The organism is Streptomyces sp. NPDC056231, from assembly GCF_048270745.1.
GTDB lineage: Bacteria > Actinomycetota > Actinomycetes > Streptomycetales > Streptomycetaceae > Streptomyces.
In genome coordinates this window covers 1-54,910 of the sequence record NZ_JBLVKW010000055.1, presented here as the reverse complement: position 1 = coordinate 54,910, position 54,910 = coordinate 1, and the positions used below count along the sequence as shown (strand labels likewise).

Genomic DNA, 54,910 nt, shown 5'->3' with positions numbered 1-54,910 from the left:
ATCTGGGTGTGGCGTCGGGGAACGGCAAGGGGCAGATCTTCGTCAAGGGCGAGGTCATCAAGACGGTTCCGGAGTCGAAGATCGTCGAGACTCTTATCGAGGAAGCCCTGAAGATCGCCGAGCAGATGGAGAAGGACGGCATCCCCTCCGGCGAACCCGAGGTCTCGGTCAGCTGAGGCCGAAAACCTGAACTCGCAGCCGTGCCCCGTCCGACGAACACCTCGTCAGGCGGGGCACAGCCGTGAGAGCCCTCACAGCCGGCCTCGGGGGGTTGTTGACCGCGCCATGGGGCGGCGCCTCACAGCCTCTTTGGGTACAGTGCGGAAATCAGCAGACTGCATGGTGAGGCCCCCTTGTGTTGACGCAGACCACCACCCGGGTCCTCGAACCCAGCGACCTCGGCGCCGCGCTCGCCATCCTGGAGAGCGACCCCGTCGCCAACGCCTTCGTGACGTCCCGGGTCCAGATCGCAGGGCTCGATCCCTGGCGCCTCGGCGGCGAGATGTGGGGTTGGTACGCGGACGGCAGACTGCGTTCGCTCTGCTACTCCGGTGCCAATCTCGTCCCCATCTGTGCCACCCCCGAGGCCATCAGGGCGTTCTCCGACCGGGCCCGTCGGTCCGGCCGCCGCTGTTCCTCGATCGTGGGTCCCGCCGAGCCCACCGCCCAGCTCTGGCGGCTGCTCGAACCGGGCTGGGGTCCCGCCCGCGAGGTCAGGGCCAACCAGCCGCTCATGGTCACCGAGAGCCCCGCCACCGGTGTGACACCCGACCCGCTGGTACGCCGCATCCGCAAGGACGAGATAGATGTCCTGATGCCGGCCTGCGTGGCGATGTTCACCGAGGAGGTGGGCATTTCACCGCTGGCCGGTGACGGCGGACTCCTCTACCAGGCACGCGTCGCCGAACTCATCGGCACCGGCCGCTCGTTCGCCCGAATCGAGGACGGCAAGGTCGTCTTCAAGGCGGAGATCGGCGCGGCCACCCCGCAGGCCTGCCAGATCCAGGGCGTCTGGGTCGCCCCCGAACACCGCGGCCGCGGCCTCTCCGAAACCGGGATGGCAGCGGTCCTGCGCTACGCACTGGCAGATGTCGCACCGGTCGTCAGCCTGTACGTGAACGACTACAACACCGCGGCCCGCAGGGCATACACCCGGGTCGGTTTCCGTGAGGTCGGCGCGTTCATGAGCGTGCTCTTCTGACCGGGACGAAGTGGCCGGGAGCGGCACGGCCTCGCCGGAGTGCCCGCTCGACGCCGCCGTCGCCAGCGCTCCTCCCCGTAACGGTGAGCACTCCTGACACGTGTGCCACAGCGCGGTGCGGACAGTAGGGTTCGGCGCATGGCAGCTGATTCAGGGGGCGGGGCCCGAACTCCCGGTGTTCTGGTCGGGCCGGTCGATCTCGCCGCGCGGGTGGACGAGGCGCTTGCCGTGCAGGCCGTCGCCTTCGGCCTCGGTCCCGACGAGGTCCGGGTACGTCGCCATATCGTCCTCAGGCACCTCGAGCACCCCTGCGCCCGAGCCCTCGGTGCCACCACCGCGACCGGCCGGCTCGTCGGGTTCGTCTACGGCATGCCCAATGAACGCGGCCAGTGGTGGTCCACCGTCGTCGAGCCCTATCTGCGGGCCACCGGCTCCGAGGACTGGCTCGACGACTCCTTCGTGATCACCGAACTGCATGTCCATCCGGAGTTCCAGAACCGGGGCATCGGCCGCACCCTGATCACCACCATCACGGACGCCGTCGATCAGCCGCGCTCCATCCTCTCCGCCATCGACACGGAGAGCCCGGCACGTGGTCTGTATCGCACCCTCGGCTACCGGGACCTGGCCCGGCAGGTGCTGTTTCCCAGCGCTCCCAAGCCGTATGCGGTGATGGGAGCGCCTCTTCCGCTGCGCCGCCGGGACCGGGGCTGAACCAATCGATTTCCGCCCGCCCCCGCCACCCGGCTAACCTCCTGCACATCACCCTTCCGAGCAGGAGTTCATCATGGCCCAGGTCCAGCGCATGTCCCGATTGATGATCAAGACACTGCGCGACGACCCGGCGGACGCCGAGACGCTCAACCACAAGCTGCTCGTCCGGGCCGGTTACGTACGTCGCACCGCGGCCGGCATCTGGACCTGGCTGCCCCTGGGCAAGAAGGTCCTGGAGAACATCACCCGCGTCGTGCGCGAGGAGATGGACGCCATCGGCGGCCAGGAAGTACTGCTGCCCGCACTGCTGCCCAAGGAGTCGTACGACGCGAGCGGGCGCTACGACGAGTACGGCGACCTGCTCTTCCGGCTCAAGGACCGCAAGGGCGCCGAGTACCTCCTCGGCCCCACCCACGAAGAGATCTTCACCCAGGTCGTCAAGGATCAGATCACGTCCTACAAGGACCTGCCCGTGATCCTCTACCAGATCCAGACCAAGTACCGCGACGAGGCGCGCCCCCGCGCCGGTGTGCTGCGCGGCCGCGAGTTCCAGATGAAGGACTCGTACTCCTTCGACACCACCGACGAGGGTCTCATCGAGGCCTACCAGCTCCACCGCGCCGCCTACATCCGCATCTTCGAGCGGCTCGGTCTCGACCACCGCATCGTCTCGGCGGTCTCCGGTGCGATGGGCGGCTCGGCGTCCGAGGAGTTCCTGGCTCCCGCGCCGGCCGGTGAGGACACCTTCGTCGACTGCCCCGCCTGCGACTACGCGGCCAACACGGAGGCCGTGACCTTCAAGGCCACCCCCGTGGACGGCTCGGTGCACGGTCCCGTCGAGGAGCTGGACACCCCCGACACCCCGACCATCGAGACGCTCGCGGCGCACCTCGATGTCCTGGCCTCCGCGACGCTGAAGAACCTCCTGGTCAAGGTCGACGGCGAAATCGTGGCCGTGGGCGTGCCCGGCGACCGCGAGGTCGACCTCGGCAAGCTCGGCGAGCACCTCGCCCCCGCTGTGGTCGAGCTGGTCACCGCAGAGGACTTCGAGGGCCGTCCCGACCTGGTACGTGGCTATGTCGGCCCGCAGGGTCTGGAGAAGGTCCGCTACATCGCCGACCCGCGCATCGCTCCCGGCACTGCCTGGATCACCGGCGCCAACAAGCCCGGCACCCACGCGAAGAACGTCGTCTGCGGCCGCGACTTCGAGGTCGACGACTACCTCGATGTCGTCGTGGTCGAGGAGGGCGACCCGTGCCCCAAGTGCGGCACCGGCCTCAAGCTGGACCGTGCCATCGAGATCGGCCACATCTTCCAGCTGGGCCGCAAGTTCGCGGACGCGTTCCAGCTCGATGTGCTCGGCCAGAACGGCAAGCCGGTCCGGGTCACCATGGGCTCGTACGGCATCGGCGTCTCCCGCGCCGTTGCCGCTCTCGCCGAGCAGACCGCCGACGAGCAGGGTCTCTGCTGGCCCCGCGAGATCGCCCCGGCCGACGTCCACCTGGTCGCCGCGGGCAAGGCGCTCCAGACCGAGCTGGCCCTCGAGGTCGCCGAGAAGCTCGGCGCCGCGGGCGTGCGGGTCCTGGTCGACGACCGTGCAGGCGTCTCGCCCGGTGTGAAGTTCACCGACGCTGAGCTGATCGGTGTCCCGAAGATCCTGGTCGCGGGCCGCCGCTCGGCCGAGGGTGTCCTGGAGCTCAAGGACCGCCGTACGGGCGAGCGCGAGGAGCTCACGGTCGACGAGGCGATCGCCCGTCTCGTGGCCCAGGGCTGACACCTGGAAACACCGAAGGCCGCCATGCTGTCCGACAGCACGGCGGCCTTCCGCCGTGCTGCGGGGCCGGGGCCCTACAGCCAGCCCGCGAATTCCAGGGACAGTTCGCCTTCCTGACGGCGGCCGGCGGTCAGCGCGCGGGTGCCCGACTCCACCGCACGGAACAACGTCCAGCCGTGGAGCCGTTCCCGGTGCACGTCCAGTGAGTCCGCGAGCCTGTTGATCCGGCGACGGGCCGTCACGGGGCCGCCCGGGGAAGCGATGAGGTCCTCCACCCGGTCGCGTACCAGCCGCGCCAGGTCGTAGGCACGCTCGCCGACCAGCGGTTCAGGGCCGACCGTCAGCCAGGGCGCCCGTTCCCCCGCCAGCACCTTGCTCTGGCGGAAGTTGCCGTGCAGCAGCAGGACTTCGGGGGAGTGGGCGACGAGCTCCTCCCGCGCGGCCAGGGCCGCGGAGACCAGCGGTTCGAGCGCCGGGTCGGCCGCGGCGGCGGCCCGCATCGGGTCCGTGCACCGGCCGGTCCGCTCGGCGACCGTCTCGAAGGAGTGCCCGCCGGGCGGCTCGACCCACAGCCGTCGTACCGTACCCGCCGCCTCCAGGAGTGCCTTCGCCTCCGGCAGCGATCGCAGCGACACCTCGGGATGCAGCCGTTCCAGCAGCAGCGCGCCGCCGCCGGAACCGAGAAGCCTGGCCGCTCCCCAGCCGTTCCAGTGCGCCAGCGCCGCCCGCTCCAGATCGGGCGCCGCACCGGCGGGAGCGATCTTGAGCACGGCCGGGGTGCCGTCGGCGCGGCGCACCAGGAGAACCAGGCTGCTGCGCCCACCCGGGGCAGCCACACGCTCGACAGCCAGATCCGGCCCATTGGCGGACAGTGACTCGTCGATCAGCTCGGGGAGCCGCGCGAGCCAGTCGGCGGCGGCCGTCTCCCCGTGCACCTCGCCGAGCGCTCGCACCAGACGCTGCGGCGGTTCGAAACCCATACGTGCTGTGTTCCCTTTCAGAGCCTTCTTGAGTGCGTCGGACCGGTCCCGGTCTTCGCGGCGGTCACGTCCGTCGGACCCGGTCCCCGGGCTCGCTCCGGTCATGCCCGTCGCATCAGCCCTGCAGGCCCGCCCCCTCAGGCGGCGCCGTCGGCGGACCGCTCGGTGAGTCCGGGAAAGGTTACGCCGCTGCCCCGCCAGCGGACCGCACGCACCGCGGCCTCCCGCAGTGCGTCCGCGGCCTCTCGCCTGAGCGGCCCCCCGGCAGCCCGTACGAGATCGGAGTAGACGCCCGCGATCCGGTCCTCCAGCAGGGCGGCGAGCTTCACCGCTGCTGCCGAATCCGGCACCGCGAACGGCAGAGCGTACGCGGACTCCGCCGCCACCGGCTCACCGCCCAGGTCGCGTACGGTCCGCACCAGTGCGTCGCGCCGGGCCAGGTGCCGGCGGTAGGCGGCCGTCGCCTCCGCCCGGCGGCCGCCGGCGACCCGGCCGCCGACCACCCCGTACCCGTACACCGCCGCATGCTCGGCGGCGAGCGACGCCTGCGCCGCCTGCAGCGTCTGCGCACTCATGACGAGGTCTCCTTGGCCAGTTCGGTCAGCAGGTAGGCGTGGGCTGCGCCGGCGGCCGCGATCGACGCGAGCAGCCGGGCCAGCTCGGGCGGCGCTGTCAGGAGCGTCGCCGTGTGGGCGTCAGCGGTGCGGCGTTCCGCCGCCGCCAGTTCCTTGACAGCGGTCTTGGCGTCGGCGGCGGGCGATCCCGAGGGGGTGGGGCGACCTGAGACGGCCGGCGTCCGGTCCGCGCCGCGCATCGCAGTCGGGCCCGCGGTTTCGCCGGCCCCCGGCCGCACCTTCGTGTCCGCCTCGGGCGACAGCGCCTCCGTATGGGCCCTTACAGCGTCCCGCAGCGGTGCGAGCCCGGCCGCGGTCGCCGGATGGGCCGCGACGACCTGCTCGTACTGGGCGAGCAGGGTGCCGCTCGTCCGCGCGGCCGTCATCCGCAGCGTGTGCTCCGCCTTAGCCGCCGCGTCCTGCGCACCGGCCGGCGCGGAACCCTTTCGGCCTGCGCCGCTGTCGCAGCCGGCCAGCGCCGCCCCCAGGGCGATCGCCCCCGTTACGGTGAGCGCACCCCTGCGCGTCGTCCCCGTGCGCCGCACCTGTTCTCCTTCGGGCGTTGATCTGTCCTGACTGGATCTGTCCTGAAGTGATCACCGCAGGCGAGCGTACCTGCGGCTGAGCGGTAGGCGGACGGCAACACCCCTCGGGACCGGATACGCTTTGACCTGACACGCGACGAACCACACAACAGCACACGCGGCCGAGGAGTCACCCGGATGAGCACCACCCAGAGCGAGAGGCTGCGAGGGCTGCTCGAACCGCTCGTCAGCGCCAAGCAGCTGGATCTTGAAGAGATCGAGGTGTCCCGGGCCGGCCGCAGACGTGTGCTGCGCATCGTCGTGGATTCCGACGAGGGCGTGGAGCTCGACGCCTGCGCGGAGCTGAGCCGCGCGATCTCCGAGAAGCTCGACGAGACCGACGCGATGGGTGAGGACGAGTACGTCCTCGAAGTGAGCTCTCCCGGTGCCGACCGTCCGCTGACGGAGCACCGCCACTACGTGCGCGCCACCGGTCGCCTGGCCAAGCTGCAGTTGCATGAGGGCGGCGAGCTGGTAGCCCGCATCATCGCTGTCGACGACGAGGGACTCGACCTCGAAGTGCCGGGCGTCAAGGGCCGCAAGCCCACGTCCCGCCGGGTCCCCTTCGACGGGATCGCCAAGGCGCGCGTGGAGATCGAATTCAACCGCAAGGACAAGAAGGAAGAGGAGGCGTAGCCGTGGACATCGATGTGAAGCTCTTGAAGGGCTTGGCACAGGACAAGGAGATCCCCTTCGACGTGCTCGTCGAGGCGATCGAGTCGGCCCTCCTCATCGCCTACCACCGCACCGACGGGAGCTACCGCCGTGCGCGCGTGGAGCTCAACGAGCGCGGCCATGTGACGGTGTGGGCGAAGGAGGACCCGGCCGACCTCGAAGAGGGCCAGGAGCCGAAGGAGTTCGACGACACCCCGTCCGGCTTCGGCCGGATCGCCGCGACCACCGCCAAGCAGGTCATCCTGCAGCGGCTGCGCGACGCCGAGGACGACAAGACGTTCGGCGAATACGCGGGCCACGAGGGCGATGTCGTCACCGGTGTCGTCCAGCAGGGCAAGGACCCGAAGAACGTCCTGGTCGACATCGGAAAGCTCGAAGCGATCCTGCCGGTGCAGGAACAGGTGCCGGGCGAGGAGTACACCCACGGGCTGCGGCTGCGTACGTATGTCGTGCGGGTTGCCAAGGGCGTCCGCGGTCCGTCCGTGACCCTCTCCCGGACGCACCCCAACCTGGTCAAGAAGCTCTTCGCGCTGGAGGTCCCGGAGATCGCCGACGGTTCCGTCGAGATCTGCGCGATCGCCCGCGAGGCCGGCCACCGCACCAAGATCGCGGTCCGCTCGACCCGCTCGGGCCTGAACGCCAAGGGCGCCTGCATCGGCCCGATGGGCGGCCGGGTGCGTAATGTCATGGCCGAGCTGCACGGCGAGAAGATCGACATCGTGGACTGGTCGGACGACCCGGCCGAGATGGTTGCCAACGCGCTGTCGCCCGCCCGGGTGAGCAAGGTCGAGGTCGTGGACCTCGGAGCGCGGTCCGCCCGGGTCACGGTCCCCGACTACCAGCTCTCGCTCGCCATCGGCAAGGAGGGCCAGAACGCCCGCCTCGCCGCCCGCCTCACCGGCTGGCGCATCGACATCCGCCCGGACACCGAGACCGACGCCGAGCGGGACACCGCCGACCGTGAGCGGGCCGAGCGGGCCCGGGACCGGTCCGAGCGCGGCTGAACCGGTTCGGGACCGGCGCCGGTCCGAGGAGTGGACCGGCGCCCGTCCGGACGAGGGACCACAACGGTCCGGAGACCGGCCGGGCCCGGGTCCGGAGTACGGGACCGATGCCGGTCCCGGGAATAAATCCACGCGGAATGCCGCTGAGATCACGACAACGTCCGTTCGATTTTTGCCCCAAAGGGGTGAGGTCGGTGCGGGGAGGTAGACTTAACCGTGTCTGGCCGGACGCACGCCCGCGCTTGCCCTGAGCGAACCTGTGTGGGATGCCGGGAGCGAGCGGCCAAGAGCGAGCTGCTGCGCATCGTGGTGGATGAGGACGCATGTGTCCCCGATCCTCGCGGTACGCTGCCCGGCCGGGGTGCGTATGTGCACCCCGTCACTGTCTGTCTCGACCTGGCGGTTCGCCGTCGGGCATTCCCCCGGGCCTTCAAGGCCAAGGGGCCGTTCGATTCCGCGGCACTGCAGCGGTATGTCGAACGGGTGACACCGTAAGAAACGAGAACGGCACGGGACCCCGTGCGGTCAGGTACCTCGCGAGTTGGAAGTAGGTCGAGATTGCGATGAGCACTCGATGAGTACGCGATGAGTACGCCCATGAAGTAGCGACGGTCCGGCGGTAACCCGGACCTATAAGGAGCGAAGTGGCTAAGGTCCGGGTATACGAACTCGCCAAGGAGTTCGGCGTCGAGAGCAAGGTCGTCATGGCCAAGCTCCAAGAACTCGGTGAATTCGTCCGTTCGGCGTCCTCGACGATCGAGGCGCCGGTTGTACGCAAGTTGACTGACGCACTGCAGGGGCCCGGCGGCAACGCCGGCAAGTCCGCTGCGAAGCCTGGCGCGCCCCGCAAGGCCGCGCCCGCAAAGCCCGCAGCGCCCTCCCCGGCCGCTGCGGCACGTCCCGCTGCCCCGAAGCCCGGTGCCCCGGCCCCCAAGCCGGTCGCAGCCCAGGCCCCCAGCAGCACCCCTTCCGCTGTCGCGCCTTCCGCGCCGTCGGCGGGCCCGCGTCCGGGCCCGAAGCCCGCGCCGAAGCCCGCTCCGGTCACCCCGGTGCCCGCGGCAGAGTTCTCCGCTCCGGCCCCGGTCCAGCCGGCCGCGCCGCAGCAGGCCCCGCGTCCCGCGGGTGCCACCCCCGGTCCTCGCCCCGCCCGTCCGGCCCCGGCCGGCGGTCAGCGTGACGGCGGCCGTGGTGGCGAGCGTGGCGGCGACCGTCCGGCCCGTCCCGCAGGCCAGGGCGCCCCGCGCCCCGGCGGCGCCCGTCCGGCCGGTCCCCGCCCGGGCAACAACCCCTTCACCTCCGGTGGCTCGACGGGCATGGCCCGTCCGCAGGCGCCCCGTCCCGGTGGCGCTCCGCGTCCCGGTGGCGGCCAGGAGCGTCCCGGCGCCCCGCGTCCGCAGGGCGGCCCCGGTGGCGCCCCGCGTCCGCAGGGCCAGGGCGGTGCCCGTCCGACTCCGGGCGGCATGCCCCGTCCGCAGGCTCCGCGTCCGGGCGGTGCGCCCGGTGGTAACCGTCCGAACCCGGGCATGATGCCGCAGCGTCCCGCTGCCGGCCCGCGTCCCGGTGGTGGCCCCGGCGGCGGCCGTGGTCCCGGTGGCGGCGCAGGCCGTCCCGGCGGCGGTGCAGGTCGTCCCGGCGGCGGCTTCGCCGGTCGTCCGGCCGGTCCCGGCGGCGGTGGCGGCGGCTTCGCCGGTCGTCCCGGTGGCGGCGGTGGCGGTGGCGGCGCAGGCCGTCCCGGTGGTGGCGGCGGCTTCGGCGGTCGTCCCGGCTTCGGTGGACGTCCCGGCGGCCCCGGTGGCCGTGGTGGCACACAGGGTGCGTTCGGCCGTCCCGGCGGTCCCGCGCGTCGTGGTCGCAAGTCGAAGCGGCAGAGGCGCCAGGAGTACGAGGCCATGCAGGCCCCGTCGGTGGGCGGTGTCATGCTGCCCCGCGGCAACGGGCAGGCTGTCCGTCTGTCGCGCGGTGCCTCCCTCACCGACTTCGCGGAGAAGATCAACGCCAACCCGGCGTCGCTCGTCGCCGTGATGATGAACCTCGGCGAGATGGTCACCGCCACGCAGTCGGTCTCGGACGAGACGCTGAAGCTGCTGGCCGAGGAGATGAACTACGTCCTTGAGATCGTCAGCCCCGAGGAGGAGGACCGCGAGCTGCTCGAGTCCTTCGACATCGAGTTCGGCGAGGACGAGGGCGGCGAAGAGGCTCTGGTCTCGCGTCCGCCGGTCGTGACCGTCATGGGTCACGTCGACCACGGTAAGACCCGACTGCTGGACGCGATCCGCAAGACGAACGTCGTTGCGGGCGAGGCCGGCGGCATCACGCAGCACATCGGTGCGTACCAGGTCTCCTCCGAGGTCAACGGTGAGGACCGCAGGATCACCTTCATCGACACCCCGGGTCACGAGGCGTTCACCGCCATGCGTGCCCGTGGTGCGAAGTCCACCGACATCGCGATCCTCGTGGTGGCGGCGAACGACGGTGTGATGCCCCAGACGATCGAGGCGCTGAACCACGCCAAGGCGGCCGACGTGCCGATCGTGGTCGCGGTCAACAAGATCGATGTCGAGGGTGCCGACCCGACCAAGGTGCGCGGTCAGCTCACCGAGTTCGGGCTGGTGGCCGAGGAGTACGGCGGCGACACGATGTTCGTCGACATCTCCGCCAAGCAGGGTCTCCACATCGACCAGCTGCTGGAGGCCGTCGTCCTCACCGCCGACGCCTCGCTCGACCTGCGGGCCAACCCTGAGCAGGACGCGCAGGGCATTGCGATCGAGTCCCACCTCGACCGTGGCCGCGGTGCCGTTTCGACTGTCCTGGTCCAGCGCGGCACGCTGCGCATCGGTGACACGATGGTCGTCGGCGACGCGTACGGCCGTGTCCGCGCGATGCTCGACGACAACGGCAACAACGTCGAGGAAGCGGGTCCGTCGACCCCCGTCCTGGTGCTGGGTCTGACCAACGTCCCGGGTGCCGGCGACAACTTCCTGGTCGTCGACGAGGACCGTACGGCCCGGCAGATCGCTGAGAAGCGTGCCGCCCGTGAGCGCAACGCCAACTTCGCCCGCAAGGGTGTCCGGTTCTCCCTGGAGAACCTCGACGAGGCGCTCAAGGCCGGTCTGGTCCAGGAACTCAACCTCATCATCAAGGGCGACGCGTCCGGTTCGGTGGAGGCTCTCGAGTCCTCGCTGCTCCAGCTCGACGTCGGTGACGAGGTCGACATCCGGGTCCTGCACCGCGGTGTGGGTGCCGTCACCGAGTCGGACATCGACCTGGCGACCGGCTCCGACGCCATCGTGATCGGCTTCAACGTGCGCGCCGCAGGGCGTGCGCAGCAGATGGCCGAGCGCGAAGGTGTGGACGTCCGGTACTACTCGGTCATCTACCAGGCGATCGAAGAGATCGAAGCGGCCCTCAAGGGCATGCTGAAGCCGGAGTACGAAGAGGTCGAGCTCGGTACGGCGGAGATCCGCGAGATCTTCCGCTCGTCCAAGCTGGGCAACATCGCCGGTGTGCTGGTCCGGTCCGGCGAGGTCAAGCGCAACACCAAGGCGCGCCTGCTGCGCGATGGCAAGGTCATCGCGGAGAACCTCAACATCTCCGGTCTGCGCCGCTTCAAGGACGACGTCACCGAGATCCGCGAAGGCTTCGAGGGCGGTATCAACCTCGGAAACTTCAACGACATCAAGATCGACGACGTCATCGCGACGTACGAGATGCGCGAGAAGCCGCGAGGCTGACCCGTACCTCAACAGTCGGGGCCGGTCGACGGGTCGTATTTCCGTCGATCGGCCCCGGCCGTTCCGTGTACGGTTCTTGTGTCCCTGCCAAGCGCTGGCAGGGCGCGAACCCGAACCGGCGGGACATCCGGACATCCATGTATGTGGGGACACTGTCCTTCGATCTGCTCCTCGGCGACGTACGGTCGTTGAAGGAGAAACGCTCCATCGTCCGTCCGATCGTTGCCGAGCTCCAGCGCAAGTACGCGGTGAGTGCGGCGGAGACGGGTGGACAGGATCTCCATCGCAGGGCCGAGATCGGTCTTGCCGTGGTCTCCGGGGACACCGGACACCTCACGGACGTACTGGACCGGTGCGAGCGGCTGGTGGCCGCCCGGCCCGAGGTGGAGCTGCTGTCGGTTCGGCGGCGGCTGCACAGCGACGAAGACTGAACAACGTCAGAAACGGTCAGACGTGAAGTCGTCCGACGCGGAAGCGCAGGACGCCGGAAGCGTCGGACCGTAAGCAACCCCAGAAGGAAGAGTGACGGACCGGTGAGCGACAACGCGCGGGCCCGAAAGCTGGCCGATCGCATTCAGGTCGTGGTCGCGGAGACCCTGGACCGGCGTATCAAGGATCCGCGGCTCGGATTCGTGACGATCACGGATGCCCGGGTCACCGGCGACCTGCGGGAGGCCACGGTCTTCTACACGGTCTACGGCGACGACGAGGAGCGGGCGGCCTCCGCCGCGGCGCTGGAGAGCGCCAAGGGCGTCCTCCGGTCCGAGGTCGGCCGGCAGACCGGGGTCCGGTTCACGCCGACCCTGGCCTTCGTCCCCGACGCCCTGCCGGACAACGCACGCACCATCGAGGACCTCCTCGACCGGGCGCGGGCCAAGGACGCGCAGGTGCGCGAGGTGTCGACCGGTGCGAAGTACGCGGGCGACGCGGACCCGTACCGCAAGCCGGAGGATGCCGCCGACGAGTCCGACGAGAACGAGGGCTCAGCCTCCGAATGACACAGCACAACAAGACGCCGGACGGCCTTGTCATCGTCGACAAGCCGTCCGGCTTCACCTCGCACGACGTCGTCGCCAAGATGCGCGGCATCGCCCGCACCCGCCGCGTCGGCCACGCCGGCACGCTGGACCCGATGGCGACGGGCGTTCTCGTGCTCGGCGTCGAGAAGGCCACCAAGCTGCTCGGTCACCTGGCGTTGACCGAGAAGGAGTATCTCGGCACGATCCGCCTCGGCCAGGACACCGTCACGGACGACGCGGAGGGCGAGATCACGTCGTCCACCGACGCGTCGGGGGTCACGCGTGAGGGCATCGACGCGGGTGTCGCGGCACTGACCGGCGCGATCATGCAGGTGCCGTCCAAGGTCAGCGCCATCAAGATCGACGGGAAGCGGTCGTACGCCCGGGTGCGCGGCGGCGAGGAGTTCGAGATCCCGGCCCGGCCGGTGACCATCTCGTCCTTCAACGTCTACGACGTCCGTGAGTCGGTCGCGGAGGACGGGACCCCGGTCGTCGACCTGGTCGTCTCCGTCGTCTGCTCCTCCGGTACGTACATCCGTGCCCTTGCCCGCGATCTCGGCGCCGGGCTCGGCGTCGGCGGGCATCTGACCGCGCTGCGGCGCACCCGCGTCGGTCCGTACGGTCTCGATGCGGCGCGGACGCTCGATCAGCATCAGGAGAAGCTGACCGTGATGCCGGTCGCGGAGGCCGCCGCCGCGGCGTTCCCGCGCTGGGACGTGGACGAGAAGCGCGCCAAGCTGCTGCTGAACGGCGTGCGGCTGGACATGCCCTCCTACCCGTCGGGGCCGGTCGCGGTCTTCGGGCCCGACGGGACCTTTCTGGTGCTCGTGGAGGAGCAGAAGGGCAAGGCCAAGAGCCTCGCCGTCTTCGCCTGACGGGACGGGTTCCGTCCGTCCTTGATCCGGTTCCCCATCGTGGAGCGGGCAGCCCCCGTGTCCGCTCCACGATCCCCCTCTGGTGTCTGTCCACCGGAACCCGCTGAATCACCTGAACGGGCGGGCGCTCGGAGTGACTCAGGGGTGCACTTGGGGGCGCTTTCGCTTCGAGTTCTTCTCCCGAGGAGATGGCCACTCCTCGCCCACCGGCTGCTTGACCGGTGGACCGCCGGAACGGCCGGAGGGCTGCGCGGAGGGCTTCTTCGGCACCCGTCTGGACCTGATGTGCCCGCGCATCGCTGCGGAGTCCCGTCCGGCCCTCACGGGCACGGCGGTGCGGCGGCCGGCCGCGCGGGTTGCCGGGCGGGTCCACGAGGCCGCACGGCGCTGTCTGGTGCGCTTCTGCGCCGCTCCGCGCTGTCCCTGTCGGCCCGCCCCGTCGACATCGATACCGGGAAGCTGCTACTTACGCCCTCCTGAGGGCGCCGCCCGTTTCGATCGCCGGATGATCGAAGTGGCCCGAAATGTGCCCGGATTCGCGGAACTGGTCACCGGGTGGCCGGCCGATGCTCCGCACGAGTGGGCGGCGGTCATCGGCCCAGTGCGCGGCGGACTGCGGAGGCGGTGTCCACCGCGATGCCGATGCCGATGCGGGCCGCGGGTCGTGGGCATGGCAGTCTTAGACCTGCGTAAGAGATACACCCACGTACACAGGTTCGGGCGAGGAGCGGTCACAGTGCAGCGCTGGCGTGGCTTGGAGGACATCCCCCAGGACTGGGGACGCAGCGTCGTCACCATCGGCTCCTACGACGGAGTGCACCGCGGTCACCAGCTGATCATCGGCAGAGCCGTCGACCGGGCGCGCGAACTCGGCGTGCCGTCGGTCGTCGTGACCTTCGACCCGCACCCCAGCGAGGTCGTACGGCCCGGCAGCCACCCGCCTCTGCTCGCCCCGCACCACCGGCGCGCGGAGCTGATGGCCGGACTGGGGGTGGATGCGCTGCTGATCCTGCCGTTCACCACCGAGTTCTCGAAGCTGTCGCCCGCCGACTTCATTGTGAAGGTGCTGGTCGACAAGTTGCATGCGCAGCTCGTCATCGAGGGCCCCAACTTCCGTTTCGGCCACAGGGCCGCGGGGAACGTGCAGCTGCTCACCGAGTTCGGCGCGACGTACGACTACGGCGTCGAGGTCATCGATCTGGTTCTGAGCGGCGAGGCGGGCGGCGGCGAGCCGTACTCCTCCACCCTCACCCGCAGGCTCGTCGCCGAGGGCGATGTGGCGGGCGCCGCCGAGGTCCTGGGCCGCCCGCACCGGGTCGAGGGCATCGTCGTCCGCGGCGCGCAGCGCGGCCGCGCACTGGGCTTCCCGACGGCGAACGTGGAGACCCTGCCGCACACCGCGATCCCCGCCGACGGCGTGTACGCGGGCTGGCTGAACGTGGACGACGAGGCGATGCCCGCCGCGATCTCGGTCGGCACGAACCCGCAGTTCGACGGCACGGAGCGGACGGTCGAGGCGTACGCGATCGACCGCGTCGGCCTTGATCTGTACGGGCTCCATGTCTCCGTCGACTTCCTCGCGTACGTCCGCGGGATGCAGAAGTTCGACTCGATAGAGGACCTGCTGGTGGCGATGGCCGCCGATGTGAAGCGGGCCGGCGAGCTGACCGCGGCGCACGACCGCGGCTGACCTGCGTCGGGTACGCCTCGGGCCGGAACCGCGGGCAGCGGTCCCGGCCCCAGCCGTACAGGGCGCGGTCGGCCCTACACCTCCACGCCCGCCATCGCGTGCGCCCAGTGGCACGCCACCTGCGTCTCCCCGCTGCCCGCGAGCACCGGAAGATCCTTCGTACGGCAGGCATCCGCCACCCCCGCCCGCTCGGCCTCGCCCGACGCGAGGACCTGGCAGCGGGCATGGAACCGGCAGCCGGACGGCACCTTGGCCGGGTCCGGCGGCTCGCCCGTGAGGATCACCGGATCGCCCTCGGCCTCAGGCAGCACCGACAGCAGTGCCTGGGTGTACGGATGCTGCGGAGCCGTGAGGATCTGCTCGACCTCGCCCGTCTCCACGATCCGGCCGAGATACATCACCGCGACCCGGTCGGCGATGTTCCACGCCAGCCCCAGGTCGTGCGTGACCACCAGCGCGGACAGCCCCAGCTCATCCCTCAGTTGCAGAAGCAGGGCCAGGATCTCACCGCGCACCGAGGCGTCGAGCGAGGCCACGGGTTCGTCGGCAACGATGAGTTCCGGTTCCAGGACGAGGGCGCCCGCGATCACGACGCGCTGGCGCTGCCCGCCCGACAGCTCGTGCGGATAGCGCAGGAAGAACCGCTCGGGAGGCCGCAGCCCCGCCCGCGACAGCGCCTCCGCGACCGCCGTCCGCTCATCACCCGCGTACCCGTGGATCCGCAGCCCCTCCGCGACCGCGTCGTACACCGTGTGCCGCGGGTTCAGCGAGCCGCTGGGGTCCTGCAGTACGAGCTGGACGCGCTTGCGGTACGCCTTCAGGGCACGGCCCGAGTAGTCGAGCGGGTCGCCGCCGAACGTGACCCGGCCGGACGTCGGGGGGACGAGCCCCAGCAGGGAACGTGCAAGCGTCGTCTTGCCGCACCCGGACTCGCCGACCAGCGCGACGATCTCGCCGGGCCGGATGTCCAGGTCGACACCGTCCACCGCGCGCGCTGTCGCGGCTCCGCGCCGGCCGGGGAAGGCGACCTTCAGTCCCTCCGCGCTGAGCAGGGGAGTGGGGGTGGTCATGTCGTGCTCCTTGCTTCCTCGGCACCCTTCCGGGGCGCGGCGCCGGCCGCGCCCGGCTCCACCAGCACACAGGCGGCCCGCCGCAGGCCGTCCAACTCCCGCAGCTCCTGGTCCTGCGTGGTGCAGGAGTCGAGCGCCACCGGGCAGCGCGGATGGAACGTGCAGCCGGCGGGCAGCGCCGACGGGTCGGGCGGATCGCCGGGCAGCCCGCGGGGCGCGAACCGGGACGCCGGGTCCCCGATGCGCGGGAACGCGCCCGACAGCGCCTTGCTGTAGGGATGGCGCGCGTCCTCGTAGACCCGGGACGCCGGGCCCTCCTCCACCACCCGGCCCGCGTACATCACCGCGAGCCGGTCACAGGTGTCGGAGAGCACGGCCAGGTCATGGCTGATCATGATCAGACCCAGGTCCTGTTCGGACACCAGCTGCTCGATCAGGCGCAGGATCTGGGCCTGGATCATCACATCGAGGGCGGTCGTCGGCTCGTCGGCGATGATCAGGCCCGGATCGCAGGCGAGCGCCATCGCGATCATCACGCGCTGTCGCTGGCCGCCGGAAAGCTCGTGCGGGTAGGAGCCGGCGCGGGAGGCCGGCAGTCCCACCTGCTCCAGGAGTTCGCCGACCTTCTTCTTCGCCCCGGACGGGGTGGCCTTCCTGTGCAGCAGAATCGGCTCGGCGATCTGGTCGCCGATGCGGTGCACGGCGTTCAGCGAATGCATCGCGCCCTGGAACACGATCGAGGCGCCGGCCCAGCGCACCGCCCTGACCTGGCCCCACTTCATGGTGAGGACGTCCTCGCCGTTCAGCAGGATCCGGCCGGAGACCTTCGTCCCGGCAGGCAGCAGCCGCAGCAGTGCCAGCGCCAGTGTGGACTTGCCGCAGCCCGACTCCCCGGCGATGCCGAGCTTCTGGCCCGCGTCGACGGTGAGGTTCACGCCGCGGACCGCGCGGGCACCCCCGGCGTACGTGACCGAGAGGTCGCGGACATCCAGCAGGGGCGCTTTCTGTGTGCTCGGTGTATTCACCGGGCCACCCCCAGTCTGGGGTTGAGGACGGACTCGATCGCGCGGCCGCACAGAGTGAACGACAGGGCCACCAGGGCGATGGCGACACCGGGCGGTGCCAGGTACCACCAGTCGCCCGCGCTCACCGCGCCCGCCTCGCGTGCGTCCTGGAGCATGCCGCCCCAGGAGGTGATGGTCGGGTCGCCGAGGCCGAGGAAGGCGAGCGTGGCCTCGGTGAGGATTGCGCTGGAGATCACGAGTGTGGTCTGCGCGAGCACCAGGGGCATCACGTTCGGCAGCACATGGCGGGTCATGATGTGCCCGTGCCCGCCGCCCAGCGCGCGGGCACGCTCGATGTACGGGCGTGACTCCACGGCGAGCGTCTGGGCACGGACGAGCCGGGCCGTGGTCGGCCAGGTCGTGACGCCGATCGCGATGATGATCGTCCAGATGGAGCGGTCCATCACGGTGGCGAGCGCGATCGCGAGAACCAGGGTCGGCATCACCAGGAACCAGTCGGTGACGCGCATCAGAACCGTCGAGTACCAGCCGTGGAAGTGGCCCGCGACGATCCCGACAACCGTGCCGATCGCCACGCACAGGAACGCGGCGAGCAGCCCCACGGTGAGCGAGACGCGCGCACCCCACACCAGGAGTGCCAGGACGCTGCGTCCGAACTGGTCGGTACCGAGCGGGAATTCTCCGCTGGGCGATTCGAGGGCGCTGCCCGGTGCGGCGGTGACGCTCTGCGAGTCGGCGCCGGCCAGCGCGGGCGCGAACACGGCGATCAGCGCGATCAGGATGAGCCCGCCCAGCCCCCACAGGCCGCCCCGGTGAGTGCGGTACTCCCGCCAGAAGCGGGCCAGGGACTGGCGTTTACGGGCCCGGGCCAGGGCGCGCGGGTTCGTGGTCACGCCCGCTTCGTTCTGCACGGGCAATGGTTCGGTCGTCATCGGCCCACCCGGGGATCGAGCAGCGGATACAGCACGTCGGCGAGGGTGTTCGCCAGGATCACCGCGGTGGCGAAGACGAAGAACAGCCCTTGGACGAGGGGAAGGTCGGGAACGCTCAGCCCCTGGTAGAAGAGACCGCCGAGACCGGGCCAGGAGAACACCGTCTCGACCAGGATCTGGCCCGCCACCACATGCCCCAGGTTCACGAACATCAGGGTGAATGTCGGCAGCATTGCGTTCGGGACGGCGTGCTTGCGCCGTACGACATCGTCCCGGAGCCCCTTCGCGCGGGCCGTCGTCAGATAGTCGCTGCCCATCTCGTCGAGGAGCGAGGAACGCATCACGAGAAGCGTCTGCGCATAGCCGACCGCTACCAGTGTGATCACGGGAAGCACCAGGTGATGGGCGACATCGATGACGTACGCGAAGCCGGTCTCCCCGCCCGACTCCAGGCCCCCCGTCGGGAACATGCCGGGGATCGGGCCGATGCCCACCGAGAAGACGATGATGAGCAGCAGACCGAGCCAGAACGACGGCACTGAGTAGAGCGTGAGTGCGAACGCGGTGTTGAAGCGGTCGCTGCGGGAGCCGTTGCGCCAGGCCGTACGGGTGCCCAGCCAGATGCCGAGCGCCGTGTAGAGGACGTATGCCGTGCCGGTGAGCAGCAGCGTTGCCGGGAGTGCCTCGGTGATCTTGTCGATGACGGGGGCGTGGAACTGGAAGGAGGTACCGAAGTCCCCGGTCAGCGCGTCACCCACGTAAGTCGTGAACTGCTTCCAGAGCGGCTGGTCGAGGCCGAACTGGTGTCTGAGCGAATCCAGCTGTTCGGCGGAGACACGGCGGCCGCCGGTCATCTGCTTCACAGGGTCGCTGGGAATGAGCCGGAAGAGGAAGAAGCTGGTGACCAGAACGGCGAACAGTGAGACGACCGCTCCCGCGATCTTGGCTGCCACGTACTGGAGATAGGCCTTGGTGTTGCGCGCCCGTGGGCCGCGGGCGGGGGCCGACGGCCCGGCGTGAGCCGAACCGTCGGTGCCTGAATGTGTTCCCGCATGCTGGACGAGCGACTGAGTGCTGTCAGCTGTCGTGACTCCTCCTCCCCGCAAGCGGGGCGGCTTCTCACTTGGTTCCATGGATCCTCATGACGGCCAAGCCCTGACCGCTGCCCGTGGGCAGGGTCCGAGTGTACGACGCCGCTTCGCGAAGGCGGCGGTTTCCGCAGGAACCTGGGGATACGAACCTATTCACGGTCGTCCACCGTGTTTCGCCGGCGGGTGCCGAGGAAGATCCCGCCGCCGATGATGACGAGTGCGGCGACGACGATGCCGATGACGATGCCGGTGGAGCTGCCTCCGGAGTCGGAGTCGGTGCTGTCGGCTGACGCCGGAACGGCCGACCACCAACTCCAGTACCCATCCTGGCCGTAGATGTTGCCGGCCGCCTCGGGCATGGTGGTGATGGACTTGATCTGGTCCGTCCGGTACGCCTCGACCGCGTTCGGGTACGCGATGATGTTCATGTACCCGGAGTCGTACAACCACGACTCCATCTGCTTGACGGTGTCCGCCCGCTTGGCCGGGTCGTACTCGGCGAGCTGCTTCTTGTACAGCTCGTCGTACGTCTTGTCGCAGATGAAGTTGTCCGTGGCGGCGCTCTCCTTGGCCTTGGCGGGCAGGGCGGAGCAGGTGTGGATGCCGAGGACGAAGTCCGGGTCCGGGTTGACGGACCAGCCGTCGAACGCGAGGTCGTACTCACCGGCGTACCAGGGCACGGAGACGTCGTCGAGGCAGTCCACCTTCAGCCCGATGCCGAGCTTGCCCCACCACTCCTTGAGGTACTTGCCGATCGCCTTGTCGTTGGGGTCCGTGGCATGGCACAGGATGCGCAGGTCGAGCGGCTTGCCGTCCTTGCCGACACGCTGGTCGCCCTTGAGCTTGTAGCCCGCCTGGTCGAGCAGCTTGGCCGCCCGGGCCGGGTCGTAGGCCAGCGTCTGGCTGCCGGACGGCTGCCAGAAGTAGTCCCCGTAGCGCGGCGGGATGTACCCCTGGCCCTCGACGGCGTGCCCCTGGAAGACCTTGTCGATGATGGTCTTGCGGTCGACCGAGAGGAAGAGCGCCTGGCGCACCTTCTGGTCGAGCAGGGCCTTGTTGCCGTTGCCGAACTTCTTGCCGTCCTTGGTCTGCGCGCCCGGGTTGGTCGCCAGTGCGAAGAAGCGGCGGCCCGGCCCCTCGTTGACCTTGATGTTCTTGTCGCCCTTGAGGGATGCGGCCTGGGCAGGCGTCAGCGCGGGGGCGCCCGCGACGAATGACACCTCGCCCTTGCGCAGCGCGGCGACCGCGGCGTCCTGGTCCTTGTACGTCTTGAAGACCAGCTCGTCGAACTTGGGCGCACCGCGCCAGAAGCTCTTGTTGGCCTTGAGCTTCACATACTGGTCGACCTTGTAGTCGGTCAGGATGAACGGCCCGTTTCCCACGATGGGGAACTTCGTGTCGTTGTTGAACTTCGAGAAGTCCCCGACCTTCTCCCAGACGTGCTTGGGAACGATCGGTACATCGAGCGCGGCCATGGTGGCCTGCGGTTCCTTGAGCTCGATGACCAGCTTGTCCGGGCTGGGTGCCGTGACCTTCCTGAAGTTGGCGACGAAGCTGCCGTTCGCGGTGGCGGCTCCCTCGTCGGTCATCATCTTGTTGAAGGTCCACGCCGCGTCCTCGGCGGTGGCCTGCTGCCCGTCCGACCACTTGGAGTTGGACCGAATGGTGTACGTCCAGGTCAACTTGTCCGCCGACGGCTCCCACTTGGTGGCGAGGGCGGGGATCGTGTGGTTGTCCTTGGCGTCGTAGTTGGTGAGGAAGTCGTACATGAGCCGGTGGACGCTGGTGCTCATGAGCCGCTGAGCGAGGAACGGGCTCAGCGAGTCGACGCTCTGCGCGACCGCGACAGTCAGTGTCGTCCTGCCGTTGTCGGCGGCCTGTGCCTGCTGAGGCGCTGCGCCGAGGGGCATCCCCGGGACGATCGACCCGGCGGCCAGGGCAAGGGCCGCGGCACCGGAAGCCAGGAGGGTACGCAGACGTGAGCGTGGCTGAGCGGAGGGTGGTGGGACTCTTGTGACCATGGACGGGGACCTCGCGTCATGACTCGCACGGAGAAGGCGGGTTGATCTCTGGTTCGCCAGCTGGTGAAGCGAAGGTTTATCAGCGGTGGTCAAGCCGCGTCAACGGTGTGCCAAATGGCGTGTGGGCTGCGGGAATGCGAAGAGGACCCGCACCGTGGGAACGATGCGGGCCCTCATTGGTCGAGACCTCTGATGCCTTACTGCTGAGGCGCTGGCGGCAGCTGCTGCCAGCCGTTCTGCTGCCCGCCGGGGCCCGATTGCGGCGGGTAGGGCTGCTGGGTCTGCTGCCCGCCGTACGGCTGCTGGGGCGAGTACGGCTGTCCCGGGCCCTGGGGCTGCTGGGGCGGATACGGCTGACCCGGTTGCTGCGGTGCGTACTGCTGCTGACCGGGCATCGGGTGTCCGGGCATCGGCGGAGCGTACTGCGGCGGCGGGTTGCTGCCGTCCGAGGTCCACAGCCCCTGCTGCTGCTGGGCGCGGGCGAAGTCCTCGGCCACCATGGCGGAGAGGTTGAAGTACGCCTCACGCGTCTTCGGGCGCATCATGTCGAGGTCGACCTCGGCGCCGGCCGACAGATGCTCGTCGAACGGCACGACGACCACCCCCCGGCACCGGGTCTCGAAGTGCTGCACGATGTCATCGACCTTGATCATCTTGCCGGTCTCGCGGACCCCGGAGATGACGGTGATGGACCGCTGCACCAGCTCCGCGTACCCGTGCGCCGAGAGCCAGTCCAGCGTGGTGGAGGCGCTGGACGCACCGTCGACCGACGGAGTCGAGATGATGATCAACTGATCGGCGAGGTCCAGCACTCCGCGCATCGCGCTGTAGAGCAGACCGGTGCCCGAGTCGGTGAGGATGATCGGGTACTGCCTGCCGAGGACGTCGATCGCGCGCCGGTAGTCCTCGTCGTTGAAGGTCGTCGAGACCGCCGGGTCCACGTCGTTGGCGATGATCTCCAGGCCGGACGGTGCCTGCGAGGTGAAGCGGCGGATGTCCATGTACGAGTTGAGGTACGGGATCGCCTGGACCAGGTCACGGATGGTCGCCCCGGTCTCGCGGCGCACCCGGCGGCCGAGCGTGCCGGCGTCCGGGTTGGCGTCGATGGCGAGGATCTTGTCCTGCCGCTCGGTGGCCAGGGTCGCGCCCAGCGCGGTCGTCGTCGTGGTCTTGCCGACGCCGCCCTTGAGGCTGATGACCGCTATCCGGTAGCAGGACAGCACGGGTGTACGGATCAGGTCGAGCTTGCGCTGCCGCTCGGCTTCTTCCTTCTTGCTGCCCAGCTTGAAGCGGGATGCAGCGGACGGCGCGCGACTGCTTTTCGCCTTCTGCTTGCCCCGGACCAGACGGTCGGAGGAGAGCTCGACGGCCGCCGTGTAGCCGAGCGGAGCACCCGGTACGGACCGCTCGCGCTGGTCATGCGTGACCGCCGTCGGCCAGGCCGCCCCGGTCCGCGGATCTATGGGCGGTCCCTGCGGCGGATGTTGCTGCTGGGGCTGTTGCTGCGGCAGCTGCTGGTGGGAGGGCGGCTGCGGGGCGCCCTGCGCGGGCAGGTGGGAAGCGCCCTGGGCCGGCGGCTGGGGTGCCTGGTGGGGCTGGGGCGACTGCGGGAATCCGTAACCGCCCTGTGGGGCCTCCTGTGCGGGCCACTGGGGTGCCTGCGGCGACTGGGGGAATCCGTAACTGCCCTGCTGGGGTGGTGTCCCCTGAGCGGGCGGCTGCGGTGCGGACTGCGGGAACTGCGGTGCCTGGGGCGCCTGCGGTGTCTGTACAGCGTTCGGGAATCCGTAACCACCGGGCCCCTCGTTCGCGGGAGCGGGAGCCGGAGTCGTCGCGGGCCACTGCGGCGCCGGCTGGGGCGCGTTGGGCTGCCCGGTCGCGGGTTGGAATGCGGGTGGCAGCGGCGGCAGACTGCCTTGCGCGGGCGGCGCCGGGGTCCACGGCGTCGGTGCGGCCGGGGGCGTGGCGTCCTGCGGCGCCGGAGCCGGAGCGGCGTCCTGAGGTGCCGGAGCGGAAGCGGCAGCCGCGGGCACGGAGTCGACGGGCGCGTCGGACGGAGCGTCGGCGCCGTCATCCGAAGCCTCCTCGGCAACGGAGTCGGTACCGTTGTCGGCCGCCGTGTCGGAAGCCTGTGCGGCATCGGTCCGGCCGGACTGCTCGGGCTGCTCGGACCGAACGGAATCTGACGGTACGGAATCGGCTCCGGCCGTCACACCCGCGTCCGTACCGGCCGGGCCGCCACCAGGGCCTTCGGAACCGGCGCCGGATCCGACCCGTACCCCGTCCGCAGCCGCCAGCACGGCCGCCTCCCGCTCCGCGATCTCGCGCTTCAGCGCGGCAGGTGAGAACCGCATCGTCGCGCCGCTCTCCACATCACCGCCCCCGAACGGATCCGGTGCGCCGTTCCCCGCGCCCTCCGCAGGGGCGGGTGAAGGAGCGGCGGCGGAAGCGACAGGAGGCGCCTGCCCCCCAGAGGCCGCAGGGATCACAGACGGTTCGGGCGCAGGCGCGGGCGGCGCCGGGGTCCAGTCGGGTTCGAAACCGCCGCCGGCCGGCAGCCCGGGCGCGGACACCGGCGCCCCATGGGGCGGCGGAGGCGGCGCCAGGTGCGTTCCGGCCCCGCCTGACGAGTCCCCCGACGCGTTCTGCGTGTACCAGGCGGGCGGGGTGTAGTCGATGGTGAACTCACCCGTCATCTCGGCGGGCTCCGCGTCGGACGACTCGTCGACGGGCCTGCTCCAGCCCCCTCGGATTTCGTCCCGATCGCCGTTCACTTTGCCTCCTGGTGTGGTCGAGCACCCTTGTGCCGTGGTGGGTGGGGGCGGCCGTTCCCGTATTCCGAACCGCCCGGCTCTCCCCCTCGGGGCGTGCATTGCCTGCCCGCAGGTCTTCTGCCGCACCCGGACCCAGCCTAATCGTCATCGGGCCCGCTCCGGCAAGCCGTTCCGCTCGACAGAAACCAGCCAGTAGGTCACGAACCGTCCTCAAGTGCCCCGGTAGGGCAGCGTGTACGATCCGAAGCGGTCAACTCGATACATACTCAGGCGTGGTGAGAGGGTGACCATCGTCTCCGGACGACAGTCTCCCTCTCACCTGACCCCGGCCTACGTGAGGTCGAATTCGCCGTCCCGTGCGCCCAGGACGAAGGCACGCCACTCGGCCTCCGTGTACCGCAACACGGTCTCCGGTTCCAGCGACGAGCGCATGGCGACTGCACCATTCGGCAGGTGCGCGATCTCGACCCGTTCCTCGACGTTCTCGGTCCCCGGTGCGCTCAGCCACTCCACATCCGAGATGTCGAGAGCGTAGAGCTCTTCCTTTTCCTGCTGGGTGCCCATGTCGGCGTCCCTTCGATCGAACCGTGTCGTTCCCTGGCCATCCTCCCTGGAAGTGGCAGGCCCGGGGTTGCGAACGAAACAGTATTCAGGCCGACCGGCACATGGGAGGCGGCGTCGCGGGGCTGCGTGTGCACATCTGCGGCGTTGTCGTCGGTCAACAACGCTCCGCGTTGCCTCCCTCCTCCGCCTTGCAACTGCACGCACCCAGCCCCGCTCCTGCTCCCACCCCCCATGCGCCGGCCGGCCTGCGACCGACCGGCACATGGGAGGCAGCATCCCGGGGTCATGTGCCGGTCGGTCTCAGTCCATTCGGCGAGCAGTGCCCAGCAGGCCGTTCTCGATATCCGTCGCGCTGGTCATCACCCAGTGGCGCTCGCGGCCCGCCACCCAGAGCGTGACACCGTCCGCCAGCGTGGGCAGGGCTTCGCTCTCGGCCCGAGCGAGCCCGAGGATCCGGCCGATCTGGTCCGCCTCGGCGGGCGAGACCCGCTGGATACCCACGAGGGTCGACGCCCGCATCAACCGGGGCGCCACGGGACTCAGATAGGGCAGCAGCGTCAACACCGACTGCCACGGCGAGGACACCACCCGGCCACGGGGCGGGCGCATGCCGCAGTCGCGCACCACCACCACCGGGCTGCCCACGGTCGCGCCGGTCGGCGGAACCCGGCCCACGTCATGGAGGGAGATGCACTCGAGGCCGGCACCCGAGGCTTGCGCCAGAGTGATCCAGGCCTGGGCTCGCCCGGTCTCGACCGCTACCCGCGCACCCGTGGCCGCCGCGCGCAGCGCCAGCACCTGCGCGGTCCACAGGCCGCCGATCAACAGGACGTCGTACGGCGCCGGGCGGTGAAACCCGATCATCTGCGTGCGCCCCTCGGCATCGCTGCCGATGATCACGCCGTCGTCCCCGACCGGCAAGGACATTGCGCCCAGTTGCTCCGCCGCCAGGGTGTGCCCCGCGTGGCGAGGGCCGCGCAGTCCCCGCCTCGGCTCGGTGCGACTCGTCACTGTGCGCCTCCCAGCGGGAGCGTCGCCAGCATGCCCGGCAGCTGCTCGCGGTCCAGTCGCACCAGCCCGACCTTGGCGTGCCGTGCGGCTTGCTCCAATGTCCTTCGCATTCCGACCAGTTCGGTGTCGGAGCCGCCGGTGATCCGGACGTGACCGGACACGGACACATCGCCCTGGTGTGAACCGCGTCGCACCGTCAGGCTGAAGGTCGTCGCATACGCGGGGACCAAGGTCAGCAGCGATACGAGGCGTGGGAGAGGAGTCGCCCCCTGGCCCAACTCGGGCCAGCGGTCCACCGCATAGACGGTGTGCCAGCGGTCGTCGCACCGCCAGACCCTCGATGTCTCCATCGTCCGCCGCTGCGCGGCATTCTGGCGTCCGGCGCGGGCCGACAGGATGGGATTGGCACACGTGGATGTCGCCACGGCGGAGTGCAGCTCTTCCTGGTCCAGCACCACGGCCCGGAATCCGGCGCCGGTGATCCTGCTCGCCACATGGTCCGCGACCCGAACCAGACAGCGCTGAGCTCCGCCGATTCCGCCCCCGCGTGCCTCGACCGCCTCCCGGCACAGTTCCGGATCCAGTTTCACAGCCACCCAGGTCATCCGCACCGCGGGCGCCCCGGTCTGCTCCTGAAGGGGAGCGTAGGAGAGCCGTGCCGCCGACTGCTGCGGCAGATGCTGTGCCGGAGCGGGGCGTACCTGCTGCACGAGCTGCGCGGACTCCAGCACGATGTCGTCCACCGAGAGGGCATCGCCGAGGAGGGACAGCGGGAGCGCCCGTGCACCGCGCGCCTGGCGGAGCGATTCACCGCTGGCCTCGACCCGTACGACAGCGGTCAGGAACGTGCCGTCCCCGAGCATGCCCACCGTGCGGCGGTCCCGGTCGACGTAGATGTACGGGGCGAATCCCGGCACGCTTTCCGCCACCGGCGCCAGCTGCGGCTCCGCATCAACGGCGGGCGCCACGGCGGTCCGCCTGCGATCACGGAGGGAGAGTGCCGTCGACAGCCAGTCCTGCACGGCGCGGCCCCGGCGACGTACCACCGCGAGAAGCGCCAACAGGCAGGCGACCGCGACTGCGGGCACCAGCCAGATGCCGCCCATCACGGCCCCCACCGATGCGACCGCCAGAGCCGCCTCGACGAGCACCATCTGCCGCAGTACGGGGCCGATGCGACCGTTCCGTGAGATCGGCCGGAGCGTCGTCGCCGCAGGGGCATTCACCGACGGGGCGGGTGCTGGGCCGGCTGGCTCGTTGCCGTGTTGCCTTCGGGAATTGCTGGACGCTCGATGGGCAGACCGCCCCGTGCGCTCGCGCGTCGCTGCACCCATCGCCGCGTTGCCCCCTCGTATCCGTATGTACCGTTTTTTCACGGGTGTTGACCGGGCGATCACCCTACCTGAGCAGTGGCGGTCAAGTGTCAACAGGCGTAGTAGGGGGCCCAGTCGACGGCAGTGGCCCACGACGTGTGTGGGAACCTGGTCGCCCACTGGGGAAAAGGGGCAGCGGACAGATGGCATCACGGCGGGACGAACTCAACGCCTACACCTTCGCGAAGCGGAGGTTGATCGCACAGTTCCTGCAACCCAACCCGACCGGCTCGGAGGAGGGTGCGCCGCGCCCCCTGCGTGCGGTGGTGCCCGGTGCGATCGTCGGCGTCGTCATCCTCGCGGGGTTCGGAGCTTGGGGGATGTTCAAACCCGTAGCGCCCCAGAAATGGGACACCCCCTACGAGAACGTCATCATCGCCAGCAAATCCACCACACGCTATGTGGTGTTGAAGACCGATGGCAAGACGCAGCTCCACCCGGTGCTGAACATGTCCAGCGCCAAGCTCCTCCTCGCCCCCGACAAGGGCAAGGTCATCAACGTCGACGAATCGGTCCTCGACAGCGGCAAGATCCTGCACGGCGCCACCCTGGGCATCCCGTACGCCCCCGACCGGCTACCGGACAAGAACGAAGCCGGTTCGAAGAAGCGGTGGGCCGTCTGCGAGCGGCCCGGCGAGGGCGGCAGGGCCATCCAGAAGGCGGCGTTCGTCTTTGCGGAGCGCGAGCAGAAGAAGACCGAGGGCGCGGGCCGGCTGCACGGCGGTGAGCTGATGTACGTCGAGGGACCGGGACCGGACAGAACCCGCTACATCGTGGACGCCGCGGGCAAGGCGTACAAGGTGAAGAACGACGAACTGCTGCTGCGCACCCTGGTCGGTGACCGCCGCGCCTCCCAGCGGGTCTCCGCCGCATGGCTGGCGACCCTCCACACCGGAGACGCGATCGACTTCCCGACCGTCCCCGGCACCCCCGGCAGCGGCGCGGGCATCCCGGGGAACCTGCCGCCAGAGGCGAACAAGGTGGGCATGGTCCTAGCGGCGACATCAGGGACCAGGACCCAGCAGTACGTGGTCCTGCCCGGCCGGGTCGCCCCCGTATCGGACTTCGTCGCGAAGCTCCTGCTCAGCAGCCGGGCCCTGGTCAACCTTGGCCAGGACGGCAAGGAAAGGCATGTCAGCGCCGGAGCGTTCGAGCCCGGCGAGGCCTTCGGGCAGGACACGGACTGGCCCACGAGCGAGCCGACGCCCGTCAACTCCGCGAGCGCTACGGCCGGCAGCCGTAACACCGTGTGCAACGTCCTGCGCGATGTCGCCACGAAGGACGGGGCCAGCACGCTCAGCACGTGGGCGGGCACAAGCTTCCCCGCAGCGCTCCCCACCGGCTCCAGCAGCGCCTACGTCACCCCTGGATCCGGACAGCTCTTCCGGCAGTTCAAGGGGGCCGGCGCCGACTCCGGCCCCCTATTCCTGGTCACCGACACCGGATTGCGCTATGCCATGCAGTCCAACGGCGACAGCGTGCAGGACGACTCCGGCATCGGTGAATCCGGCACGAAGGAGGAGAGGGAGCAGCGTCAGCAGGAGGCACAACAAGCGCAGAACCGGCTGGGGTACAAGGACGTCGATCCCGCGCCCATTCCGGCTGCCTGGTCCTCGTTCCTGCCCACGGGACCTCGCCTGTCGACCGGGGCGGCCCGCCAGCCGCAGGGTTCCTGAGGAGCGCATCCACATGACGACGCACTCCTTTCCGTACCGGCGACCGCTGACAGCCGCAGCCGCCACCGCCGTCCTCTTCGTCACACTGCCGGTATTGCCCGCGGCCGCGGACGACTCCACCCAGTGCACCTTTCCCTCGAAAAAGTACGCGGGCCGCCCCTGGGCGTTGCAGCGCGTCCTGATGGACGAGCTGTGGAAGCAGTCCACCGGCAAGGGGGTACGGGTGGCCGTCATCGACACGGGCGTGGACGTCAAGAACCCTCAGCTCACCAAGGCCGTGGACACGAGGAGCGGCCACAATTTCCTGCCGAAGAACCTCAAGGACGACAACGGCAGCAAGATCGAGCGCGGCAAGGAGAACGGCACCACCGACACGGTCGGTCACGGCACCAAGGTCGCCGGGATCATCGCCGCGCGAGAGGTGAAGGGCACCGGCTTCACCGGCCTGGCTCCGGACGCGACGATCATTCCGATCCAGCAGAACGACGCCGAGGGCCACGGAACGGCGGCATCGCTGGCGGCCTCCATCCACTACGCAGCCGACGTCGCCGACGCGGACGTCATCAACATCTCCCAGGACACCGCCAACGCGGTGAAGCCCGCGCCCGCCCTGAAGCATGCGGTGGACGCCGCCCTGGCCAAGGAGATCGTGATCGTCGCCTCCGCCGGCAACGACGGGCTGGGTGGCAACATCAAGAAGACCTACCCGGCCTCGTACGACGGTGTCCTGGCCGTGGCCGCGTCGGACCGCAACAACGAGCGGGCGGCCTTCTCCCAGTCCGGCGAATTCGTGGGCGTGGCTGCCCCCGGCGTGGACATGATCTCGACAGTGCCCGGCGGCGGACACTGCGCCGACAACGGCACCAGCTTCTCGGCCCCGTACGTCGCAGGAGTCGCCGCCCTCATCAAGGCCAAGCACCAGGGCTGGACGCAGAAGCAGATCGTCGCCCAGATCCAGCAGACGGCGGAACGCTCGGTCGCGAGACGCGACCGCCTGGTGGGCTGGGGCGTCGTCGACCCGGTGCGCGCCCTGACCGAGGACGACAAACCCATCGAACACCCCGTGGCGAACGAAGGTGTGAGCAAGGGCGAAGCACCGACACCGGCTGAACTCCACCTGGGCGAAACGGCGGACGAACGCAACGCACGCCTGGCGACCTACGTGGTGGTGGGCGGGGCAGTACTGGTCGCCGCGATAGCGGGTGCCGCCGTGGCAGTGCGCGATACCCGACGGCGGTCCAGGCGCCTGGGACGAGTGGGCCATGCTTGACGTGGCGTCAACCAGGAATCGGTCTGCGGAAGTTACGTGACGCACAAAAGACTTGGCCTGTTGTAGCCAGTGGCTAGAGTTCATGGAATGAGGTCAGACTTGTTCACACGGGTGCGACAGCAACGAGTGACGGTCTGAGCAAACGGGGAATCGGGGAGGGGAAGGATCGTGGCCGGTCCAGGCGGTGGCGGGGGAGGCTCGGGCGACCTCCGGCGTGGTGTTGGCGCGCTGGAGAAGTTCAGGGGGCGTGTCGATACGCTGCTTGCAGAGCTCGAGGGTTCGCCAGCCGGTAAGTCGAAGATTGCGGCGCAGACGGTTTCGCGCGCTGCCCTGAGTGGTCAGAACGCGTGCTTCGCGGAGGCGGACGGGCTGTACGCGCAGTACAACCGCGTCCACGAGGCGCTCGTCTCGCTCTCCAAGTCGCTCGGCGACCAGATCGAGTACTTGAGCCTGGGCGTGCACGCGGCAGCCGTCGGCTTCGACAACGTGGACGACGATGTGCGGCGCCGGTTCTACGAGATCCAGGTCCGCCTGGACAAGGAGCACGAGAAGGCGCAGGCGGAGAAGGCCGGCAAGCCTGAGCAGCCGCGCTCCGACAGCAAGACCGGCTCTGCCTACGACGACCTGGGTGATAGCTGATGAGTGACGACAAGCAGCCGGAACTGACCCCCGAGAAACAGCAGGCGCAGGACCAGCAACGGGTCCAGGCGCAACTGATCGTCACTGACGTCAACCGGCAGGTCCAGCACGTCATGGAGTCATTCGGCTTCGGGCGTTCGGGCGCTTCAGGACGGACCTCGTTCGAGGGCCACGAGCTCAACGCGATGATCGACCTGATCGAGAACTCCAATCCGGAGCACCTCGAAGACGCGGGCGAGGCGCTCCTGAAGGCAAGGACGGCCATCAAGGAGGCCGCGGACGAACTGGGCGACTTCATCAAGGATGTCGACTGGGAGGGCGAGTCCGGAATTGCCTTCCGCGACTGGGGCAATGGCCTGGTCGCCCACGCCACGAAGCTGAGCGATTTCGCGGAGGCGGCCGGGACACAGATCACGGTCGCGGGCACGGGCCTCGCGTCGGTGCGCAAGTCCCTGCCGCCGCGCGACACCCGCCTGGACCGCAAGTCCGTCGAGGACATCGAGGCCCCGAAGCGGATCGATGGCAACCCGGAGTACGCCGCGGCGGTGAAGGTCGAGAAGGACCGCCAGGAGGCCATCAACCAGGCGAACCGGCTGGCTTCGTACTACTCGGTTTCGGCGGAGACGTTGGCGGCGCAGGAGGCGCCGCGGTTCGAAAAGCAGCTTGATGTTGCGATGCCGAAGCCGCATGGCTTCAGGGACAACGACGAACTCGGAGGTTCTTCCACGAGCTTCGAGACAGTGGGCAACAGCACGACGCGAGGCATCTCAGAACGTGCTGCCACAGCCGACACGGGCACCCCTGAAGTAGCCAGCAATCGAGCTGCAATCGAGGCGCTCGGAAGCGCGCCGGCGCGGGGCGGGGGTACCTCGACGAAGATCGACAGTGTGACCGTGTCACCGGCCCCCGTGACAGTTCCCGGCACGTCCCCCATGCCGTCGACTGTAAGTCCTACGGTCCCGAGCACAGGTCCGACCCTGCCCATGGCGAATGGCTTTGTGAACCCTGTGGCAGACAGCTCGCGGCGTTCCACGACATCAACCGGGCTGCCCAGAACAATTGGGCAGCCCGGGAAGAGCGGCCCCGCGAGCGGCGGGCCTACGACGACTGGGCGCACCGGAGCTCAGGTTGGGCGTCCGGCTCCCACAGGCGGTGGTTCGGGCTCGAGCACGTCTGGGCGCCCTGGTGGAGGCGGGAGTCAGCCACCCGCTGCTGGTCGGTCCGGTGTGACTGGTGGCAGGCCCCCGGCAGGAGGTCCTGCAAGTACCTCCAAGTCCCCTGGCCCGCGTACTGGGCGGGCCAGGGGCATCGTAGGTGGGACCCCGCAGCGCACGGTTCCGGGCGTAGATGCGTCTGGAGGCACTCGTGGCGTTCCGCGCGGAACGGTTATCGGAGCCGGGAGACCAGCGCAATCCGGTGGCTCAGTCAGCGGCACCGGACAGCGAGGAGTGATCGGAGCCGGCGGTACGAACGGTGTGACTCGACCTGGTGGGATGGGGACTCCCAGCTCGAAGGGCGTCGTGGGTACGCCTCGTGGCGCTGCTGGATCCGGCGCGGGTGCAAGGGGCTTCACCGCTGGGGGCGCGGGCCTCGTGCGTGGTCCCGCAGGGCGACGGGACTCCGACAACGAGGACCAGAACGGCGGCACCACGCGCCCCGACTACCTGGCGGAAGACAGAGAGACGTGGGAGGCCGGACGGCGTGGAGCCGCACCGCCGGTGATCGAGTAGGTACAGGGAAGGTTCGGAAGTCAGGATGACAGCAGGAATGAGCCAGACCCGGAAGTGCCGTATGTCTGCCGGATTGCGAGGACGGCTGCTTGGCACGATGGCCGTGGTCGCTGTCTGGAGCGCAGGATTTGCGGGGGTTGCCCCCTCTGCGGTGGCCGCAGACGTGCAATCGAAGCAGTGGTACCTCAACCCCATGCACGCGGAGGAGATGTGGAAGGTCACCACCGGCGAAGGTATCAAGGTTGCTGTCATCGACTCCGGTGTCAATCCATCGACGCCGTCCCTGAAGGGCCAGGTCCTGAAGGGGTTTGACGCTACAGGAGCCGACGGCGATGAATACGACGACTATCGCGGGCACGGCACAACCATGGCTGAGCTGATTGCCGGAACGGGTAAGGGTGGGGGGCTGCAAGGGCTTGCCCCGGGTGCGAAGATTATCCCGATTCGCATCACTGATACGGAATTTCAGAATGGGCGTTCGGTGAACGCCTATGACACCGAAGATGCTATCCGTGCTGCAGCGGACAGCGATGCAAAAATCATCAGCATGTCGTCTAGTAGTGATTTTTCGGATCAGAGAGAGAAGGAAGCGGTAGAGTACGCGCAAAGCAAGGGAAAGCTGTTCTTTGCGGCAGTTGGAAACAATGCCAAAAAGGGTAACAAGGAGCAATTTCCAGCTTCGTACCCGCAGGTAGTTGGCGTTGCTGCAACTGACAGCAGCGGCAAGGCTTCCGCTTACTCTCAGCACGGGGACGCTGTAGATATCGCCGCCCCGGGAGACGGGATTCCAAAGTGGTGCGACGCGAAGTTTCAGGACTATTGCGACTCTAGCGGCGGGACCAGCCAGGCCACTGCCATCACGTCAGCCGCCGCCGCCCTGATCTGGTCCGCGCACCCCGACTGGACGGCCAACCAGGTTCTGAACGTCCTCTTTGATACGGCTGGACGAGGAGACTGGGAGAAGGGCACGCTCAGCAACTACCTCGGCCACGGCATCATCCGCCCGGCCGTCAACATCCTCAGGGGCAAGGGCAACCCCGGCGCCCCGGACATCAGCCCCCTCACCAAGGAAAAGACGTCCGGCTCCTCGGCCTCCTCCACCCCGTCTGCACCAGCTTCGTCGCAGCCCGAGAAGAAAGAAACGGCTGACGGCGCCGTCGTGGCAGGTTCCAGCAAGGAGAAGGGCGACGGCACTCCCCTCGCCCTGATCATCGGCGGAGCGGCAGCGGTAGTCGTGCTCGGCGGCGGAGCCTTCGCGCTCGTTCGTAAGCGCCGCACCGCCTGACTGGCCGTAGGTTCTTGTCCCGTACCCACCGGCGAGTGAAGCCGGACCGAATAAGAGCACCAGAAAGGAAGCCGAAACATGGCCGATCAAAAGCTCTCAGATGCCGCTCTCCTCAAGCTGGAGGGTGAGCTCTCCACGCGGTTCGACTCCGTGAAAGGCCAGCTGAAGACGCTCCAGGCGACGATCGACAGCCTGGAAGGCGCTTGGAAGGGCATCGGCGCCGGCGCCTTCAACACCAAGCAGGAAGAGGTCAACCGGAAGATGGTCAGCATCGCCCATCGGCTCCTCAATTTCCAGGAGGCCATCAAGGCGGCGCGAACCATTTCAGGTAACACCGAAGACGAAATCAAGCAGGCCCTCCAGGGCGTCGACGTCGTCAGCGGGTACTCGGGTGACGCGGCTGCGGAGGCCAGAACCTCGAACCTCAACAACTTCTGATCCTGCCGCGTCCGCACCACGTACGAGGCAGTCACACCAAACCTAGATAACACGGGAGGACCGCATGCCGAACAACAACGACGGCACGATGGTTGTCACTTACGCGAGCCTGGACCTGGCCGCCGGCGCTATTGACCGGCAGAGCAAGCAGCTCCAGGAGGACCTTGCGTCCATCAAGCGGATGATCGCCAATGTGTCCGAGCTCTGGGTGGGCGAAGCCAAGAGCGCCTATGACACTGCTCAGCGCGGCTGGGACACCGACGCCACGGCAATTCACACCGCCCTGAGCGAGATCTCTCGCAAGGTGCGCGAAGCCGGTACTGCTTACCACGCCGGCGACAAGCGGGCGAGGGCCAACTTCGAGTAATTCTGAACAGAACACAGTCAGGGTGGGCACGCACGGGAGGTGCCCACCCTGACCTGTGTCCCGAACACCAAGCCGAGCACAGCGCAGCGCCCCTGCCACTAGGCGGGGATGCCGTCACCAGAATCCGGAGCAGCACCATCCCGGTCTCGGTGGCTCAGCAGGCATGGGGTCGACAGTGTTGATCTCTGTCAACTCGCGTGCGAAATTGGGTGTCAGGCCGTGCAGCCGAGAGCCTTCTTCACCTTCGGTACGAAGTCGATGGTGAAGGCCTTGATGTGCTTACGGCGTTCGGCAACGTCGCCGCCGCTCTTGAGACTGATGGTGACCAGTACGACGAGGTGGTCCGCTGTCGGGGCCGCGCAGCCCGTACTGACCATGGCGTTGTAGTCGCCCACCGCCCCCAGGCCCTCGAATGGCAGGTTCTTGATCTTCTCCCGATTCCGGAATCGGAAGCTGTCCAGGTCTCCCATGGGGTCGTAGAGCTTATCTACCTTGTCCACTTCGAGGTTTGCCACCAGCCAGTCGCCCACCGAAATCTCACAGCGCCCCTGGCTCTTCCCCTTGGTATCGATGAGCGAATCACCGACGACCTTGAGTTCTTTGCCGTCGACCAAAAACGGGTCGATCTTCTTTTCGTTCAGCGGGACCCCGCAGGCCTTTTTCGGAACGGCGTACCCCCGTCCGCCGCCGCAAGCCGTGAGGGACAGCGCGAGGCAGCAGGTGAGCACCGAGGCGGCGAGGTATTTCACAGTCGTTCTCATCACTGGTCCCCCGCGACGCCTTCGGCCTTCTTGTTTCCGTCATTGGCTGAGGCGCCGATGGTGGAGTACACACCGTGCCCCTTGGAGTACCCCTCGTGCGCCGGGTCCTCAGCCCAATTCTCGTTCTTCGCGTACCAGATGTCCGCCAGGGCGCGTAGCTCGTCGTTGCGGGCCTGGTAGGTGTCCTTGTGGTTGGCAGTGGCCGTGGCGTTGATCTCGTTCTGCTTGTCCTCGAGCCAGGCCGCGGTAATCGCGTCCACGCCGCGCTGCACCGCGTCGCCGGCTGGATGCCAGGGAGTGAGCAGACCACCGACAACGTGGTATGTCCACGTCTTCTTCCACGAGGCGTCGGTCAGGTCGCCGTCTTTCTTGTCGTTCGTCGCTTGATACCGCGCCTCCTCCAGGAAGCCGATCGTGCGGCCGGCCTTGTCCAAGCTGTCCTCCGGATGCTTTGTCTCCGTGTTGATGTCGGCGACGATCGCGCCGTGCATCTGCGTCACGAGCTCGGCGTAGGAGTCCTTGTTGCGGGAGATCTGCTTGCTGACCTCCATGAGCTGGTCGCCGTCCAGTCCATGCGACCCCAAGGGATCGCTCATCGCCTCGTGTACGGTCTTGCTGTAGCTGCCCATGGCATACGCCATGTCGTCGCGTATCTCCGGCGGGAAGTCGTTGCCCGTCGCCGCGAGGAACTTCAGGGACCGTTTCATGGCCTCCTCCTGCTCGGGAGTGTGTGGCAGGAATTCCGTTTTCGGAGCGTCTGGGCTGGACACGCCCGACACCGCCGCGAACATGGCCTTGCCCGCCGCGTCCTTGGCCGGGTTCGGGCCGTCGTTCAGCGGCGTGTCGTCGAAGTACGGACGGTCCTTCAGCACCCACTGCGCGTTGTCCTGCGGCTCCTTCGCGGTGAAGAAGTCCGTCGAGGCGTCGGGGCTGTTGGCGAGTGCCGTGAGGAAGCCCGTCATCGGGTCGCGGCCGAACTCCTCGTCACCGATGAAGTTCAGCTTCGGCTTCGGCTGCTGGTTCCAGAAGTGGTCCGGCAGCCTCATCTCCTTCTCCTTGGCGACCAGTTCATTGCCGTACTTATTGAGGAACTGATCGTCGTAGTCGCCTGTGCGCATGAGGTTGCTCATGATCTGGAAGCCCCAGATGTCACCCTGGCGGGTGTTGTACCGCTCGCCAGAGAGCCTCAGCATGTCGTTCTCCCACTGCCGCATGGCGGGGCTGTCCGACTGGGTGGCGCCGCCCAGGACGTGACCCAGGTTTTTCTGGAACTCACCGAGCTGGTCGAGCTGCGTGCGGGTCAGGTCATTCGGGCTGTCCGGGCTGGAGAGGTCCGCCCAGAACTCCAGCGTCGCCTTCGGCCCCAGTTGCGTGGCGAACTTCTCCTGGAACAACGGGTCGTTCTTGTAAGAGCCGAGCAGACCGTTCAGCTTCTGGAACTCCTCGGGCGACATCTCGTCGCCCTTCTCCTTGATCAGCTTGGCCGCTTCGTCGGCCTTGCGCAGGGCGTCGATCGCGGTGTCACGGTCGTTGTACGAGGCACCGGAGAAGCCGACCTCGGCCTGGTCGACGATGGCACGCAGGACGGTTGCGGCCGTCGTGTCGCTCTCCGTCGCCCGGTTCAAGATGCGCTGCACATCGTCCCGCAGGTGCTCCGCGTCCTGCGGAGAGTGGTCCGGAACCTCGTGGCCCTTGGCGGCGCGGTCCGGGTGGATGATCATCGTCACGGTGAAGCCGCCACCGCCGGTCTGGGTCACCGTGAGGTTCTTCTTGCGGCCCCGCTCCAAGGCCTGCTCCAACTGCTCCTTGTAGTCCACCAGCTCGTCGCGGGTGTCGTTGAGGATGTTGTGGATGGTCTTCGCCTGGGTGTGGGCGTCGGAGAATTCCCCCGACGTTTTGGTGATGAACTCACGAGAAACCGTGGCATTCAGACCGGCCCAGTCGGCCTTGTCCGCCTTCGCCTTCAGATCGTCCCGTGCGTCCGTTTCCAGCGTGGCGAGTTTGTCAACCACCCCCTTCCAGGCAGTGATGGCCTGACCGAGCTGGCTGAAGTTGGCCTGGCGCAGCGTTTCGTAGTCCATCAGCGCTGCGTCCTCTCTGTGAATCCGTCGTCCAGCGTCGATATGCTGCTCACGATGCCGTAGATGTAGTACTCGTCACCGGCGTGTGCACCCTTGGTGAAATCCATGTGATTGGAGATGTGCGCGCAGGCGTCCAGCAGGGTCTTGAGCTGCTTCTCCCAGCGCTCCTGCACATGGTCGAGCGCACCACCCAGTGCGAATCCCTGGGTGCTCAGGTCCTTCGCGGCCGTCTGGCTGATGGACCAGGCATCACGACCGTATTTGCCCAGATTGTCGAAGAGCTTGAACGCGGCGTCACCGACGGCCGCGAGGTCCTGCTGATTGACCTTCAGGTCGCCTCCGGGAGCGGGCGTGCCGCCCTCGTCCGGTACACGGTTCAGCTGCATCGCCGTGGAGCGATTCTCGACAGCCGCCGTCTTGAGCTGCTCCCACTCGTCCCAGGTCATCAGACCCCTTCCCCCGTGCAGCCTGTCCCGCCGAGTTGGATGAGAAGAATTCGATCCTTCACTCGAAAAATCAATCTGTTAATAGAACTTGACGGGAGTTTAGCTCCCACCTGGATTTCGTCTGATCTTCATGCCGTGCCCGTCCCGTTGGTCCCCATAGTCCCGGTGGCCGATGGTGCGGTCGTAGGACTGCGCCTCCTTCGTGACGGAAATGCCGGACTGCTGGAATCGGCTCTGTCCAGGGGCGGCAGCGAGCGAGCCGCCGCCCCGACGTCCGACGTGGAGAGAGCGCGGAGTACGAGGCGTGGAGGAACAGCCGCACCGGCCCGCCCCGCCCACCACGCACGCGGTGCTACTCCGCGGCCATGAGCCCGGACTGCACCAGCGGATTCCCCCGCCGCCGCGTCACGAAGACCCCGCGCCCCGGGGGCATCGGGCGCGGTCGTACGTTGCCGAGGACATCCCCCTCGATGGGGTCGCCGGAGAGCATCAGGCCCTGTGCGCCCAGCTCCATGATGCGCTGCATGAACGGCTCGTACAGGGCCCGTCCGACCCCTGCCGTGCTACGGGCGATGATGAACCGGACGCCGACGTCACGTGAGAACGGCAGCATCTCCGTGAGCTTGGCCAGCGGGTTCCCGCTGGACGTGGAGACCAGGTCGTAGTCGTCGACGACCACGTACACCGTCGGGCCCTTCCACCAGCTGCGTTCGCGCAGTTCCTGCGCCGTGACATCCGGCGACGGTGTGCGGCGCTTCATCAGGTCGTACAGCGCGTCCATGTGGTGCTCCATGTTGTTGGACATGGGCACGTACTCCGCCAGGTGCGTCGCAGGGGTGACGTCCAGGAGCGCTCGCCGGTTGTCGATGACGAAGAACTTGCAGACGTTCCCGTCGTACCTCTCGGTCAGCTGCTTGATGAGCAGCCGCAGCAGATTGGACTTCCCGGACTCGCTCTCGCCGAACACCAGGAAGAACGGGTCGCGCTCGAAGTCGAGGAAGACCGCCTCCAGGTTGTTCTCGTCGATACCGAACGCGACGCCCCGCTCCGGATGCGCGTACCCCGCGGGGAGCTCGTGCGCCGGGAGTTCGCGGGGCAGCAGCCGGACCGCCGGGGCGGGAGCCGCGGTCCAGTGCCGGGCGACCTCCTGGTTCATGGCCGCCGTTGCCTCGGAGAGGTCGCTGTCGGAGTTGATGCCGTCGATCCGCGGTACCGCGGCCATGAAGTGCAGCTTCTCCGGCGTGAGACCACGACCGGGCACGCCGGCCGGCACGTTGACCGCGGCCTTGCGGTCCAGTTCGGAGTCCATGACGTCGCCGAGCCGCAGTTCGAGCCGGTTCATCAGGTGGTCCTTGAGGTTGGCCCGGACCTCCATGGAACGCGACGCCGTGACGATCAGGTGGATGCCGTATCCGAGGCCGCGCGCCGCGATGTCCACGGCCGCCGCTTCCAGGCCCTCGTAGTCCGTGCGGAAGTTGCCCCAGCCGTCGATGATCAGGAAGACGTCGCCCCACGGCTGGTCCGTGACCGAGATGTCGCCGCGCGCCCGCAGCCTGCGGAAGGTGGCGATGGAGTCGATGCCCGCGCTGCGGAAGTACTCCTCACGCCGTGCCATGATCCCGTACACCTCGGAGACCGTACGCCGCACCCGCTCCGGGTCGAGCCGGGAGGCGATCCCACCGACGTGCGGAAGACCGGAGACCGAAGCCATGCCGCCGCCACCGAAGTCGAGTCCGTAGAACTGGACCTCCTGGGGCGTGTGGGTAAGTGCGAAGCCCGCGATGAGTGTGCGCAGCAGCGTGGACTTGCCGGACTGCGGGCCACCGGTGATCTGCATGTGGCCTGCCGCCCCGGAGAAGTCCCGGTAGAGCGTGTCGCGCCGCTGCTCGTACGGCTTGTCGACCACACCCAGGGGAACGACGAGACGGCCCGAACCCTCGAATCCGGGCTGGGTCAGCCCACGGCCCTCGACCGCGGAGAGCCCCGACAGGAGCTCGTCCAGCGACGGCGGGTTGTCCAACGGAGGGAGCCACACCTGGTGCGCAGCGGCGCCCCGGCCCTCCAGCCGCCGCACGATCACATCGAGCACCGTGTCCGCCAGGGCGTCGTCCTCCGCCGTACGCGCGTCGGGTACGGAGGCCCCGGTCTGCGGGCTCGGCTGTACGTACTGCACCGGCACCGGAGCCGCCGTGAACACCACCGGCCTGCGGTCCACCGGCAGTGGTCCGGAGGACACGGCCGCCTCGGCGCCCGAGCGGTACACCCCGGAGACGTACGCGGCCTTGAAGCGCACCATCTCGTCCGTGCCGTACTTCAGGTAGCCGGAACCGGGGACGTTGGGCAGGTGGTAGGCATCGGGCACGCCCAGCGCCGCACGGGACTCACCGGCCGAGAACGTGCGCAGGCCGATCCGGTAGGACAGATAGGTCTCCAGACCGCGCAGCCGCCCCTCTTCGAGGCGCTGCGAGGCCAGCAGCAGATGGACGCCCAGCGAACGGCCGATGCGCCCGATCTGCACGAACATCTCGATGAAGTCGGGCTTGGCGGTCAGCAGTTCGCTGAACTCGTCGATGACCAGGACGAGGGAGGGAATGGGCTGCAGCTTGGCTCCCGCGGCGCGTGCCTTCTCGTAGTCATGGATGTTGGCGTAGTTGCCCGCGTCCCGCAGCATCTCCTGGCGGCGGTTGAGCTCACCGCTGATGGAGTCGCCCATGCGGTCCACCAGCGTCAGATCGTCCGCCAGGTTGGTGATCACCGCTGCGACGTGGGGCATCTGTGCCATACCGGCGAAGGTGGCACCGCCCTTGAAGTCCGCGAGGACGAAGTTGAGTGTCTCCGAGGTGTGGGTGACGGCAAGGCCGAGGACGAGCGTACGCAGTAGTTCGGACTTGCCGGAGCCGGTGGCGCCGACGCACAGGCCGTGCGGTCCCATGCCCTCCTGCGCTGCCTCCTTGAGGTCCAGCATCACGGGACTGCCGTCCTCGCCCACGCCGATCGGAACGCGTAGCCGCTCCGCCTGGGAGCGAGCCCGCCAGGTCCTGCTGACGTCGATCGAGGCCGCGTCACCGAGGTTCAGCAGATCGGTGAATTCGAGATTGGCGAGCAGCGGCTCGTCGTCGTCCCCGCCCGAGGCTGCGCGGAGCGGCGCCAGTTGCCGGGCCAGTGCTTCGGCGGCCTCGTAACTGAGCAGGTCGGGAACGCCGTCGTAGACCAGCCCGTGCTCGGACTCCAGCTGCAGCGAATGGGGGTGCACCACGACGGACAGGCCGCCGCGTGCCCCGTTGACCTCACCCGGCACGACCTCGACGACCGTCACGCCCTGGAGGCCCTCGGCCGCAGCGAGAGCCGACACCGGCGATACGGACTGGCCGTCGAGTACGACGACGACATGAGGCTGGTCCAGGAGCGGCTGGCCATCGGGCTGGAAGCGCGGCCGGCCGTCGAGCCGGTCCGCGAGCATCTCCTCCAGCTCCGCGATGCTGGTGGTGATCAGGCGGCGGCTGCCGGCACCGTCGACGAAGTCCGGCGCCTGGACGTGCGGAAGCCACTTCGCCCATTCCCAGCGCGGGACAGCGTCCTGGCCCGTCGCGACGGCGATGATCAGATCCTCGGGGGAGTGCAGCGAGGCGAGCGCACCGACCATCGCACGGGCCGTGGAACGGACGGACTCCGCTTCGCCGCTGATGGTCAGGTGGTAGAAGGCGCGCAGCGAGACCGCCATGGGCAGGCCGTCCAGCGTGCTGTGGGTCGTCAAGAACTGCTGCATCGCCCCGGCGGTCAGCGGCTCCAGCTCATCGACCGGCGCGGTCTCGGGCGCGATGAGCGGCGTGGCGAGTTCCTGACTGCCCAGGCCGATGCGCACCTGCGCGAAGTCGGCGTCACCGACGCGGCGCTCCCACACCCGGCTGCCCTCGGCGACAAGCGCCCACAACTGCTCCGGGGACGGGTGGAGATAGAACTGTGCGTCGCGCTGTTGGCGGGCTGTCTTCAGAACGGCGCGTCGTGTCTGCGTCAGATACTTGAGATAGTCACGCCGCATGTCCGCGAGCTGCCCCTGGGTGCCCTGCCGGAGGCGGACGATCATCGCAACGGCCATGGCGATCGTCGACGCGATCATGATCATGCCCATGATGCGCATGATCGGGTTCGGGGTCATGAAGAAGAAGACGACGGAACCACCCATGCCGAGCATCGGCAGCAGCTGCATCATCATCCCCTCCTGCTGACCGCGAGGCAGCTCGGGCGGGGGTTGCAACTGCACCTGTTCGTCCGGCACTTCGGAGGGCAGGGCCCGCGGTGCGCGCTTGACGACAATCTGACTCACGGCTCACCAATTCCCTTGCCGGACAGAGCTGTTCGTATCGGCGCCCCCGTGGCGACGGGCTCCATCCGCGGGAGGATCCTACTGGCGTACGGGATGACCAGGGAGCGGTAGGGTGTCGCGACGCGAGTAAGCATTCGCTAACTACCGCAAGGAAACGGCCAATCGGGGCGCGAGCGAGGTCAGTGCTCCCGGGGTTCGTTTCAGAAGAACGATGAGGGGGAGCAGCAGGTGACTATGACGGCCCGAGCGGCAGCCACCGGATCCGGTCGGCCGGGTCCCGGAGTTCCGGCCGGCAACGGAACCGGTTTCTGCCGGGTCACGGTCGTCGCGCCCGACAGCCGCGTCGACGTGGCGCTGCCCGAGGACATCCCCGTCGCAGACCTCTACCCGGAGATCCTCCGACTGTCGGGACAGAGCCCCGCCCAGGGCGCTCCGGTCGGCTATCACCTGGTACGCCGCGACGGCACCGTCCTCGACAGCGGTCGCACCCTGGCCGGTCAACGCATCCTCGACGGCGAACTGCTGTCCCTGCGTCCCTTCTCCGAGTCGCTGCCCCCCGCGGTCTTCGACGACGTCTCCGACGCCGTCGCCACCGCCGTTGCCCGGGACCGCACCCTCTGGGGCGACAGCCTCATGCGCGGAGCAGGGCTCTTCGGCGGGTCGTTCCTGCTGGTCCTGCTCGGTTTCGTGCTGTGGAACTCCGACGCCCGGCACGACATGCACGGCCTGCCCGGCGTCCTTGCCGCTGTCGTCGCCGTACTCGCTCTCGCGCTTGCCTGCGTACGCGCGCGCGTGTACGACGACCGGGGATCGTCCACGGCTCTGGGGATCGGCGCGCTCGCGAACGCCGCGGTCGCCGGCGCCGGGCTGCTGTCGCTCGGTGCGGGCCAGGGCATCGGCAGACTGCAGTTCCTGCTCGCCTGTGCCGCCGTACTGGTGGTGGCTGTGATCCTGATGATCGCGGCCCCCGGCGGGGACGGTCTCTTCGTCGCGTTCGTGTTCTCCGCCGCCATCGGCTTGCTGGTGACCTTCGTCGCGATCACGACCGGCATGGAGCCTGTCGAGACCGCGGCGGTGTGTGCCCCGCTCTCCGTGGGTGTCCTCGCCTTCCTGCCCGGTCTCTCCACCCGCTTCGCCCGCCTCCCCATCGGCTTCGAGCCGCCCCGTACCACCGCCGGTGACTACGGGACGTCCGAACCGGCGCCGCAGGGCCCGGTCGACGCCGACCGCATTGCCGCCCAGGCGCGGCGCGGCCATGAACTGCTCGTCGGACTGGTCGGCGGATGTGCGCTGGTGGCTGTGGGCGCCGCAGCCGTCCTGGGATTCTCGGACAGCGTCCGGGGCCAGCTGCTGGCGCTCGCCACCGGAGTCGCCATGCTGATGCGCTCCCACCTGTTCCGCTACACGGCCCAGGTCGGCTGCGCGTTGGCGGCGGGTCTCGGCGCACTCGTACTCCTGGGCCTCGGTCTGTCCCTCAATCCGCCGGCCGACATGCTGCGCGAGGCCGTCGCGGGGGACAGCACCGCGCTCGACATCCGTACGATCTGGCTCACCGCAGCCGTCGCGGGCGCCGCCGCCGTGATCACTGCCATAGGGCTGATCGTGCCGCGCAGGGGCGTCACCCCGTTCTGGGGGCGCTTCCTGGAGATCGCCGAAGCGTGCGTGCTCCTTACACTCATTCCTCTGTGCCTCGCCGTTTTCGATCTTTACCACTCGATCCGCGCCCTCACCAGCTGACCCTGCGGGCCGGCCCGGCCGAACCCGGCTCAGCCGGGCAGAAGCAAGCGCGTCCGGCGATCGAGGACACCGTGGCGCCGGGGAGCCACCGGGGCACCGCCCCCAGGCAACCCGGCTCCGCCGGCCTGGTACGCTGTGTGACGGCCGTTTGTGTACGCGCTCCCGGATCACCCTGAGGGCTGCGCTCATCGGACCTTCGCCCCCGAGTAACGGAAGACCCCCTGAGATCAAGACCAGGGGCACTCGCGGGCGCATCGAACATCAAAGAGGAGTACCGCGTGTCGCTCGACGCCGCTACGAAGAAGCAGATCATGGCCGAGTTCGCCACCAAGGAGGGTGACACCGGATCCCCCGAGGTCCAGGTGGCCATGCTCTCCCGCCGGATCTCGGACCTGACGGAGCACCTCAAGACCCACAAGCACGACCACCACTCCCGTCGTGGTCTGCTGATCCTGGTCGGTCAGCGCCGCCGCCTCCTGCAGTACCTGGCCAAGAAGGACATCCAGCGCTTCCGCGCCCTGGTCGACCGCCTCGGCATCCGCCGCGGTGCGGCCGGCGGCGCCAAGTAAGACGCCGTGAAGGGAGCGGTTCCCACGACTGAGGGAGCCGCTCCCTTTGCTGTATGCACGGGACGTGTCCGGCTCGCCCGGACGACCGGAATGCCAAGCTGAGCCGATTCTCAGTAACCTGGTCCCAGAACGTCCTGCAGACGAGCGAGAAGCAGCCTCCCCGCCGCCGGTCCTCGGTAGTGGCCCCCGGACACAGCAACCCGGGTGCTTCGATCGAAGACCGGCCCGCCGATGGAGGGCTTCTCCGCTACCGTCCCCCGCCACACGGGCGTGGGGGCGAGAAGACGATATGTATCGGAGAAAACGCTAGTGGAGAACGAGACCCACTACGCCGAGGCCGTTATCGACAACGGAACCTTCGGCACCCGCACCATTCGCTTCGAGACGGGCCGCCTGGCCAAGCAGGCCGCCGGCTCCGCCGTTGCGTACCTGGACGACGACACCATGGTGCTGTCGGCCACCACCGCGTCCAAGAAGCCCAAGGACCAGCTGGACTTCTTCCCCCTCACGGTCGACGTCGAGGAGCGGCAGTACGCCGCCGGCAAGATTCCCGGCTCCTTCTTCCGCCGCGAGGGCCGCCCCTCCGAGGACGCCGTCCTCACCTGCCGTCTGATCGACCGGCCGCTGCGCCCCTCCTTCAAGAAGGGCCTGCGCAACGAGATCCAGATCGTCGAGACGGTCATGGCGCTCAACCCCGACCACCTGTACGACGTGGTCGCGATCAACGCCGCCTCCTGCTCCACGCAGCTGGCGGGCCTGCCCTTCTCCGGCCCGATCGGTGGCACCCGTGTCGCCCTGATCAAGGGCCAGTGGGTCGCGTTCCCGACGCACACCGAGCTCGAGGACGCCGTCTTCGACATGGTCGTCGCCGGTCGCGTCCTCGAGGACGGCGATGTCGCGATCATGATGGTCGAGGCCGAAGCCACCGAGAAGACCATCCAGCTCGTCAAGGACGGCGCCGAGGCCCCGACCGAGGAGATCGTCGCCGCCGGTCTCGAGGCCGCGAAGCCGTTCATCAAGGTCCTCTGCAAGGCCCAGTCGGACCTCGCCGCCAAGGCCGCCAAGCCCACCGGTGACTTCCCGGTCTTCCTCGACTACCAGGACGACGTCCTGGAGGCGCTCACCGCCGCCGTCAGCACCGAGCTCGCCAAGGCGCTCACCATCGCCGGCAAGCAGGAGCGCGAGGCGGAGCTGGACCGCATCAAGGAGATCGCCGGCGAGAAGCTGCTCCCGCAGTTCGAGGGCCGCGAGAAGGAGATCTCCGGTGCCTACCGCGCGCTGACCAAGAAGCTGGTCCGTGAGCGCGTCATCAAGGACAAGGTCCGCATCGACGGCCGTGGCGTCACGGACATCCGTACGCTCGCCGCCGAGGTCGAGGCCATCCCGCGCGTGCACGGCTCGGCGCTGTTCGAGCGTGGGGAGACCCAGATCCTGGGCGTCACCACCCTCAACATGCTCCGCATGGAGCAGCAGCTGGACACCCTCTCCCCGGTGACCCGCAAGCGCTACATGCACAACTACAACTTCCCGCCGTACTCCGTCGGTGAGACCGGCCGCGTGGGCTCGCCCAAGCGTCGCGAGATCGGCCACGGTGCACTTGCCGAGCGCGCCATCGTGCCGGTGCTGCCGTCGCGCGAGGAGTTCCCCTACGCGATCCGCCAGGTCTCCGAGGCGCTGGGCTCCAACGGCTCGACGTCCATGGGCTCGGTCTGCGCCTCCACCATGTCGCTGCTGAACGCCGGTGTGCCGCTCAAGGCCGCCGTCGCCGGTATCGCCATGGGTCTGATCTCCCAGGAGATCGACGGCAAGACCCACTACGTCGCCCTGACCGACATCCTCGGTGCCGAGGACGCGTTCGGTGACATGGACTTCAAGGTCGCCGGCACGAAGCAGTTCGTCACCGCGCTGCAGCTCGACACCAAGCTCGACGGCATCCCCGCGTCGGTCCTGGCCGCCGCGCTGAAGCAGGCCCGTGACGCCCGCCTCCACATCCTCGATGTGATGAACGAGGCCATCGACGTCCCGGACGAGATGTCCCCGAACGCCCCGCGGATCATCACGGTCAAGATCCCGGTGGACAAGATCGGTGAGGTCATCGGCCCCAAGGGCAAGATGATCAACCAGATCCAGGAGGACACCGGCGCCGACATTACGATCGAGGACGACGGCACCATCTACATCGGTGCCCAGCAGGGCTCGCAGGCCGAGGCCGCCCGCGCCACGATCAACGCGATCGCCAACCCGACCATGCCGGAGGTCGGCGAGCGCTACCTGGGCACGGTCGTCAAGACCACCACCTTCGGTGCGTTCGTCTCCCTCATGCCGGGCAAGGACGGCCTGCTGCACATCTCGCAGATCCGCAAGCTCGCCGGTGGAAAGCGTGTGGAGAACGTCGAGGACGTGGTCGCGGTCGGAGCCAAGGTCCAGGTCGAGATCGCCGAGATCGACTCCCGCGGCAAGCTCTCCCTCATCCCCGTGATCGAGGGCGAAGAGGACGAGAAGAAGGACGACGCCGCCAAGTGACGTCCCGTAGTTCCGTGACGACGGCCCGCGCCTCCTTCGAGGCGCGGGCCGTCGCCCGTACCCAAACGCTTCTCAAGGGCAGCAACGGCGTCGGCACCGTCCGCCGTACGGTCCTCCCCGGCGGTCTGCGGATCGTCACCGAGACCCTGCCCTCCGTACGTTCCGCCACCTTCGGGATCTGGGCCAACGTCGGATCACGCGACGAGACGCCCACGCTGAACGGCGCGACGCACTACCTCGAGCACCTTCTCTTCAAGGGCACGGACCGGCGCAGTGCCCTCGACATATCGTCCGCGATCGACGCGGTCGGCGGCGAGATGAACGCCTTCACGGCGAAGGAGTACACCTGCTATTACGCGCGGGTCCTCGACACCGACCTGCCGCTGGCCATCGATGTCGTCTGCGACATGCTGACCGGCTCGCTGATCGCCCCCGAGGATGTCGACGCCGAGCGTGGCGTCATCCTCGAAGAGATCGCGATGACCGAGGACGACCCGGGCGACTGCGTGCACGACCTGTTCGCGCACACGATGCTCGGCGACACCCCCCTCGGCCGCCCGGTCCTCGGCACCGTCGACACGATCAACGCGCTCAGCCGCGGCCAGATCGCCCGCTTCTACAAGAAGCACTACGACCCGACCCACCTGGTCGTCGCCGCGGCGGGCAATGTCGACCACGCCACCGTCGTCCGCCAGGTCCGCCGGGCCTTCGAGCGCGCCGGCGCGCTGACCCGCACCGACGCCGTCCCGGTCGCACCGCGCCAGGGATCCCGCACCCTGCGCACCGCAGGCCGGGTCGAGGTACTGAACCGCAAGACCGAGCAGGCCCACGTCGTCCTCGGCATGCCCGGTCTGGCCCGCACCGACGAGCGCCGCTGGGCACTCGGGGTGCTCAACACCGCCCTCGGCGGCGGCATGAGCTCCCGCCTCTTCCAGGAGGTACGGGAGAAGCGCGGCCTCGCCTACAGCGTGTATTCGTACACCTCGGGCTTCGCTGACTGCGGGCTCTTCGGCGTGTACGCGGGCTGCCGGCCCAGCCAGGTCCACGACGTCCTGAAGATCTGCCGTGACGAGCTCGACCGGGTAGCGTCCGACGGCCTGAGCGACGAGGAGATCGGCCGGGCCATCGGCCAGCTCTCCGGCTCCACCGTCCTCGGTCTGGAGGACACCGGTGCGCTGATGAACCGTATCGGCAAGAGCGAGCTGTGCTGGGGCGAGCAGATGTCGGTCGACGACCTGCTGTCCCGGATAGCGCAGGTCACCCCCGATGACGTCCGGGCGGTGGCCGGCGAAGTCCTCGGACAGCGACCGTCGCTCTCCGTCATCGGTCCGCTCAAGGACAAGCAGGCCGGCCGCCTCGATGAAGCGGTCTCCTAACTCCACCCGTAAGGAAGCAGAGCAATGAGCAAGCTGCGCGTGGCCGTTCTCGGCGCCAACGGCCGCATCGGATCGGAAGCCGTACGAGCCGTCGAGGCCGCCGACGACATGGAACTGGTGGCCGCTCTCGGCCGAGGCGACAGGCTGGAGACCCTCGCCGAGAACGACGCCCAGGTCGTGGTCGAACTCACCACGCCCGGGTCGGTGATGGGGAACCTCGACTTCTGCGTCCGGCACGGCATCCACGCGGTCGTCGGCACAACCGGCTGGACCGATGAACGGCTCGCGCAGCTGAACACCTGGCTCTCCGGCTCCCCGGAGACCGGTGTGCTCATCGCGCCGAACTTCTCCATCGGCGCAGTCCTCACCATGAAGTTCGCCGAGCAGGCAGCCCGCTACTTCGAGTCCGTCGAGGTCATCGAACTGCACCACCCCAACAAGGTCGACGCCCCGTCCGGCACCGCCACCCGCACCGCCCAGCTGATCGCCGAGGCCCGGCGGAAGGCCGGCTGCGCACCGCAGCCGGACGCCACGGCCACGGCGCTCGACGGCGCCCGCGGCGCGGACGTGGACGGGGTCCCGGTCCACGCGATCCGGCTCCGCGGCCTCCTGGCCCACCAGGAAGTGCTGCTCGGGAGTGAGGGAGAGACCCTCACCATCCGTCACGACTCCCTGCACCACAGCAGCTTCATGCCGGGCATCCTGCTCGGCGCACGCCGCGTGGCGACCACCCCGGGCCTCACCTTCGGCCTGGAACACTTCCTCGACCTCAACTGACTGAGCCCACCGCCATGCGCGCAAAGATCACTTATCTCGTCACCGCTGCCGTCCTGGTCTTCTACTTCGTCCTGGTCGGCAGCCGGGGCGTGCTCCTCATCGAGAACGGCACGCTGCTCACGGTCACCTTCGGGATCGCGGTGCTGATCCTGCCGGTGATCGGTATCTGGTTCCTCTGGAAGAACACCCAGTTCGTCCGCAGGGCCAACGCCCTCGCTGCGGAGCTGGACGCCGAGGGCGGCCTGCCGGTCGACGAACTGGTCCGTACCGCGGGAGGCCGTATCGACCGCGACTCGGCCGACGCGGTGTTCGCACGACGCCGCGAGGAGACCGAGGACTCCCCGGACGACTGGCGCTGTTGGTTCCGCCTCGCCGTCGCCTACCAGGACGCCCGGGACACCCCGCGGGCCCGCAAGGCCATGCAGCGTGCCATCGCCCTGCACATGAACCCGACGCCGACGGGCGCACCGGGTTCGGCCGCCACCTCCGTCCCGTCCGACGGCTGAGGACATCGTTCGAGCGCGTACGGCGGCCGAGAACAGAACCGGCCGCCGTCCGCCATGTCCATGCCGCAGCCGGGACGGGTGTCGAGTTCGGTCACCGCGAGGGTGTCGCCGGCCCGGCACGCAGTGAGTGCCTCACGCCCCCCGGCGACCTGCGGCAGGATGGAGTCGTGCCAACTGAGTCGGACAGGATCGAGCTGAGCGAACACGAACTCCGCGAGATCGCGGGCTACGCGGCTGATTGTGCGCGCAGGGCGCTGTCGATCTTCGAACAGAATCTTCCTGCCGACACGCGCCCGCGCGACGCCATCTATGCAGCACCCGCTTTCGCTGGGGGCGGCCGGCGCACGGGTGCTCTGCGGCAGAGCGCGTGGGCGGCCTACCGAGCGGCACGCGACGCCGCTTCACCCGCTGCGGCCGACGCGGCACGAGCGGCGAGCCACGCGGCCGCCGCTGCGTACCTTCATCCCAAGGCAAGCGCTCATCAGGTGAAACACATTCTCGGTGCGGCAGCGCATGCGGCACGAGCAGAAGAGCTGGCATCCGAAGAAGGCCGGCGTGCCACCGCGAGGACCACCCTTGTATGGGCGCGTCATCATGCGCCAACAGCGGTCACCGCGGTGCTTGGCCGGCTGCCCGCCGCACCTCCCGGAGGCGGGCGCGTGGGAGAGATCATTCGCGATCTCGACGCCGCTCTCCGTGCCTGAGGGCAACCGGATACCGGAGGCCCGCGGAGGGAATGACGGGACAGCCCTCAACCGCGCCGGTACTCGCCCCCCCACGCCTCGATCGTGTCGGCGGCCCGGTCGAACGCCTCGCCCCGCCCGAGGAAGTCCGCATTGCAGTCGGTGAGCAGCGGCGGCACGGCCTGGCCACCCTTCCGTACGACGATCAGAGCCTGACCCTGCACGGTGCGCGGGAATCCGAGCCACTTCACCGGCTGCTGCACCGTACGGACCGTGGCGGCCCGGTCCCACGGCACGGTCGTCGTCACCAGGAAGCCCACTCGCCGCACTCCGTGCCGGCTCACCCAGGCACCCATCCGCAGCAGTCGCAGGGCGCAGATGATCACCACGAGGGCGAGCCCGACACACAGGGCAGCCCCGGGCATCGCCCCGGCAAACGCGGTGACCATGCCCGCGATGAGCACGAACGAGGCGAGCAACAACAGGATGGCTGCAGCCGCGACCCGCCACGGCCCGGGGCGGTAGGGGCGCCGCCAGCTGTCGTGGTCGTCGAACGGCAGCGCAATGTCCTCAGCGCTCGCGTCAAACGCGCGGTCGGCCGTCAGAAAGGGCAGGGGCACGACTGATCCTCACTCACAAGCATGCTCGATTGCTGTGCCCGGTGAGGCTACCGAGCAGGCCCCTGCCCCTACCACCCCAGGGGTCCGTACGAGTCAGCGGTGGGCGGCCTCGGTCTGCTGGCTGTGCGACGGAGCCCGCTCCGGGGCAAGGGCGGGAAGGCCGAGGAGCAGTGATCCGGCGAGACCGGCGATCACGGTCAGCCCAACGAGCGAGCGGGCCGCCAGCTGCGAGACGGTGGCGCGCTCCCGGGGCGGCGGGGTGACGTTGCTGCGGAATCGGTCGGCCTCGGCCACGAAAGCGAACGGGACGGCTTCACGCCGGCGGAACATGAGGAAGCTCTCCTTGAACTCTGATAGAGGCAATGCTATTGAGTCAGACGCACGGCGGGCCCGTTCGGTGCCCCGAATCGCCGAATTCGCCGAAGAAATCCTCGGGCAGAGCTTCTGAGGCGCGTTGTCAGTAGCGGCCCGTAGAGTGGGCGCCGCCCGAGCGACGCAATTGGAAGGACCCCGCCGGTGACCGAGACCCCCGAGCCCGCAAAGCCCAGCTTCCGCAGCGATGTGACCGTCGAGCTGGTGAAGCACTCCGCGGCCGACTCCGACGTCCTGTTTGCCGCCCGTGTGTCCACGGCCGGAGAGCAGTCCCTCGAAGAGGTCACCAAGGACCCGGAGCGCTCGAAAGGACTCATCAACTTCCTGATGCGGGACCGTCACGGATCCCCGTTCGAGCACAACTCGATGACGTTCTTCATCAGCGCACCGATCTTCGTGTTCCGCGAGTTCATGCGCCACCGCGTCGGCTGGTCGTACAACGAGGAATCGGGCCGCTACAGGGAGCTGGAGCCGGTCTTCTACGTTCCCGATGAGGCCCGCAAGCTCGTCCAGCAGGGCCGCCCCGGCAAGTATGAGTTCGTCGAGGGCACCGCGGCCCAGCAGGAGCTCACCGGCCGCGTGATGGAGGACTCGTACCGCCAGGCGTACGAGGCGTACCAGGAGATGCTCGCCGCCGGCGTCGCCCGCGAGGTCGCCCGGGCCGTACTTCCGGTCGGCCTGTTCTCATCGATGTACGCCACGTGCAACGCGCGCTCGCTGATGCACTTCCTCGGTCTGCGCACCCAGCACGAGCTGGCGAAGGTCCCGTCCTTCCCGCAGCGTGAGATCGAAATGGTCGGCGAACAGATGGAGGAGCACTGGGCGCGGCTCATGCCGCTCACCCATGCAGCCTTCAACAAGAATGGACGCGTAGCCCCGTAAGCGGTGTCCGTATTGCGACGTTTCGTGAAGTTCATCTAGGCTGATCAAACGGACCCGGCACTGCTTGAACCCCCGAGCAGGCAGTGCCGGGCTCCTCTCCCTCTCCCCCCGAGGGACGACCGGGCGCTGAGCAGCGAGTAGCGTGTTACCCATGGCTCCGATCTCCACTCCGCAGACTCCCTTCGGGCGGGTCCTCACCGCCATGGTCACGCCCTTCACGGCGGACGGCGCACTCGACCTCGACGGCGCCCAGCGGCTTGCCGCCCACCTGGTGGACGCAGGCAATGACGGCCTGATCATCAACGGCACCACCGGCGAGTCCCCGACCACCAGTGACGCGGAGAAAGACCAGCTCGTACGGGCGGTCCTGGAAGCTGTAGGGGACCGGGCCCATGTCGTCGCCGGCATCGGCACCAACGACACCCGCCACAGCATCGAACTCGCCCGCACGGCCGAGCGCTCCGGCGCCCACGGCCTTCTCGCGGTCACGCCGTACTACAACAAGCCGCCGCAGGAAGGCATCTTCCGCCACTTCACGGCGATCGCGGATGCCACCGGTCTCCCGGTGATGCTCTACGACATTCCCGGCCGCAGCGGTGTGCCCATCGACACAGAGACGCTGGTCCGGCTCGCCGAGCACCCGCGTATCGTCGCCAACAAGGACGCCAAGGGCGACCTCGGCCGCGCAAGCTGGGCCATCGCCCGGTCAGGACTCGCCTGGTACTCGGGCGACGACATGTTGAACCTCCCGTTGCTCTCGGTCGGCGCAGTCGGCTTCGTCTCCGTCGTCGGCCACGTCGTCACCCCCGACCTGTGCGCCCTCATCGAGGCGTATCTCGGCGGCGACGTCCAGAAGGCCACCGAGATCCACCAGAAGCTCCTGCCGGTCTTCACCGGCATGTTCCGCACCCAGGGTGTGATCACCACCAAGGCCGCATTGGCGCTCCAAGGTCTGCCCGCAGGCCCGCTGCGCCTCCCTCTGGTGGAACTCACCGACCAGGAAGCGGCCCAGCTCAAGATCGACCTCGCCGCCGGTGGGGTACAGCTGTAACCACAGACTTCACAACTGAATAAGCGAAGAACACCCACAAGAGCGACGTCAGAGAACAGCAAGTGCACGAATGACATGCACGCCACGTGCCTCAGCGGTACGTGGCGTGCGTGGTAAGGAGAGTCTTTTGAGTCATCCGCATCCCGAACTCGGCACCCCGCCGAAGCTCCCCAAGGGCGGCCTCCGCGTCACCCCGCTCGGCGGCCTCGGCGAAATCGGCCGCAACATGACGGTCTTCGAGTATGGCGGCCGCCTGCTCATCGTCGACTGCGGAGTGCTCTTCCCCGAGGAGGAGCAGCCCGGAATCGACCTGATCCTGCCCGACTTCTCCACGATCCGGGACCGCCTCGACGACGTCGAGGGCATCGTCCTCACGCACGGCCACGAGGACCACATCGGCGGCGTCCCGTACCTGCTGCGCCTGAAGCCGGACATCCCGCTCATCGGCTCCAAGCTGACCCTCGCACTGATCGAGGCGAAGCTTCAGGAGCACCGGATCCGTCCGTACACCCTCGAGGTGGCGGAAGGGCAGCGTGAGCGCATCGGTGTCTTCGACTGCGAGTTCGTCGCGGTCAACCACTCCATCCCGGATGCCCTCGCGGTCGCCATCCGCACCCCCGCGGGCATGGCCGTCGCGACCGGTGACTTCAAGATGGACCAGCTGCCGCTGGACGGCCGTCTCACCGACCTGCACGCCTTCGCCCGGCTGAGCGAGGAGGGCATCGACCTCCTCCTCTCCGACTCGACGAATGCAGAGGTGCCCGGCTTCGTACCGCCCGAGCGGGACATCTCCAACGTCCTTCGCACGGTCTTCGCGAACGCCCAGAAGCGCATCATTGTGGCGAGCTTCGCCAGCCACGTGCACCGTATTCAGCAGATCCTGGACGCGGCACACGAGTACGGCCGCCGGGTCGCCTTCGTCGGCCGTTCGATGGTCCGCAACATGGGCATCGCCCGCGACCTCGGTTATCTGAAGGTCCCCGCGGGCCTGGTCGTCGACGTCAAGACCCTCGACGACCTGCCGGACGACGAGGTCGTGCTGGTCTGCACGGGCTCGCAGGGCGAGCCGATGGCCGCGCTGTCCCGGATGGCCAACCGCGACCACCAGATCCGGATCGTCCAGGGCGACACGGTGATCCTGGCGTCGTCCCTGATCCCGGGCAATGAGAACGCGGTCTACCGCGTGATCAACGGCCTGACCCGCTGGGGCGCCAACGTGGTCCACAAGGGCAACGCCAAGGTCCATGTCTCGGGCCACGCTTCGGCCGGCGAACTGCTGTACTTCTACAACATCTGCCGGCCGAAGAACCTGATGCCGGTGCACGGCGAATGGCGTCACCTGCGGGCCAACGCCGAACTGGGCGCCCTTACCGGTGTTCCCAAGGACCACATCGTCATCGCCGAGGACGGCGTCGTGGTCGACCTCATCGACGGCAAGGCCAAGATCGTCGGCAAGGTCCAGGCGGGTTACGTCTACGTCGACGGCCTCTCGGTCGGAGACGTCACCGAGACCTCCCTCAAGGACCGCCGCATCCTCGGCGACGAAGGCATCATTTCGGTCTTCATCGTGGTCGACAGCACATCCGGCAAGATCACGGGCGGCCCCGATATCCATGCCAGGGGTTCCGGTATCGACGACGCGGCATTCAGCGCCGTCGTACCGAAGATCGAGGAAGCGATCAACAAGTCCGCCCAGGACGGCGTGATGGAGCCGCACCAGCTGCAGCAGCTCGTCCGCCGCACGATGGGCAAGTGGGTATCCGACACCTACCGTCGGCGCCCGATGATCCTCCCCGTCGTCGTCGAGGTCTGACCCTCCGACAGGCGCGAACTCCGGAGCGGGGCCCCCGATTTGCATCGGGCGCCCCGCTCCAGTACGTTTACGGCTCCGCCTGACCGGGAAGCAGCCGGCGCACTCGTGCGCAGTGGCAGCCCCGAGCGGGTCGGAAATTCCGACTCAGAACTTCTGATAAAGTCGGGTCCGCCGAAAGGCAAAGGCCACTCCAAAGGCCACCGGAATCAAATTCGGACCGGAAACGGAAACGAAAAAGAGTCTGGTAAGGTTGGAACCGCCG

At 68.6% G+C, this 54,910-nt stretch carries 46 protein-coding genes and 1 pseudogene; 29 read left to right on the top strand and 18 right to left on the bottom strand.

Annotated elements, in window-relative coordinates; genetic code table 11:
- The 4 genes and pseudogenes from ACNPQM_RS31250 to ACNPQM_RS31235 form a co-directional block, all read left to right on the top strand.
- A pseudogene (locus ACNPQM_RS31250) lies at window positions 1-176 on the top strand (4-hydroxy-3-methylbut-2-en-1-yl diphosphate synthase); the annotation flags it as partial.
- Between the two features lie 179 nt (window positions 177-355).
- A complete protein-coding gene (locus ACNPQM_RS31245; protein WP_358863038.1) occupies window positions 356-1,201 on the top strand; it encodes a GNAT family N-acetyltransferase in 846 nt (281 codons plus the stop codon).
- Window positions 1,202-1,339: 138 nt separating this feature from the next.
- A complete protein-coding gene (locus tag ACNPQM_RS31240) occupies window positions 1,340-1,915 on the top strand; it encodes a GNAT family N-acetyltransferase (RefSeq protein ID WP_358863039.1) in 576 nt (191 codons plus the stop codon).
- Between the two features lie 73 nt (window positions 1,916-1,988).
- The gene (locus ACNPQM_RS31235) at window positions 1,989-3,689 is read left to right on the top strand and encodes a proline--tRNA ligase (protein ID WP_418086597.1); all 1,701 of its coding nucleotides are present in this window, start codon (window positions 1,989-1,991) and stop codon (window positions 3,687-3,689) included.
- A gap of 74 nt (window positions 3,690-3,763) precedes the next feature.
- Here ACNPQM_RS31235 and ACNPQM_RS31230 read toward each other — a convergent pair whose 3' ends face one another.
- The 3 genes from ACNPQM_RS31230 to ACNPQM_RS31220 all read right to left on the bottom strand — a co-directional run bounded on the left by ACNPQM_RS31230 (window position 3,764) and on the right by ACNPQM_RS31220 (window position 5,828).
- Complete coding sequence (locus ACNPQM_RS31230) at window positions 3,764-4,669, bottom strand: aminoglycoside phosphotransferase family protein (protein ID WP_418086596.1); 906 nt, start codon at window positions 4,667-4,669, stop codon at window positions 3,764-3,766.
- A gap of 137 nt (window positions 4,670-4,806) precedes the next feature.
- Entirely contained in the window at window positions 4,807-5,244 is a 438-nt protein-coding gene (locus ACNPQM_RS31225) for a DUF4439 domain-containing protein (RefSeq protein ID WP_418086595.1), read from the bottom strand.
- On the bottom strand, window positions 5,241-5,828 hold the full coding sequence (locus tag ACNPQM_RS31220; RefSeq protein WP_358863043.1) for a hypothetical protein: 588 nt from the start codon (window positions 5,826-5,828) through the stop codon (window positions 5,241-5,243). The genes ACNPQM_RS31225 and ACNPQM_RS31220 overlap by 4 nt, the downstream gene beginning before the upstream one ends.
- 177 nt (window positions 5,829-6,005) lie before the next feature.
- Between ACNPQM_RS31220 and rimP the strand changes: the two genes are divergently transcribed.
- From rimP to ACNPQM_RS31180, 8 genes are all read left to right on the top strand, one after another.
- Window positions 6,006-6,503, top strand: a complete 498-nt coding sequence (gene rimP, locus ACNPQM_RS31215) for a ribosome maturation factor RimP (protein ID WP_345514436.1) — start codon at window positions 6,006-6,008, stop codon at window positions 6,501-6,503.
- Between the two features lie 2 nt (window positions 6,504-6,505).
- Window positions 6,506-7,546, top strand: coding sequence for a transcription termination factor NusA (nusA, locus tag ACNPQM_RS31210; protein ID WP_358863044.1), 1,041 nt, complete (start codon window positions 6,506-6,508; stop codon window positions 7,544-7,546).
- Window positions 7,547-7,762: 216 nt separating this feature from the next.
- A complete protein-coding gene (locus ACNPQM_RS31205) occupies window positions 7,763-8,041 on the top strand; it encodes a YlxR family protein (RefSeq protein ID WP_266980910.1) in 279 nt (92 codons plus the stop codon).
- A gap of 149 nt (window positions 8,042-8,190) precedes the next feature.
- Window positions 8,191-11,277: a translation initiation factor IF-2 gene (infB, locus tag ACNPQM_RS31200; RefSeq protein ID WP_418086594.1), complete on the top strand. Its 3,087-nt coding sequence runs from the start codon at window positions 8,191-8,193 to the stop codon at window positions 11,275-11,277.
- A 137-nt stretch (window positions 11,278-11,414) separates the two neighbouring features.
- Window positions 11,415-11,708: a DUF503 domain-containing protein gene (locus ACNPQM_RS31195; RefSeq protein ID WP_030933278.1), complete on the top strand. Its 294-nt coding sequence runs from the start codon at window positions 11,415-11,417 to the stop codon at window positions 11,706-11,708.
- Between the two features lie 102 nt (window positions 11,709-11,810).
- A complete protein-coding gene (gene rbfA, locus ACNPQM_RS31190; RefSeq protein WP_358860065.1) occupies window positions 11,811-12,275 on the top strand; it encodes a 30S ribosome-binding factor RbfA in 465 nt (154 codons plus the stop codon).
- On the top strand, window positions 12,272-13,171 hold the full coding sequence (gene truB / locus ACNPQM_RS31185; protein ID WP_418086593.1) for a tRNA pseudouridine(55) synthase TruB: 900 nt from the start codon (window positions 12,272-12,274) through the stop codon (window positions 13,169-13,171). The genes rbfA and truB overlap by 4 nt, the downstream gene beginning before the upstream one ends.
- Window positions 13,172-13,907: 736 nt before the next feature.
- On the top strand, window positions 13,908-14,861 hold the full coding sequence (locus tag ACNPQM_RS31180) for a bifunctional riboflavin kinase/FAD synthetase (protein ID WP_358860063.1): 954 nt from the start codon (window positions 13,908-13,910) through the stop codon (window positions 14,859-14,861).
- Window positions 14,862-14,935: 74 nt separating this feature from the next.
- Here the strand turns inward: ACNPQM_RS31180 and ACNPQM_RS31175 are convergent, their stop codons facing one another.
- From ACNPQM_RS31175 to eccE, 9 genes are all read right to left on the bottom strand, one after another.
- Window positions 14,936-15,931, bottom strand: a complete 996-nt coding sequence (locus ACNPQM_RS31175) for an oligopeptide/dipeptide ABC transporter ATP-binding protein (RefSeq protein ID WP_418086592.1) — start codon at window positions 15,929-15,931, stop codon at window positions 14,936-14,938.
- Window positions 15,928-16,956 carry an ABC transporter ATP-binding protein gene (locus ACNPQM_RS31170; protein WP_418086591.1) on the bottom strand — a complete coding sequence of 343 codons (1,029 nt, stop codon included), beginning with the start codon at window positions 16,954-16,956 and terminating at the stop codon, window positions 15,928-15,930. The genes ACNPQM_RS31175 and ACNPQM_RS31170 overlap by 4 nt, the downstream gene beginning before the upstream one ends.
- Entirely contained in the window at window positions 16,953-17,888 is a 936-nt protein-coding gene (locus tag ACNPQM_RS31165) for an ABC transporter permease (protein ID WP_358860060.1), read from the bottom strand. Before ACNPQM_RS31165 ends, ACNPQM_RS31170 begins: the two co-directional genes overlap by 4 nt.
- Window positions 17,885-19,021 (bottom strand): ABC transporter permease, encoded by a 1,137-nt coding sequence (locus ACNPQM_RS31160; protein WP_358860059.1) that lies wholly within the window; start codon window positions 19,019-19,021, stop codon window positions 17,885-17,887. Before ACNPQM_RS31160 ends, ACNPQM_RS31165 begins: the two co-directional genes overlap by 4 nt.
- A 107-nt stretch (window positions 19,022-19,128) precedes the next feature.
- Entirely contained in the window at window positions 19,129-21,000 is a 1,872-nt protein-coding gene (locus tag ACNPQM_RS31155; protein ID WP_358860058.1) for an ABC transporter substrate-binding protein, read from the bottom strand.
- Window positions 21,001-21,197: 197 nt separating this feature from the next.
- Window positions 21,198-23,774 carry an SCO5717 family growth-regulating ATPase gene (locus tag ACNPQM_RS31150; protein WP_418086590.1) on the bottom strand — a complete coding sequence of 859 codons (2,577 nt, stop codon included), beginning with the start codon at window positions 23,772-23,774 and terminating at the stop codon, window positions 21,198-21,200.
- Window positions 23,775-24,104: 330 nt separating this feature from the next.
- Window positions 24,105-24,338, bottom strand: coding sequence for a DUF397 domain-containing protein (locus tag ACNPQM_RS31145; RefSeq protein WP_358860056.1), 234 nt, complete (start codon window positions 24,336-24,338; stop codon window positions 24,105-24,107).
- 300 nt (window positions 24,339-24,638) lie between these two features.
- Window positions 24,639-25,349: a hypothetical protein gene (locus ACNPQM_RS31140; protein ID WP_418086589.1), complete on the bottom strand. Its 711-nt coding sequence runs from the start codon at window positions 25,347-25,349 to the stop codon at window positions 24,639-24,641.
- The gene (gene eccE / locus ACNPQM_RS31135) at window positions 25,346-26,683 is read right to left on the bottom strand and encodes a type VII secretion protein EccE (protein WP_418086588.1); all 1,338 of its coding nucleotides are present in this window, start codon (window positions 26,681-26,683) and stop codon (window positions 25,346-25,348) included. The genes ACNPQM_RS31140 and eccE overlap by 4 nt, the downstream gene beginning before the upstream one ends.
- Window positions 26,684-26,865: 182 nt before the next feature.
- Between eccE and eccB the strand changes: the two genes are divergently transcribed.
- The 7 genes from eccB (at window position 26,866) to ACNPQM_RS31100 (ending at window position 34,127) form a co-directional block, all read left to right on the top strand.
- The gene (gene eccB / locus ACNPQM_RS31130) at window positions 26,866-28,398 is read left to right on the top strand and encodes a type VII secretion protein EccB (protein ID WP_418086587.1); all 1,533 of its coding nucleotides are present in this window, start codon (window positions 26,866-26,868) and stop codon (window positions 28,396-28,398) included.
- Between the two features lie 13 nt (window positions 28,399-28,411).
- Window positions 28,412-29,668, top strand: coding sequence for a type VII secretion-associated serine protease mycosin (mycP, locus tag ACNPQM_RS31125; RefSeq protein WP_418086586.1), 1,257 nt, complete (start codon window positions 28,412-28,414; stop codon window positions 29,666-29,668).
- A 168-nt stretch (window positions 29,669-29,836) separates the two neighbouring features.
- The gene (locus ACNPQM_RS31120; RefSeq protein ID WP_418086585.1) at window positions 29,837-30,307 is read left to right on the top strand and encodes a hypothetical protein; all 471 of its coding nucleotides are present in this window, start codon (window positions 29,837-29,839) and stop codon (window positions 30,305-30,307) included.
- Window positions 30,307-32,037, top strand: coding sequence for a hypothetical protein (locus ACNPQM_RS31115; protein WP_418086584.1), 1,731 nt, complete (start codon window positions 30,307-30,309; stop codon window positions 32,035-32,037). The genes ACNPQM_RS31120 and ACNPQM_RS31115 overlap by 1 nt, the downstream gene beginning before the upstream one ends.
- A gap of 25 nt (window positions 32,038-32,062) precedes the next feature.
- The gene (locus ACNPQM_RS31110; protein WP_418086583.1) at window positions 32,063-33,322 is read left to right on the top strand and encodes a S8 family serine peptidase; all 1,260 of its coding nucleotides are present in this window, start codon (window positions 32,063-32,065) and stop codon (window positions 33,320-33,322) included.
- Window positions 33,323-33,400: 78 nt separating this feature from the next.
- Window positions 33,401-33,760 carry a WXG100 family type VII secretion target gene (locus tag ACNPQM_RS31105; RefSeq protein ID WP_358860048.1) on the top strand — a complete coding sequence of 120 codons (360 nt, stop codon included), beginning with the start codon at window positions 33,401-33,403 and terminating at the stop codon, window positions 33,758-33,760.
- 64 nt (window positions 33,761-33,824) lie between these two features.
- Window positions 33,825-34,127, top strand: a complete 303-nt coding sequence (locus ACNPQM_RS31100; protein WP_418086582.1) for a WXG100 family type VII secretion target — start codon at window positions 33,825-33,827, stop codon at window positions 34,125-34,127.
- Between the two features lie 212 nt (window positions 34,128-34,339).
- Here the strand turns inward: ACNPQM_RS31100 and ACNPQM_RS31095 are convergent, their stop codons facing one another.
- The 4 genes from ACNPQM_RS31095 to eccCa all read right to left on the bottom strand — a co-directional run bounded on the left by ACNPQM_RS31095 (window position 34,340) and on the right by eccCa (window position 41,739).
- The gene (locus ACNPQM_RS31095) at window positions 34,340-34,876 is read right to left on the bottom strand and encodes a hypothetical protein (protein ID WP_418086581.1); all 537 of its coding nucleotides are present in this window, start codon (window positions 34,874-34,876) and stop codon (window positions 34,340-34,342) included.
- 11 nt (window positions 34,877-34,887) lie between these two features.
- On the bottom strand, window positions 34,888-36,969 hold the full coding sequence (locus tag ACNPQM_RS31090) for a hypothetical protein (RefSeq protein ID WP_418086580.1): 2,082 nt from the start codon (window positions 36,967-36,969) through the stop codon (window positions 34,888-34,890).
- Window positions 36,969-37,415, bottom strand: coding sequence for a hypothetical protein (locus ACNPQM_RS31085; protein ID WP_418086579.1), 447 nt, complete (start codon window positions 37,413-37,415; stop codon window positions 36,969-36,971). Before ACNPQM_RS31085 ends, ACNPQM_RS31090 begins: the two co-directional genes overlap by 1 nt.
- Window positions 37,416-37,767: 352 nt before the next feature.
- Entirely contained in the window at window positions 37,768-41,739 is a 3,972-nt protein-coding gene (eccCa, locus tag ACNPQM_RS31080; RefSeq protein ID WP_418086578.1) for a type VII secretion protein EccCa, read from the bottom strand.
- Window positions 41,740-41,973: 234 nt separating this feature from the next.
- Between eccCa and eccD the strand changes: the two genes are divergently transcribed.
- The 7 genes from eccD to ACNPQM_RS31045 all read left to right on the top strand — a co-directional run bounded on the left by eccD (window position 41,974) and on the right by ACNPQM_RS31045 (window position 49,931).
- Entirely contained in the window at window positions 41,974-43,476 is a 1,503-nt protein-coding gene (gene eccD / locus ACNPQM_RS31075; protein WP_418086598.1) for a type VII secretion integral membrane protein EccD, read from the top strand.
- Window positions 43,477-43,754: 278 nt separating this feature from the next.
- Window positions 43,755-44,045, top strand: a complete 291-nt coding sequence (rpsO, locus tag ACNPQM_RS31070) for a 30S ribosomal protein S15 (RefSeq protein ID WP_189546018.1) — start codon at window positions 43,755-43,757, stop codon at window positions 44,043-44,045.
- Between the two features lie 309 nt (window positions 44,046-44,354).
- Complete coding sequence (locus ACNPQM_RS31065) at window positions 44,355-46,568, top strand: polyribonucleotide nucleotidyltransferase (protein WP_358860042.1); 2,214 nt, start codon at window positions 44,355-44,357, stop codon at window positions 46,566-46,568.
- The gene (locus ACNPQM_RS31060) at window positions 46,565-47,944 is read left to right on the top strand and encodes a M16 family metallopeptidase (RefSeq protein WP_358860041.1); all 1,380 of its coding nucleotides are present in this window, start codon (window positions 46,565-46,567) and stop codon (window positions 47,942-47,944) included. Before ACNPQM_RS31065 ends, ACNPQM_RS31060 begins: the two co-directional genes overlap by 4 nt.
- A 24-nt stretch (window positions 47,945-47,968) precedes the next feature.
- Window positions 47,969-48,721: a 4-hydroxy-tetrahydrodipicolinate reductase gene (dapB, locus tag ACNPQM_RS31055; RefSeq protein WP_418086577.1), complete on the top strand. Its 753-nt coding sequence runs from the start codon at window positions 47,969-47,971 to the stop codon at window positions 48,719-48,721.
- A 14-nt stretch (window positions 48,722-48,735) separates the two neighbouring features.
- Entirely contained in the window at window positions 48,736-49,227 is a 492-nt protein-coding gene (locus ACNPQM_RS31050) for a hypothetical protein (protein WP_418086576.1), read from the top strand.
- A 167-nt stretch (window positions 49,228-49,394) separates the two neighbouring features.
- Complete coding sequence (locus ACNPQM_RS31045; protein ID WP_418086575.1) at window positions 49,395-49,931, top strand: putative immunity protein; 537 nt, start codon at window positions 49,395-49,397, stop codon at window positions 49,929-49,931.
- A gap of 47 nt (window positions 49,932-49,978) precedes the next feature.
- Here the strand turns inward: ACNPQM_RS31045 and ACNPQM_RS31040 are convergent, their stop codons facing one another.
- Window positions 49,979-50,530 (bottom strand): hypothetical protein, encoded by a 552-nt coding sequence (locus ACNPQM_RS31040; RefSeq protein ID WP_418086574.1) that lies wholly within the window; start codon window positions 50,528-50,530, stop codon window positions 49,979-49,981.
- Window positions 50,531-50,623: 93 nt separating this feature from the next.
- Window positions 50,624-50,860 carry a hypothetical protein gene (locus tag ACNPQM_RS31035; protein ID WP_418086573.1) on the bottom strand — a complete coding sequence of 79 codons (237 nt, stop codon included), beginning with the start codon at window positions 50,858-50,860 and terminating at the stop codon, window positions 50,624-50,626.
- A 186-nt stretch (window positions 50,861-51,046) separates the two neighbouring features.
- Between ACNPQM_RS31035 and thyX the strand changes: the two genes are divergently transcribed.
- From thyX to ACNPQM_RS31020, 3 genes are all read left to right on the top strand, one after another.
- A complete protein-coding gene (gene thyX, locus ACNPQM_RS31030; protein ID WP_358860035.1) occupies window positions 51,047-51,784 on the top strand; it encodes an FAD-dependent thymidylate synthase in 738 nt (245 codons plus the stop codon).
- A gap of 151 nt (window positions 51,785-51,935) precedes the next feature.
- Entirely contained in the window at window positions 51,936-52,835 is a 900-nt protein-coding gene (gene dapA, locus ACNPQM_RS31025) for a 4-hydroxy-tetrahydrodipicolinate synthase (protein WP_358860034.1), read from the top strand.
- A 127-nt stretch (window positions 52,836-52,962) separates the two neighbouring features.
- Window positions 52,963-54,648 (top strand): ribonuclease J, encoded by a 1,686-nt coding sequence (locus tag ACNPQM_RS31020; protein WP_418086572.1) that lies wholly within the window; start codon window positions 52,963-52,965, stop codon window positions 54,646-54,648.
- Window positions 54,649-54,910 lie beyond the last annotated feature (262 nt).

Excerpts from the sequence above, each read along its gene's own strand:
- rimP (WP_345514436.1), top strand. The coding sequence starts at position 6,006 with ATGAGCACCACCCAGAGCGAGAGGCTGCGAGGGCTGCTCGAACCGCTC.
- ACNPQM_RS31050 (WP_418086576.1), top strand. The coding sequence starts at position 48,736 with ATGCGCGCAAAGATCACTTATCTCGTCACCGCTGCCGTCCTGGTCTTC.
- ACNPQM_RS31230 (WP_418086596.1), bottom strand. The coding sequence starts at position 4,669 with ATGGGTTTCGAACCGCCGCAGCGTCTGGTGCGAGCGCTCGGCGAGGTG.
- ACNPQM_RS31105 (WP_358860048.1), top strand. The coding sequence starts at position 33,401 with ATGGCCGATCAAAAGCTCTCAGATGCCGCTCTCCTCAAGCTGGAGGGT.
- ACNPQM_RS31090 (WP_418086580.1), bottom strand. The coding sequence starts at position 36,969 with ATGGACTACGAAACGCTGCGCCAGGCCAACTTCAGCCAGCTCGGTCAG.
- eccE (WP_418086588.1), bottom strand. The coding sequence starts at position 26,683 with ATGGGTGCAGCGACGCGCGAGCGCACGGGGCGGTCTGCCCATCGAGCG.
- truB (WP_418086593.1), top strand. The coding sequence starts at position 12,272 with ATGACACAGCACAACAAGACGCCGGACGGCCTTGTCATCGTCGACAAG.
- ACNPQM_RS31115 (WP_418086584.1), top strand. The coding sequence starts at position 30,307 with ATGAGTGACGACAAGCAGCCGGAACTGACCCCCGAGAAACAGCAGGCG.
- mycP (WP_418086586.1), top strand. The coding sequence starts at position 28,412 with ATGACGACGCACTCCTTTCCGTACCGGCGACCGCTGACAGCCGCAGCC.
- ACNPQM_RS31240 (WP_358863039.1), top strand. The coding sequence starts at position 1,340 with ATGGCAGCTGATTCAGGGGGCGGGGCCCGAACTCCCGGTGTTCTGGTC.
- ACNPQM_RS31145 (WP_358860056.1), bottom strand. The coding sequence starts at position 24,338 with ATGGGCACCCAGCAGGAAAAGGAAGAGCTCTACGCTCTCGACATCTCG.
- ACNPQM_RS31035 (WP_418086573.1), bottom strand. The coding sequence starts at position 50,860 with ATGTTCCGCCGGCGTGAAGCCGTCCCGTTCGCTTTCGTGGCCGAGGCC.
- ACNPQM_RS31225 (WP_418086595.1), bottom strand. The coding sequence starts at position 5,244 with ATGAGTGCGCAGACGCTGCAGGCGGCGCAGGCGTCGCTCGCCGCCGAG.
- dapB (WP_418086577.1), top strand. The coding sequence starts at position 47,969 with ATGAGCAAGCTGCGCGTGGCCGTTCTCGGCGCCAACGGCCGCATCGGA.
- eccB (WP_418086587.1), top strand. The coding sequence starts at position 26,866 with ATGGCATCACGGCGGGACGAACTCAACGCCTACACCTTCGCGAAGCGG.
- ACNPQM_RS31160 (WP_358860059.1), bottom strand. The coding sequence starts at position 19,021 with ATGGAACCAAGTGAGAAGCCGCCCCGCTTGCGGGGAGGAGGAGTCACG.
- ACNPQM_RS31195 (WP_030933278.1), top strand. The coding sequence starts at position 11,415 with ATGTATGTGGGGACACTGTCCTTCGATCTGCTCCTCGGCGACGTACGG.
- ACNPQM_RS31085 (WP_418086579.1), bottom strand. The coding sequence starts at position 37,415 with ATGACCTGGGACGAGTGGGAGCAGCTCAAGACGGCGGCTGTCGAGAAT.
- ACNPQM_RS31165 (WP_358860060.1), bottom strand. The coding sequence starts at position 17,888 with ATGACGACCGAACCATTGCCCGTGCAGAACGAAGCGGGCGTGACCACG.
- ACNPQM_RS31100 (WP_418086582.1), top strand. The coding sequence starts at position 33,825 with ATGCCGAACAACAACGACGGCACGATGGTTGTCACTTACGCGAGCCTG.
- ACNPQM_RS31175 (WP_418086592.1), bottom strand. The coding sequence starts at position 15,931 with ATGACCACCCCCACTCCCCTGCTCAGCGCGGAGGGACTGAAGGTCGCC.
- dapA (WP_358860034.1), top strand. The coding sequence starts at position 51,936 with ATGGCTCCGATCTCCACTCCGCAGACTCCCTTCGGGCGGGTCCTCACC.
- eccD (WP_418086598.1), top strand. The coding sequence starts at position 41,974 with ATGACGGCCCGAGCGGCAGCCACCGGATCCGGTCGGCCGGGTCCCGGA.
- ACNPQM_RS31235 (WP_418086597.1), top strand. The coding sequence starts at position 1,989 with ATGGCCCAGGTCCAGCGCATGTCCCGATTGATGATCAAGACACTGCGC.
- ACNPQM_RS31155 (WP_358860058.1), bottom strand. The coding sequence starts at position 21,000 with ATGGTCACAAGAGTCCCACCACCCTCCGCTCAGCCACGCTCACGTCTG.
- ACNPQM_RS31110 (WP_418086583.1), top strand. The coding sequence starts at position 32,063 with ATGACAGCAGGAATGAGCCAGACCCGGAAGTGCCGTATGTCTGCCGGA.